57 protein-coding genes and 3 tRNA genes (2 of these 60 running past the window's edge) are annotated in these 57,671 nt (G+C 36.0%); 23 read left to right on the forward strand and 37 right to left on the reverse strand.

The genetic code is table 11. The annotated features are described in order from the left end of the window. A protein-coding gene (locus IV494_RS11635) for a phosphatidate cytidylyltransferase (protein WP_196080312.1) crosses the window boundary here: on the forward strand, positions 1 to 425 show its 3' portion. The gene continues 451 nt to the left of window position 1, outside the view; the window shows 425 of its 876 coding nt (coding positions 452-876); its start codon lies beyond the left edge, outside the window; it ends in the stop codon at positions 423 to 425. 8 nt (positions 426 to 433) lie between these two features. After that, positions 434 to 1,090 (forward strand): phosphatidylserine decarboxylase family protein, encoded by a 657-nt coding sequence (locus IV494_RS11640; protein ID WP_196080313.1) that lies wholly within the window; start codon positions 434 to 436, stop codon positions 1,088 to 1,090. A 132-nt stretch (positions 1,091 to 1,222) separates the two neighbouring features. Here the strand turns inward: IV494_RS11640 and IV494_RS11645 are convergent, their stop codons facing one another. Next, complete coding sequence (locus tag IV494_RS11645) at positions 1,223 to 1,546, reverse strand: bacteriophage spanin2 family protein (protein WP_196080314.1); 324 nt, start codon at positions 1,544 to 1,546, stop codon at positions 1,223 to 1,225. 71 nt (positions 1,547 to 1,617) lie between these two features. Next, a complete protein-coding gene (locus tag IV494_RS11650; RefSeq protein WP_196080315.1) occupies positions 1,618 to 2,826 on the reverse strand; it encodes a BaiN/RdsA family NAD(P)/FAD-dependent oxidoreductase in 1,209 nt (402 codons plus the stop codon). 261 nt (positions 2,827 to 3,087) lie between these two features. Between IV494_RS11650 and IV494_RS11655 the strand changes: the two genes are divergently transcribed. Both IV494_RS11655 and thiL read left to right on the forward strand, forming a co-directional pair. Continuing rightward, on the forward strand, positions 3,088 to 3,627 hold the full coding sequence (locus IV494_RS11655; protein ID WP_196080316.1) for an acyl-CoA thioesterase: 540 nt from the start codon (positions 3,088 to 3,090) through the stop codon (positions 3,625 to 3,627). 56 nt (positions 3,628 to 3,683) lie between these two features. Beyond that, positions 3,684 to 4,736, forward strand: a complete 1,053-nt coding sequence (gene thiL / locus IV494_RS11660; RefSeq protein WP_196080317.1) for a thiamine-phosphate kinase — start codon at positions 3,684 to 3,686, stop codon at positions 4,734 to 4,736. A 289-nt stretch (positions 4,737 to 5,025) separates the two neighbouring features. Here the strand turns inward: thiL and IV494_RS11665 are convergent, their stop codons facing one another. The 3 genes from IV494_RS11665 to rplU all read right to left on the reverse strand — a co-directional run bounded on the left by IV494_RS11665 (position 5,026) and on the right by rplU (position 7,541). Continuing rightward, complete coding sequence (locus tag IV494_RS11665) at positions 5,026 to 6,597, reverse strand: M20/M25/M40 family metallo-hydrolase (protein ID WP_196080318.1); 1,572 nt, start codon at positions 6,595 to 6,597, stop codon at positions 5,026 to 5,028. A 234-nt stretch (positions 6,598 to 6,831) separates the two neighbouring features. Next, positions 6,832 to 7,089 (reverse strand): 50S ribosomal protein L27, encoded by a 258-nt coding sequence (rpmA, locus tag IV494_RS11670; protein ID WP_039349882.1) that lies wholly within the window; start codon positions 7,087 to 7,089, stop codon positions 6,832 to 6,834. Positions 7,090 to 7,115: 26 nt separating this feature from the next. Further along, on the reverse strand, positions 7,116 to 7,541 hold the full coding sequence (rplU, locus tag IV494_RS11675; protein ID WP_039349885.1) for a 50S ribosomal protein L21: 426 nt from the start codon (positions 7,539 to 7,541) through the stop codon (positions 7,116 to 7,118). A 125-nt stretch (positions 7,542 to 7,666) separates the two neighbouring features. Between rplU and IV494_RS11680 the strand changes: the two genes are divergently transcribed. Beyond that, on the forward strand, positions 7,667 to 8,761 hold the full coding sequence (locus tag IV494_RS11680) for an acyltransferase family protein (RefSeq protein ID WP_196080319.1): 1,095 nt from the start codon (positions 7,667 to 7,669) through the stop codon (positions 8,759 to 8,761). A 37-nt stretch (positions 8,762 to 8,798) separates the two neighbouring features. Here IV494_RS11680 and IV494_RS11685 read toward each other — a convergent pair whose 3' ends face one another. After that, a complete protein-coding gene (locus IV494_RS11685) occupies positions 8,799 to 9,041 on the reverse strand; it encodes a hypothetical protein (RefSeq protein ID WP_196080320.1) in 243 nt (80 codons plus the stop codon). A gap of 135 nt (positions 9,042 to 9,176) precedes the next feature. On the opposite strand from IV494_RS11685, the gene miaE reads away from it, so the two are divergent. Both miaE and IV494_RS11695 read left to right on the forward strand, forming a co-directional pair. Further along, entirely contained in the window at positions 9,177 to 9,755 is a 579-nt protein-coding gene (gene miaE, locus IV494_RS11690) for a tRNA-(ms[2]io[6]A)-hydroxylase (protein ID WP_196080321.1), read from the forward strand. 73 nt (positions 9,756 to 9,828) lie between these two features. Next, positions 9,829 to 10,446 carry a DUF502 domain-containing protein gene (locus IV494_RS11695; protein ID WP_196080322.1) on the forward strand — a complete coding sequence of 206 codons (618 nt, stop codon included), beginning with the start codon at positions 9,829 to 9,831 and terminating at the stop codon, positions 10,444 to 10,446. Here the strand turns inward: IV494_RS11695 and IV494_RS11700 are convergent. The 5 genes from IV494_RS11700 to IV494_RS11720 all read right to left on the reverse strand — a co-directional run bounded on the left by IV494_RS11700 (position 10,443) and on the right by IV494_RS11720 (position 16,273). Continuing rightward, on the reverse strand, positions 10,443 to 11,696 hold the full coding sequence (locus IV494_RS11700; protein WP_196080323.1) for a pyridoxal-dependent decarboxylase: 1,254 nt from the start codon (positions 11,694 to 11,696) through the stop codon (positions 10,443 to 10,445). The two genes, IV494_RS11695 and IV494_RS11700, sit on opposite strands and share 4 nt — an antisense overlap. A gap of 258 nt (positions 11,697 to 11,954) precedes the next feature. Then, positions 11,955 to 12,335, reverse strand: coding sequence for a hypothetical protein (locus IV494_RS11705; protein ID WP_196080324.1), 381 nt, complete (start codon positions 12,333 to 12,335; stop codon positions 11,955 to 11,957). 214 nt (positions 12,336 to 12,549) lie between these two features. Then, on the reverse strand, positions 12,550 to 14,673 hold the full coding sequence (locus tag IV494_RS11710) for an elongation factor G (RefSeq protein ID WP_196080325.1): 2,124 nt from the start codon (positions 14,671 to 14,673) through the stop codon (positions 12,550 to 12,552). A 159-nt stretch (positions 14,674 to 14,832) separates the two neighbouring features. Then, positions 14,833 to 14,976, reverse strand: a complete 144-nt coding sequence (locus IV494_RS11715; protein WP_196080326.1) for a hypothetical protein — start codon at positions 14,974 to 14,976, stop codon at positions 14,833 to 14,835. Positions 14,977 to 15,322: 346 nt separating this feature from the next. Next, positions 15,323 to 16,273 (reverse strand): isopenicillin N synthase family dioxygenase, encoded by a 951-nt coding sequence (locus tag IV494_RS11720; protein ID WP_196080327.1) that lies wholly within the window; start codon positions 16,271 to 16,273, stop codon positions 15,323 to 15,325. A gap of 87 nt (positions 16,274 to 16,360) precedes the next feature. Between IV494_RS11720 and menD the strand changes: the two genes are divergently transcribed. Further along, the gene (gene menD / locus IV494_RS11725; protein ID WP_196080328.1) at positions 16,361 to 18,025 is read left to right on the forward strand and encodes a 2-succinyl-5-enolpyruvyl-6-hydroxy-3-cyclohexene-1-carboxylic-acid synthase; all 1,665 of its coding nucleotides are present in this window, start codon (positions 16,361 to 16,363) and stop codon (positions 18,023 to 18,025) included. Position 18,026: 1 nt separating this feature from the next. Here the strand turns inward: menD and IV494_RS11730 are convergent, their stop codons facing one another. From IV494_RS11730 to IV494_RS11740, 3 genes are all read right to left on the reverse strand, one after another. Continuing rightward, complete coding sequence (locus tag IV494_RS11730) at positions 18,027 to 20,573, reverse strand: DUF5686 family protein (protein WP_230380124.1); 2,547 nt, start codon at positions 20,571 to 20,573, stop codon at positions 18,027 to 18,029. Positions 20,574 to 20,655: 82 nt separating this feature from the next. Continuing rightward, positions 20,656 to 21,282 (reverse strand): aminotransferase class IV, encoded by a 627-nt coding sequence (locus tag IV494_RS11735; RefSeq protein ID WP_196080329.1) that lies wholly within the window; start codon positions 21,280 to 21,282, stop codon positions 20,656 to 20,658. After that, positions 21,266 to 22,243: an aminodeoxychorismate synthase component I gene (locus IV494_RS11740; protein WP_196080330.1), complete on the reverse strand. Its 978-nt coding sequence runs from the start codon at positions 22,241 to 22,243 to the stop codon at positions 21,266 to 21,268. Before IV494_RS11740 ends, IV494_RS11735 begins: the two co-directional genes overlap by 17 nt. A gap of 77 nt (positions 22,244 to 22,320) precedes the next feature. Between IV494_RS11740 and IV494_RS11745 the strand changes: the two genes are divergently transcribed. The 4 genes from IV494_RS11745 to IV494_RS11760 all read left to right on the forward strand — a co-directional run bounded on the left by IV494_RS11745 (position 22,321) and on the right by IV494_RS11760 (position 25,289). Further along, positions 22,321 to 23,043 (forward strand): hypothetical protein, encoded by a 723-nt coding sequence (locus IV494_RS11745; RefSeq protein ID WP_196080331.1) that lies wholly within the window; start codon positions 22,321 to 22,323, stop codon positions 23,041 to 23,043. 68 nt (positions 23,044 to 23,111) lie between these two features. Beyond that, a complete protein-coding gene (locus IV494_RS11750; protein ID WP_196080332.1) occupies positions 23,112 to 23,846 on the forward strand; it encodes a beta-carotene 15,15'-monooxygenase in 735 nt (244 codons plus the stop codon). Between the two features lie 80 nt (positions 23,847 to 23,926). Further along, complete coding sequence (locus tag IV494_RS11755) at positions 23,927 to 25,009, forward strand: AI-2E family transporter (protein ID WP_196080333.1); 1,083 nt, start codon at positions 23,927 to 23,929, stop codon at positions 25,007 to 25,009. A 16-nt stretch (positions 25,010 to 25,025) separates the two neighbouring features. Next, positions 25,026 to 25,289 carry a DUF3820 family protein gene (locus IV494_RS11760; protein WP_196080334.1) on the forward strand — a complete coding sequence of 88 codons (264 nt, stop codon included), beginning with the start codon at positions 25,026 to 25,028 and terminating at the stop codon, positions 25,287 to 25,289. A gap of 33 nt (positions 25,290 to 25,322) precedes the next feature. On the opposite strand, the gene IV494_RS11765 is transcribed toward IV494_RS11760, so the two are convergent. The 6 genes from IV494_RS11765 to IV494_RS11790 form a co-directional block, all read right to left on the reverse strand. Next, positions 25,323 to 25,820, reverse strand: coding sequence for a heme-binding protein (locus IV494_RS11765; protein WP_196080335.1), 498 nt, complete (start codon positions 25,818 to 25,820; stop codon positions 25,323 to 25,325). Positions 25,821 to 25,861: 41 nt separating this feature from the next. Beyond that, positions 25,862 to 27,853 carry an excinuclease ABC subunit UvrB gene (uvrB, locus tag IV494_RS11770; protein WP_196080336.1) on the reverse strand — a complete coding sequence of 664 codons (1,992 nt, stop codon included), beginning with the start codon at positions 27,851 to 27,853 and terminating at the stop codon, positions 25,862 to 25,864. A 122-nt stretch (positions 27,854 to 27,975) separates the two neighbouring features. Continuing rightward, on the reverse strand, positions 27,976 to 28,389 hold the full coding sequence (locus tag IV494_RS11775; protein ID WP_196080337.1) for a hypothetical protein: 414 nt from the start codon (positions 28,387 to 28,389) through the stop codon (positions 27,976 to 27,978). After that, positions 28,386 to 29,198, reverse strand: coding sequence for a GLPGLI family protein (locus tag IV494_RS11780; protein ID WP_196080338.1), 813 nt, complete (start codon positions 29,196 to 29,198; stop codon positions 28,386 to 28,388). Before IV494_RS11780 ends, IV494_RS11775 begins: the two co-directional genes overlap by 4 nt. Before the next feature lie 37 nt (positions 29,199 to 29,235). Beyond that, positions 29,236 to 30,612 carry a M56 family metallopeptidase gene (locus IV494_RS11785; protein ID WP_196080339.1) on the reverse strand — a complete coding sequence of 459 codons (1,377 nt, stop codon included), beginning with the start codon at positions 30,610 to 30,612 and terminating at the stop codon, positions 29,236 to 29,238. 3 nt (positions 30,613 to 30,615) lie between these two features. Then, a complete protein-coding gene (locus tag IV494_RS11790) occupies positions 30,616 to 30,984 on the reverse strand; it encodes a BlaI/MecI/CopY family transcriptional regulator (protein ID WP_196080340.1) in 369 nt (122 codons plus the stop codon). Positions 30,985 to 31,119: 135 nt separating this feature from the next. On the opposite strand from IV494_RS11790, the gene IV494_RS11795 reads away from it, so the two are divergent. Next, entirely contained in the window at positions 31,120 to 32,361 is a 1,242-nt protein-coding gene (locus tag IV494_RS11795; protein WP_196080341.1) for a PQQ-dependent sugar dehydrogenase, read from the forward strand. Between the two features lie 33 nt (positions 32,362 to 32,394). Here IV494_RS11795 and IV494_RS11800 read toward each other — a convergent pair whose 3' ends face one another. The 8 genes from IV494_RS11800 to IV494_RS11835 form a co-directional block, all read right to left on the reverse strand. Continuing rightward, the gene (locus IV494_RS11800; protein ID WP_196080342.1) at positions 32,395 to 32,904 is read right to left on the reverse strand and encodes a DUF6973 domain-containing protein; all 510 of its coding nucleotides are present in this window, start codon (positions 32,902 to 32,904) and stop codon (positions 32,395 to 32,397) included. 54 nt (positions 32,905 to 32,958) lie between these two features. After that, positions 32,959 to 33,810 carry an acetyl-CoA carboxylase, carboxyltransferase subunit beta gene (gene accD / locus IV494_RS11805; RefSeq protein ID WP_196080343.1) on the reverse strand — a complete coding sequence of 284 codons (852 nt, stop codon included), beginning with the start codon at positions 33,808 to 33,810 and terminating at the stop codon, positions 32,959 to 32,961. 72 nt (positions 33,811 to 33,882) lie between these two features. Next, on the reverse strand, positions 33,883 to 34,950 hold the full coding sequence (gene fbaA, locus IV494_RS11810) for a class II fructose-bisphosphate aldolase (RefSeq protein WP_196080344.1): 1,068 nt from the start codon (positions 34,948 to 34,950) through the stop codon (positions 33,883 to 33,885). A 70-nt stretch (positions 34,951 to 35,020) separates the two neighbouring features. Next, positions 35,021 to 35,887, reverse strand: coding sequence for an NAD kinase (locus tag IV494_RS11815; RefSeq protein WP_196080345.1), 867 nt, complete (start codon positions 35,885 to 35,887; stop codon positions 35,021 to 35,023). An 86-nt stretch (positions 35,888 to 35,973) separates the two neighbouring features. Then, positions 35,974 to 36,627, reverse strand: coding sequence for a CBS domain-containing protein (locus tag IV494_RS11820; protein WP_196080346.1), 654 nt, complete (start codon positions 36,625 to 36,627; stop codon positions 35,974 to 35,976). 169 nt (positions 36,628 to 36,796) lie between these two features. Then, on the reverse strand, positions 36,797 to 37,681 hold the full coding sequence (locus IV494_RS11825; RefSeq protein ID WP_196080347.1) for a DMT family transporter: 885 nt from the start codon (positions 37,679 to 37,681) through the stop codon (positions 36,797 to 36,799). Further along, the gene (aat, locus tag IV494_RS11830; protein ID WP_196080348.1) at positions 37,671 to 38,321 is read right to left on the reverse strand and encodes a leucyl/phenylalanyl-tRNA--protein transferase; all 651 of its coding nucleotides are present in this window, start codon (positions 38,319 to 38,321) and stop codon (positions 37,671 to 37,673) included. Before aat ends, IV494_RS11825 begins: the two co-directional genes overlap by 11 nt. 61 nt (positions 38,322 to 38,382) lie before the next feature. Continuing rightward, positions 38,383 to 38,760, reverse strand: coding sequence for a DUF3127 domain-containing protein (locus IV494_RS11835; RefSeq protein ID WP_196080349.1), 378 nt, complete (start codon positions 38,758 to 38,760; stop codon positions 38,383 to 38,385). Positions 38,761 to 38,918: 158 nt separating this feature from the next. Here IV494_RS11835 and IV494_RS11840 point away from each other — a divergent pair. The 4 genes from IV494_RS11840 (at position 38,919) to IV494_RS11855 (ending at position 39,750) form a co-directional block, all read left to right on the forward strand. Beyond that, positions 38,919 to 39,000: transfer RNA gene (locus tag IV494_RS11840), tRNA-Leu, on the forward strand. A gap of 56 nt (positions 39,001 to 39,056) precedes the next feature. Then, positions 39,057 to 39,129 (forward strand) — tRNA-Gly (locus IV494_RS11845). Between the two features lie 9 nt (positions 39,130 to 39,138). Further along, positions 39,139 to 39,222: transfer RNA gene (locus IV494_RS11850), tRNA-Leu, on the forward strand. Positions 39,223 to 39,408: 186 nt separating this feature from the next. Continuing rightward, positions 39,409 to 39,750: a hypothetical protein gene (locus tag IV494_RS11855; protein WP_196080350.1), complete on the forward strand. Its 342-nt coding sequence runs from the start codon at positions 39,409 to 39,411 to the stop codon at positions 39,748 to 39,750. Between the two features lie 22 nt (positions 39,751 to 39,772). Here IV494_RS11855 and IV494_RS11860 read toward each other — a convergent pair whose 3' ends face one another. From IV494_RS11860 to IV494_RS11875, 4 genes are all read right to left on the reverse strand, one after another. Continuing rightward, positions 39,773 to 42,445, reverse strand: coding sequence for a hypothetical protein (locus tag IV494_RS11860; protein ID WP_196080351.1), 2,673 nt, complete (start codon positions 42,443 to 42,445; stop codon positions 39,773 to 39,775). 185 nt (positions 42,446 to 42,630) lie between these two features. Then, the gene (locus IV494_RS11865) at positions 42,631 to 42,915 is read right to left on the reverse strand and encodes a hypothetical protein (RefSeq protein WP_196080352.1); all 285 of its coding nucleotides are present in this window, start codon (positions 42,913 to 42,915) and stop codon (positions 42,631 to 42,633) included. 118 nt (positions 42,916 to 43,033) lie between these two features. Continuing rightward, positions 43,034 to 43,828 (reverse strand): DUF2797 domain-containing protein, encoded by a 795-nt coding sequence (locus tag IV494_RS11870; protein WP_196080353.1) that lies wholly within the window; start codon positions 43,826 to 43,828, stop codon positions 43,034 to 43,036. A gap of 33 nt (positions 43,829 to 43,861) precedes the next feature. Further along, the gene (locus tag IV494_RS11875; protein ID WP_196080354.1) at positions 43,862 to 44,920 is read right to left on the reverse strand and encodes a DUF389 domain-containing protein; all 1,059 of its coding nucleotides are present in this window, start codon (positions 44,918 to 44,920) and stop codon (positions 43,862 to 43,864) included. Positions 44,921 to 44,995: 75 nt separating this feature from the next. Here IV494_RS11875 and IV494_RS11880 point away from each other — a divergent pair, with 75 nt between their 5' ends. From IV494_RS11880 to IV494_RS11905, 6 genes are all read left to right on the forward strand, one after another. Next, positions 44,996 to 46,024, forward strand: coding sequence for a GDP-mannose 4,6-dehydratase (locus IV494_RS11880; protein ID WP_196080505.1), 1,029 nt, complete (start codon positions 44,996 to 44,998; stop codon positions 46,022 to 46,024). 97 nt (positions 46,025 to 46,121) lie between these two features. Further along, positions 46,122 to 46,343 (forward strand): DUF2795 domain-containing protein, encoded by a 222-nt coding sequence (locus IV494_RS11885; protein ID WP_015807225.1) that lies wholly within the window; start codon positions 46,122 to 46,124, stop codon positions 46,341 to 46,343. 105 nt (positions 46,344 to 46,448) lie between these two features. Then, positions 46,449 to 49,520 (forward strand): preprotein translocase subunit SecA, encoded by a 3,072-nt coding sequence (secA, locus tag IV494_RS11890; protein ID WP_196080355.1) that lies wholly within the window; start codon positions 46,449 to 46,451, stop codon positions 49,518 to 49,520. Between the two features lie 100 nt (positions 49,521 to 49,620). Next, on the forward strand, positions 49,621 to 50,589 hold the full coding sequence (locus IV494_RS11895) for an ROK family protein (RefSeq protein ID WP_196080356.1): 969 nt from the start codon (positions 49,621 to 49,623) through the stop codon (positions 50,587 to 50,589). A gap of 146 nt (positions 50,590 to 50,735) precedes the next feature. Further along, a complete protein-coding gene (gene msrA, locus IV494_RS11900; RefSeq protein ID WP_196080357.1) occupies positions 50,736 to 51,296 on the forward strand; it encodes a peptide-methionine (S)-S-oxide reductase MsrA in 561 nt (186 codons plus the stop codon). Positions 51,297 to 51,390: 94 nt separating this feature from the next. Continuing rightward, entirely contained in the window at positions 51,391 to 51,882 is a 492-nt protein-coding gene (locus IV494_RS11905; RefSeq protein ID WP_196080358.1) for a thermonuclease family protein, read from the forward strand. Between the two features lie 172 nt (positions 51,883 to 52,054). Here IV494_RS11905 and IV494_RS11910 read toward each other — a convergent pair whose 3' ends face one another. The 5 genes from IV494_RS11910 to IV494_RS11930 all read right to left on the reverse strand — a co-directional run. Next, on the reverse strand, positions 52,055 to 54,193 hold the full coding sequence (locus IV494_RS11910; RefSeq protein WP_196080359.1) for a S46 family peptidase: 2,139 nt from the start codon (positions 54,191 to 54,193) through the stop codon (positions 52,055 to 52,057). 109 nt (positions 54,194 to 54,302) lie between these two features. Then, positions 54,303 to 55,622: a T9SS type A sorting domain-containing protein gene (locus tag IV494_RS11915; protein WP_196080360.1), complete on the reverse strand. Its 1,320-nt coding sequence runs from the start codon at positions 55,620 to 55,622 to the stop codon at positions 54,303 to 54,305. 223 nt (positions 55,623 to 55,845) lie between these two features. Continuing rightward, complete coding sequence (locus IV494_RS11920; RefSeq protein WP_394368404.1) at positions 55,846 to 56,304, reverse strand: GNAT family N-acetyltransferase; 459 nt, start codon at positions 56,302 to 56,304, stop codon at positions 55,846 to 55,848. Continuing rightward, positions 56,301 to 56,921 (reverse strand): ribosome biogenesis GTP-binding protein YihA/YsxC, encoded by a 621-nt coding sequence (gene yihA, locus IV494_RS11925; RefSeq protein WP_196080361.1) that lies wholly within the window; start codon positions 56,919 to 56,921, stop codon positions 56,301 to 56,303. Before yihA ends, IV494_RS11920 begins: the two co-directional genes overlap by 4 nt. 58 nt (positions 56,922 to 56,979) lie before the next feature. Continuing rightward, positions 56,980 to 57,671, reverse strand: the 3' portion of a protein-coding gene (locus IV494_RS11930; RefSeq protein WP_196080362.1) for an alpha/beta fold hydrolase. The gene runs 73 nt beyond the window's last position; 692 of the gene's 765 nt are visible here — the last part of the coding sequence; its start codon lies off the right edge, out of view; it ends in the stop codon at positions 56,980 to 56,982.

Consider the following 57,671-nt stretch of genomic DNA (forward strand, 5'->3'; position numbering starts at 1 on the left):
AATTCTCTGCGGTTGACAATACCTTTACTTTAGAAGTTTTCTTCCTGTTTATTTTGATCTGGAGCAGTGATACCTTCGCCTACTTCACGGGGAAATTTTTTGGAAAACATAAAATGGCACCTAAAATCTCTCCTAAAAAAACCTGGGAAGGATTCGCAGGTGGCGTTATCTTAACTTTGATCCTCGGTTTTTTTGTTGAAAAATACTTCCCTGAACTACGTGGCAACTGGATGGTTGTAGGAGTTTTGGTTGCTGTGTTTGGACCGCTTGGTGATTTGGTAGAAAGCCAGCTGAAGAGAACTTTTGGCGTAAAAGATTCGGGAAATATCATTCCGGGTCACGGCGGGATTTTAGATCGTCTCGATAGTTTTATTATCTGCGCTCCTGTCGTATATTTGTACTTTATCTTAGAAAAATTCATTTAGAAAAACTCATGAAATTACATAAAGAATCAAAGGGAACCATCATCGTCGCAAGTATTGCTTTTGCAGTCGTTGCTGTTCTTTCCATCTATTTTCTGAAAAACTTATCACTCCTGATCATTATTCCTTTACTCGTAATTTACGGATTGGTATTTTGGTTTTTTCGTGTTCCAAAAAGAAATATTCAGGATCATACCGAAAATGTGATTGCTCCTGTTGATGGTAAAGTGGTGATGATCAAAGAAGTATTTGAAAATGAATTACTACAGACCAAAGTGATTCAGGTCTCAATTTTCATGTCACCATTAAACGTTCATATCTGTCGTTTTCCGGTTTCCGGACAAGTTATTTATAAAAAATATCATCCGGGAAAATATTTGGTAGCGTGGCACGAAAAGTCATCCACCGAAAATGAAAGAACAACGGTTGCCGTAGAAAGTCTAACCAATCACAAAGTATTGTTCCGCCAGATCGCGGGTTACGTTGCGCGCAGGATCGTATTTAACTGTAATGAAGGCGATGCGGCAAAAGCCGGACACGAATTCGGTTTTATAAAATTCGGCTCCAGAATGGATGTTTTCTTGCCTTTAGACACTGAGATCATCTGCAAGATCGGGGACAAAACAAAAGGTGGAATTGATGTTATCGCGAGAATGACGGATCAGTAAAAACCTTAAATAAAAATTTAAAAGCCAGGATTGAATTCATCCTGGCTTTTTTTATTTCCAAATTCTAAAATGTTTCCAAAAAAAAAGAATCAACTTCCGTCGATTCTTTATCAATTTTATATAATTAAAAAATTAAATAGGAACGAAAATAACCGCTGCAATTGCTGCAAGACCGATCGCAATAGTTGAAAGCAGATCTACTTTTTTTACCTCGCGAATGTTGCTTTTTTCAATTACAATTTCCTCTCCTTGTTTATTTTTAATATAAATCTGAGTCTCATCCTGTTTCAAGATCTCCGCTTTATACTCTTTTGCGTCATTGGTCAAAATGGTGTATTTTTCGTAAAGTTCCAAAGAATTCGGCTGCAAGGGTTTATTGTTGCTTACTAACCTCGTTTGGCAAGAGGTTGCGCTAAGAATTAACAGTAATACGAATATCGAAAAGAACTTTTTCATTTTTAAAATATATTTTTCCAAATGTAATAAAATAATTATTGATAGAATAATCTCACGAATGCGATCGATGGTTATTTTAAATTGAGATCTTGTGCAATGATCCAGGCTTCACTCCAACACGCCTGAAAGTTGAAACCACCGGTAACCGCATCGATATTAAGAACTTCGCCAGCTAAATAAAAATTATCTAAAATCTTAGACGACATATTTTTAAAATTAATTTCCTTCAATTCTACGCCACCTGCTGTTACAAATTCGTCTTTGTAAGTTGATTTACCGGAAACCTGCATTACGTTTTTACATAGATGATGTAAAATACTTTGAAGTTCTTTTGAAGAAATGCTTGAAATATTTTTTTCCAAATCAACTTTTGAAAGCCACAGAATACGATGCCAGAATCTCGTCGTAATATCAAAAACCTTAGAAGTTCCAATTGATTTCTTCGGATTTTCCTGGCGAAATTTCTTGAAAATTTCTTCGGCATCTTCCAAATCGATTCCCAAAAAATTAACGTGAATATCAAACTGATATTTTAAGTCTGCTAATTCCCTCGCTTTCCAGGCAGAAATCTTTAAAATTGCCGGTCCTGAAAGTCCCCAATGCGTAATTAACATTGGTCCCGATTCCTCCATTTTTAATTTTGGAATTGAAACTTCGGCATAAGGAAAACTTGTTCCCATTAAATCTTTCAGCGTTTCATTTTTAATATTAAATGTAAAAAGAGAAGGAACTGCTTCAACGATTTGATGTCCTAAATTTTTAATGAGTTTTAAAGATTTCGGGGAACTTCCGGTCGCGTAAACCACAAAATCCGCAGCATATTCTCCCGTTGAAGTTTTTACGGTATAAATATCCTCTTCTTTTAGAATTTCTAAAACGACAGCTTGCGTTTTTACGTCGAAATTTTTGCTTCGAACTTCATTAACCATTGTATCAATGATTGTTTGCGAAGAATTGCTTTCGGGGAAAATTCGGTTGTCATTTTCGATTTTTAAGGAAACGCCGCGCTCTTCAAACCATCCCATCGTATCGCCGGACTGAAACTGATGAAAAACACTTAGCAATTCTTTATTTCCGCGCGGATAAAACTGCACCAGTTCTTTCGGATCAAAACAGGCGTGGGAAACATTGCATCTTCCACCACCCGAAATCTTTACTTTTTGTAAAACATCGGTATTTTGTTCGAGAATGGTGACGTAGAATTTATTTTCATCGAGGTTTGCTGCACAGAAAAATCCTGCTGCACCGCCGCCGATAATGATGATTCTTTTCTTTTTCATTTTTAATAAGTCTTCGTTAAGCGTTGTTAGTGCATGAAGCAGTAATAGAGCTCTTAAGCAATGCAAAAATACGATTTTTCTAACCCATGATTAATGCTTATTTTTGCAAATTATAAACTAAGCTTTTTTCGAAGCGAAAACTGCGCCCCGACTTGAACGGAGCTCTTTTTTATTGTAATCTGAGCGCAGCCGAAGATCACAGTAAAAAAAGCGGGAGTGGAAGGCGGAAATTGGCGCCCCAAAAAATATAAATAAAAAAATATGTCAGATTATCATTATAAATTCGAAGTTCGATGGAGCGATATTGATGCGAACAAACACTTGGCAAATTCGTCTTACGTTATGTACTGTGCGCAAACCCGAATGGCGTTTATGAATACGCACCACATGGGACTTAAGGAATTGAGTTATTGGGGAATTGGTCCTGTAATTCTGCACGAAAGATATTCGTTTTTTAAGGAAATATATGCCGATCAAACGGTTTTTGTTTCATTGGAAATCGCTGGAATGTCGGAAGACGCAAGTATTTATCAGTTTGTTCACAAATTTTATTTACCCGACGGAACGCATTGTGCAACGGCGGAGGCAACGGGAGTTTGGATTGATACGATGTTGCGTAAATCGACGACTCCACCCGATGATGTTTTGGAGGTGATGAATGAATTTAAAGGGGAAAATGTGAAAGTTTTGACCAGACAGGATTTGAAAGACTTGCCTTTTAAACCTGAAAATGTAGAAGCTTTTCATAAGAAAAACACCTTTACCTGGAAAAAAGACAAAGACGAGAAAACGGAAGATTAATTTAAATTTCCAACTCGTTTTTTCTCCTAATTATTAATTTATTTTATACAAAAAATATGCTCGAAGATAAAAATCCACAACTCACGCCGATATCTGCATACGGGGAATTTGGTTTGATCAAACACTTAACCGAAAACTTTAGTTTTGAGAATCCATCGACGAAAATTTCAATTGGCGACGATGCTGCGGTGATTGATCCGAACGGTCAACAAGTGGTTTTAACGACCGATGTTTTGGCGGAAGGTGTTCATTTTAATTTAGGATATGTTCCTTTGAAACATTTGGGATATAAAGCAGTTGTCGTGAATCTGAGTGATATCGCTGCAATGGATGCAATACCGACTCAAATTTTAGTTTCTCTGGCAATTTCAAATCGTTTTCCTGTGGAAGCTTTAGAGGAAATTTATGCCGGAATTGCTTTAGCGTGTAAACATTACAAAGTTGATCTGGTTGGAGGTGATACTACGAGTTCAACCTCTGGTTTGGTCATGAGTATAACTGCAGTTGGTTTAGAAAACGCTGAAAACATCGTGAAGAGAAGTGGCGCAAAAGCGAATGATTTACTAGTCGTTACAGGAGATTTAGGCGGCGCTTATATGGGTTTACAAATTCTGGAAAGAGAACATTCTGTATTTCTTGCAGATCCCAATATGCAGCCCGAAATGGAAGGTTATGATTATATTCTGGAACGACAATTAAAACCCGAAGCGAGAACCGACATTAAGAAAACTTTGAAAGAGTTGGATATTAAACCGACTTCTATGATTGATGTTTCTGACGGTTTATCTTCTGAAATTTTACATTTAAGTGATCAGAGTAAAGTAGGTTTCCATTTGTATGAAGAAAAAATACCGATGGATTCTTTGACCATATCAACTGCGGAAGAATTGAATCTAAATCCTGTCATGTGTGCTTTGAGTGGTGGTGAAGATTATGAACTATTATTTACGATCGCGCCGGAAGATTTTGATAAAATTAAAAACCACCCGGATTTTACGATTGTCGGTCACGCGGTTGATTTGGAACAAGGTAATTTCTTGGTAGCAAGAGGAAGCAATGAACTGATTCCTTTGAATGCGCAAGGTTGGGATGCTTTTTTGAATAAATAATTTTTAAACCACAAAAGGCACAAAAGTTTTTTACTTTTAAAAGTGGAAACTGAACTGTTTTAAAGTGAGCAAAACTTGGTAAATTTACTGCCACGAGTGCGATAAAATTTAAGCTGGTAAAGAAAAGTTTTCTGTCGCCTTAAGAAATTTCAATGGGAAATCTTAACGAAACTTAAAAACTAAATAATCTTAATGTTTTAAATTATCAGGTTAAAAGATATTATAAAAGCGACTCCAATTGGAGTCGCTTTTTATTTTGATTTCAAACTTGTTCTCTGAAAAAATTAATTTATTTATAATCTTTGCTGCTTCTCATCGGCTCTTTTAATTCTGGCCATTTTGCTACTTCACCTTTATCGTTTGCGGGCATTTCCCGCTTTTCCCGGTTTGTAAATTCTGGATCTTCTGACGCCATGTAGGCTAAAGTTGCCGTAAGAATGACATTATTTTTAACCTCATCAAAAACAATTTTATCGTACGTATCTTTTGTCGTGTGCCATGTGTAACCGAAATATCCCCAGTTCAAAGAACTTAACGAAAACCCCGGAACTCCTGCTGCAACAAATGATGCATGATCAGATCCGCCTCCTCCAGGCATTCCCGGGAATGTAGATTTAATTTGGTCTTTAATATTTTTTGGCGCTGCATTGAGCCATTTTCCAATATAATCGTAAGAATTTACAAATCCCTGTCCGCTGATATCAATGACTCTTCCGGTTCCATTATCCTGATTAAAAACGGCTTGAGTTCCTTTCATAATTTCCGGATGATCTGTAACAAATGCACGGGAACCGTTTAGTCCCTGTTCTTCACTTCCCCAAAGTCCGACGATGATCGTACGTTTGTTATTTGGATAGTATTTTTTCAGAATGCGAATGGTTTCTAACATGGTTAAAACTCCGGTTCCGTTATCTGTTGCACCTTGAGCACCATCCCAGGAATCTAAATGCGCAGAAAGAATGACGTATTCGTTTGGTTTTTCTTTTCCATGAATAATTCCTACCGTATTAAAAGACGGCGCATCAGGTAAAATTTTAGATTGAGTTTCTAGTTTGATACGCGGTTTCATACCGCTTTCTGCCATTCTGTAAAGCATTCCATAATCTTCGAGTTCAATATCGAACATTGGAATTTTCTTTGTTTTTGCACCGAATATTCTATTCGCGCCCATAATTCCGGTCCAGTTGGAGATTGCAATTCCTGCGACTCCGGCATTTTCTAAAGCTTCGGGAAGGGTATTGTTGTCGTAACCGATTTTCTTTACATATTCCCTAAAATCTTTAGTTGCCTGATCTCTTTCAGTTTTTAATTTTTCATATAATTCCGGAGTTGCAAATTCTTTGATCTGATCATCAGAACGACCAATTTTTTGATATTGTGCCATCAAAACTACTTTACCTTTCGCAGACGGAAGCCACTTATCAAATTCTGCTTTCGAAGAAACTTTTGGCATGATGACCACTTCTGCTTCGACTGCTTTTTTTGTTGCCGGACTCCAGGCTAATTGCGTGGCGACTAAACTTTTAACTCTTGGATAAACCATATCGACATGCGTAATTCCGCGTTGCCAACCTTTCCAGGTTCCGAATTGTTGCAACTCTGCTTCGATTCCCCAGGATTTCATTTTATCGGCAGTCCAGTTATTGGCAGCTAACATTTCCGGTGTTCCGATCAATCTTGGACCGATACCGTCTAACAGATCGTGCGCCATCGATTCCAGTTGAGAATTATTTTGGGCTTCGTTGACGAAATTCTGAACGATTGGATTGAGTTGCTCTGTTTGTTTGGTTTGAGCGTTGGTGAAAGAAAGCTGTGCGGTTAGAAGCAAAGCAGAAATTGATAAGATGGTATTTCTCTTCATGTTTAAATTAGATTTATGCTAAAGATAATAAATTATGTTTGTCTGCAAAAACCGATATGAAACGAACCTTTTTTTAGAAGCGGAATCTGCGGCCGTGATAGTAGCGGTTACCCCACAGCAAGCGTTGGGAAAAGCTTTGGCGCGAGGAGTAAGAGCGGATAGCACGAATTGTCCGCCCAAAAAAAAATCCCAATCAGAAGACTGGGATTTTATATGTATAAAACGCTTTTTAAATTATGCGTTCGGTTCGATAGATACGAAAGATCTGTCGTTTGCTTTTTTTCTGAAAACTACTTTTCCGTCAACTAAAGCGTGTAAAGTATGGTCTTTCCCCATTCCCACGTTTAATCCTGGATGGTGAGTTGTACCTCTTTGTCTCACGATGATGTTACCTGCGATAGCTTCTTGTCCACCGAAAATCTTAACTCCCAATCTCTTGGAATGCGATTCTCTACCATTTTTGGAACTACCAACTCCTTTCTTATGTGCCATTGTATTTTAAGGTTTTTTGGTTAAAATTATTCAGCGGTTTCGCTGTCTGATTTTTTTGTTGTTTTTTTAGCAACTGGAGCTTCTTCTGAAACTGCTGCTTCTTTTTTTGCTTTCGGCTCAGCTTTTTTAGCTTCTTTCTTATCAAAACCAGTAATACCGGTGATTTGAATTTGAGTTAAAGACTGTCTGTGACCGTTTTTCTTTTCGTATCCTTTTCTTCTTTTCTTTTTGAAGATGATTACTTTATCAGCTTTCAGGTGATTGATGATTTCAGCATCAACAGTGATACCGCTTACAGCTGGGGCGCCGATTGTTGTAGAACCGTTTACAGTAAGAAGAATTTTATCGAAGGATACTTTCGCTCCTACATCTCCTTTCAAACGGTTTACAAACAACTTTTGGTCTTGCTCAACTTTATATTGAAGCCCTGCTATTTCTACAATTGCAAACATTGTTTATAAATTTTGTTAGTTAATTCGAGGTGCAAAGATATGATTTAATTTTAAATTCTGAATTATAAATGATGGATTTTTTATAATGAGTAATTTATCTAATTTTGAAGCAGTTATCCTACTTTATGAAAAGAGATTTATACATTGATTTTGCGAAAGGTTTTGCGACCCTTGCCATTATTTTCATCCACACCGTTTTTTGGTCCGGACAATATTATGTTCCGACAGAATTGCGAGTTTTATCTTTACTCGTCGATGTTCCACTTTTTTTTGCTTTGAGCGGCTTGACTTCCGGGAATAATATTGAGAAGACTTTATATCGATTACTGAAACTGCAGATCACGTTTATGATCTTCGTAACTTTTCTTTTCTTCTTGGATTATTTTTTCAAGGTTTTTGGTCTGAATTTTTTCGGTCTGGAATGGATGAAAAGCTTCTACTCCACTTTCGGCAGCAAATATGTTCCTGTAAATATTTCGGATGTTCCGCAATGGCAAAATCTGGGAAACTGGTATCTTCATCAATATACAAATGCGGACACTTTCCCTGTCGTGATGGGAAGTTTTTGGTATTTAAAAGTCTATTTCATATTAACTGTTTTTGGAGTTTTAATTTTAAAATTTTTTCCAAAACACATCAATTGGTTTATAGGTTTGTGCTTTGGGTTAACTTTGATTTTCAACATTTTACCGCAATTTTATCCAAACGGACAAGTTGGTTACGTTGCTTTTTATCTAGGATTATTTTTGGTAGCTCATCAATTAAAAGGAAAGAAAATTCCGACAAAGTGGGTTCCGATATTGTTTGGGATTTTGGGAATACTGCTTATTTTTCTCTATTGGGATTTAGGTAAAGATTTATTTTTAAAGATGAATAAAGCGAAGTTCCCACCTAAATTGCTATACATTTTCTGGTCCTCATTTTCCTTACTGACTCTTTTTGTTTTATATAATCGGTTGAAAATAAGCAAGCCGAATTTTATTACTTATATCGGACAAAATGCGATCTTCTTTTATTTTGCGCAGGGAATGAGTTCTTCTCTCGTTTATTTTTTGGTTGTCGGATTAAAGGATCGTTTTGAGTGGTGGATCTTAATGATTTTTATTTACCTCATCAACATTCTTCTTGCGGTTGTAATTGCAAAATTTTTAATGAAAGTAGACGCTTTCGGCTGGAGAATTTTAGAAATTTTACGCAAAAAAACTGCCTCAATTTCTTGAAGCAGTTTTATCAATTATACCGTGGTATAATAAAAAATTAGTCTCTTTTTCCGTTACCTCTTGCAACAACTGCAATAATAATGATCAAAAGCAATGCTCCAATCACCCAGTAAATTGGATTGGTGTACCATTCTTCAGTCGTTGTTGTTTTTGTAGATGTAGTTGTAACGTTAACTGCTGGAGCAGTTTTTTCCTGTGCAAAAGCTAAAGCGCTGAAAAAGAAAGTTAGTAATAAAATACCGAAACTCTCAATTTTTCTGGATAGTAATGTCGTATTCATAATTTAATTTTTAATGTATTGGCTTTTATTCAAGTTTTGTGCCACAATTATCCAAATTCTATTTTCCTGAATCTTCATTTAACTTTTACCACAACGTTTATAATCCTTAAATTTACTGCGGAAAAATAGAAAACTATGTTTAAACTCAGACTTTTAACGGATCCTAGATGGGCGAATATTGCAGAAGGAAATTTAGAGGAAATCCTTACGGACCATGCATGGTGCGAACAGAAAGCTACAACGAATGCGATCACTATTATCACGATGATTCCCGAACATCCGGAAATTATCACCGAACTTTTATTTATAGCGAAAGAAGAATTAGAGCATTTTCAAATGGTTCACGAGATCATCAAAAAACGCGGTTATACTTTCGGCAGAGAACGAAAAGACGATTATGTAGGACAACTTTTTAAATTCATCGTTCAGGGTACCCGTGAAAACTACATCATCGACCGAATGCTTTTTGCAGCAATGATCGAAGCCCGAAGTTGTGAACGCTTCAAGGTCTTGACTGAAAACATCAAAGACGAGGAACTGAAAATTTTTTATAAAGATCTTATGATTTCCGAGGCTGGTCATTACGCCACCTTCATCAAATTTGCAAGACAATTGGGCGATCCGGAAAAGGTAAATCAGCGTTGGGAAGAGTGGCTCGAGTACGAAGCAGAGATCATAAAATCTTACGGAAAAAAAGAATCCATTCACGGATAATTTTTGTCTTATTTCTTTTGGAATTTTCCTATTTTTACCAAACCCAATTTAAACGATCCCGTGATTTCAACAGATGAATAAAAAGCAACATGACCGAATACTGAACACCTTGGCGAAATCATTTTTCCAAGGCTTGTTGATTATTGGGCCATTTGCAATAACCATCTGGATTATTTGGTACATCGTTTCGAGTATCGATAATATTGTTCCGACCATTTCTGAGAGAATGTATCCGGGAATTACCTTTTTCATTGTCATTTTTTCAACGACGTTAATTGGTTATCTGGGAAACAAATTTATTATAGGAAGAGTTGTCGTCGACAGTTTCGATTATTTGTTGGAGCATACTCCGGGCATTAAGTTCATCTATACTTCTTTAAAAGATGTCATGACGTCTTTTGTTGGCGATAAAAAGAAATTCAATCAGCCTGTACTCATTAGAACCACGGAAAATCCCGCAATTTGGCGCATCGGATTTCTTACACAGAAAGATCTTTCTTCCGTTGGTTTTCCGGATCATGTTTCTGTTTATTTACCACATTCCTACGCGGTTTCAGGTTGGGTCGTTTTCGTTTTAGCTACTAATATTACCATTTTAGAAAATGTGACCGCTGCACAGGCAATGAAATTTGCAGTAAGCGGCGGTGTTGCAGGATTTCATTCGGAGGAAACAATCATTAAAAATTCTTAAGACATTTCCGTATCTAAAATTTTAGATTCTCTTTCGGCTTTTAAGTCAATCAGAAAATCATCAATCATGTCTTGCGTAACATGCGCCATTGTGACGATTTTCCACCATTGCGGGTTTTGATAGTTATCTGCAACCAAATGATATTTTTTCGCAAGCGATTCTGAAAATTGTCCCGAAACCATTGTTACAATATTCATGTAAGGATTTCGATGATATTTTATGCCCATTTCATCAAGCTTATCACAAAGATGATTGGTAATATTTACAAATTTGTTGATCACATTTTTCCAGCCTTCAGATCCATAAGTCATCAGAATCATCCACACAGAAACAGCATTTGCGCCAGATCTACTTCCACAAAGCGTAAAATCTGACCCATAAACGTAGGAAGCTTCTTCTGTTTGTGCGTATTCTATTAAATCTTTTCTGCACAAAAAAATCCCTGTTCCATACGGAGACTGCAGCATTTTGTGTGCATCAATTGTGACGGAGCTAATTTCGGGATTTTCAAAAGTCAAATCTTTTTCATTTGATGAAAATGGATAAATAAATCCCCCAAAAGCAGCATCGACATGAACAAAATAATTCTTGAAATATTTTCTGACCACGTCTAAAAAAGATTTTGAATCATCTACACTTCCAAACATCGTTGTTCCCATAGAAAGGTGAACAATCAAATATCTAATTCCCTTGTCAAAGGCTTCTTTAAGCTTATTTTCAAGATCTTCCACCAAAATTTTTCTGTCCTCAAAATTTACTTTTACGGTAATCGGATTTATTCCTAATAAATTGGCGCCTTTAAAAACTGAATAATGCGCATCTTCAGAAAATATCACGGCTATTTCTGAAGCTTTCGCGTTATTATTCTTCATAAAATAATTCCGGTAGATCCATTGTGCCTCAATGTTGGCTTCAGTTCCGCCCGTTGCAACATAGCCATCATATTCGGATTTTTTTGCGCCGAAAATCTCTTCGGCACAAATTCTTATCACATCAATTTCTAATTGCTGAGTTCCGCTGAAATATTTTTCACCACTGCTGTAAGTATGACATCCGATGTGATTTGGATTATTAACTAAAACCGACAGAAAAGGTGCGTCTTTTAAAAAAGGAGCGCTATGAAACTGTTCCTGATCCAGAAAAGTTCCGGGAAGTCCAAGAATAGACTCCGTAGAATAGTTTAGATTTTTGTTTAATGCATCAAATACGTTTTGCCTTATCGTTTCTGGAGTAAGTTTTGGCCAATGCATTTTATATCTTTTTAGTTAAAAATAATCCATCATTTATTGATGGAAAGTTCCACAAAATTACAATTTTTTATAAGATTAGAAACCTTTGATGGAATCAGAAATATTGTGATTTTTACCATCCACTTTGAAGAATTTTAATTCCTAAAATAATATTTTCAAAATCAAAAAACCTCAACTTTCGTCGAGGTTTTTGCTTTTAATTTAATTAGTAAATCAATATGAAATCTGTATAAAGAAAGTCCTTTTTATCGAAGTGCTTTACTTTGTAATTAAAATCATATATGACCTCAGTTCATCATTAACAAAGTATTTTTTACCGTTAATTTCAATAATTGTTGAACTCATGCAAAAATTTAACTTTGTAGAATTATTATAAATAAAACCAGATATTCTTGCGTCAACAGTCCAGTCGGATTCTGCTGGTTTTAATTTGCTGAAAATTTTTGCCAATCTCTCATTATTATCTTCAGATAAAATAAGATTCTTTATTTGGCTTGAATTCGCCAGATCATTACAACTCAAAGCTACAACCGTTGTAGTATTTAAAGAAATATAATGCATTTCAGAATGTTTTTTCTCGCAACTGTAGCAATTAAACAGTACCAATATGAAGATAAAATTGATTAATATATATTTCATGATTTTTTAATTTCTATTTATTTACAAAAAGCATTTTCGATTAGAGTCTATTTTATTTAGCGTCTAAGTTAAAGCATCTCTAACCAACTATAACTAAACATAAAAAAACCTCAACTTTCGTCGAGATTTTTGCTTTAAGTATTCAAAAATTGACCATTCATAATTCACCGTTCAGAATTATACTTGGCTCTTTTCACTTTTTCCCTGGCTCTTTCTAAACTTCTTCCAACTGAGAATAATTTTTCACCAATTCCTGCTGAACATTTCCCGGAACCAATTGATATTCCGAAAACTTCATTCTGAATTTAGCTCTTCCTCCTGTGATGGAACGCAAAGTCGAGCCGTAATCATGCAATTCTCCGAGTGGAACTTCGGCCATAATTTTTTGATAATGACCTTCAGAATCCATTCCTGTTATAATAGCACGTCGCGTTTGCAAATCTCCCATGACGTCTCCTGTATCTTCATCCGGACATAAAATCTCCACAGAATAAATCGGTTCTAAAAGTTGGGGTTTTGCATCATGAAAAGCTTCTTTAAATGCGCCGGAAGCTGCTAATTGGAAAGATATATCATTGGAATCTACGCTGTGCATTTTTCCATCGTAAACCGTAACGCGAATATTTTGACAGTGCGATCCGGTCAAAGGACCTTCTTTCATTTGCTGCATAATTCCTTTTTTGATGGCGCCAATATACCGGTTATCAATTGCTCCACCGACGATGCACCAATAGAAAGCCAGTTTTCCGCCCCAAGGTAAATCTTCGATATCCTTTTGGCGAATATTGACGCCAATTGGATCTTCCATTCCTTCGTAGAAATTTTCTACGCGTAGGTGAATTTCCCCAAACTGTCCGGAACCGCCCGACTGTTTTTTGTGGCGGTAATCTGCGTCGGCTTTTCCGGTAATCGTTTCCCGGTAAGAAATTCGCGGATTATCGAAATTCATATTGACATTAAATTCTTTCAGCAATCTTTGTTTCACCAGATCCAAATGAAGCTGACCTTGGCCATGAAGAATCGTTTGTCTCAATTCCGCAGATTGTTCTACTTTTAAAGTTGGATCTTCTTTTTCAATTTTATGCAGCGCAGTCACCAATTTTTCCATCTCAGAACTGGAATCGGTGGAAATTGCTTTTCGAATTCTGCTTTCGGGGAATTTCATAGGACGAACTTTTCGGTCCAAACCTTTTGCATTCAAAGTATTATTGGAGTGCCCATATTTTAATTTAACGGTAACGCCTAAATCTCCCGCAACCAATTCGGTCACCGGAATTCTTTCTTTTCCCTCTGCGATGAATATTTGAGAAATTCTTTCGGTTTCGCCATTATTGGCATTGATGAGTTCGTCTCCTGGTTTCAGTTTTCCACTGAGAACTTTGAAATAAGAGACCATTCCGACTTGCGGTTCAGAGCTTGTTTTATAAATAAAAATGGTTGTTTTATCATTTGGATCGTAAGAAATTTCACCGCCATTTTCCAGTTTTCGTGCAGGTCTTTCGGCGGGCGAAGGTGCGATATCATCGATGAATCCCATCAATCTTCCGCTTCCCATATCTTTTAAACCACTTGTTACAAATACTGGAAAAAATTGCTGTTTCGCTAAAGCAATGGTAATTCCTTTTGCCAATTCTTCTTCAGAAAGATTGCCTTCTGCAAAATATTTCTCCATCAAACCTTCTTCATTTTCGGCTGCGATCTCTACTAATGCACTGTGCATTTCATTGGCTTTTGCCATTTCACTTTCAGGTATTGCTTTCTTTTCAGGTTTCCCACCATTAGGAGGAAATTCATACATCACCATTCTCAAAGCATCGATAATCGCATTGAAATTTGCACCCGAATTAAAAGGATATTGAACAGGAACTACTTTTGAACCAAATCTTTCTTTGGCCTGTTCTAAAGTTTTCTCAAAATCAGCTTTTGGATGATCCATTTGATTGATGACAAAAATCGCCGGAGTTTCATATTCTTCAACATATTCCCACACGATTTCTGTTCCTACTTCTACTCCATTTGCTGCATTTAAAACGATGATCGCAGTGTCGGCAACTTTCAAAGAAGAAATGACTTCGCCCACAAAATCATCGAATCCGGGAGTATCTATAATATTGAGTTTGTTATTTCGCCAGTTGACGAACATTTGGTGGGAAAAAATCGTTTTGCCTTTCTCATGTTCCAGATCGGTATTGTCACTCACCGTGTTTTGTCCTTGAACGCTTCCACGGCGCTTGATCGCCCCGCCTTCGTAAAGCATGGTCTCAATCAATGTAGTTTTTCCGCTGTCGGAATGACCTAATAAAACTACATTTCGTAAATCTTTGGTATTAGCACTCATAATATTTAGTTTTTAATTATTTTTATGGAAATGCTAAAAAGGAAATGACAGTCATTTGATTTTTAGAAGTTTAAAGTTACGAAAGATTTAAATGGAGACGAAAATAAATAAGTATTTCAAAAGATGATTTTTAACATTTTAATTTTCAATGTGCCGAAATCATTGGGAAGAAATACTATCAGTTGCTTTCTTTAAGGATATCAAATCAGAAAGCAGCAAAATGGGGTTAAAAGGTCCATCGATGACGTTGTTTGAGGCATCGATGACGTTCACAACCTCAAGTTTGGGGTTTCGGAACGTCATTTTTGAGGTTCGGAACGTCATTCATGGGGTTAAAGACCTCATTTATGGGGTTTGCAACCTCATATTTGGGGTAAATTTGAGAAAATCTTCATCGAATCATTTCAAAATTAAAAAACTATGAGGAGAAGAAATAACCTTCTTATGTAGCCCCGATTGAAACGGCATCCTTTTTTGAGGAGGAACGACGATGAAGAGATAGAGTGGAAAGCGGGAGGAGTCTTCTAAGAAGCGAAAATCCTGTTGCTCCTAAAGAAAAAACCCATCTTGAAGAGCATTTTCTTTTTAAATTTTAAACAAAAAAAAGAACGGACAAATTGCCCGTTCCTCACCTACTCAAAAGCGTATTTTATTTTTTGATCAAACCGAGTTCAACCAGTCTTTCATACAAAAATTCTCCTGCCGTCGTATCTTCATACAGTTTCGGATTGTTTTCATCAACACAATTTTCTAAAGCATTCAATGGCATTTCTCCCACCGGATGCATAAAAAACGGAATCGAATACCTTGAAGTTCCCCACATTTCACGCGGCGGATTTACCACCTGATGAATCGTAGATTTCAGTTTGTTATTCGTTAATCTGGATAACATATCGCCAACATTGATCATCAATTCGTCTGGTTGTGCGATGGCATCGATCCATTCGCCATCGTGATTCATCACCTGCAAACCTTTTCCTTGAGCGCCCATTAAAAGCGTGATCAAATTAATGTCGCCATGTGCCGCCGCACGAACTGCATTGTCAGGTTCAGAAGTAATTGGCGGATAATGAATGGGTCTCAAAATAGAATTTCCTTCGCCCACGAATTTGTCGAAATAAAATTCATCTAATCCAAGATGAAGCGCCAAAGCCCGGAGAACATAAATCCCGGTTTTCTCCAGCATTTTAAAAGCTTCTTTTCCAACAGCGTTGAATTTTGGATTTTCTGCTACTTCAACATTATCGGGATAAACCTCCGAATATTTGGAGCCTTCTTCCAAATACTGACCGAAATGCCAGAATTCTTTCAAGTCTCCTTTTTTGAAACCTTTTGCAGTTTCTTTACCAAAACCTACGTAGCCACGTTGTCCACCAATTCCGGGGATCTCGTATTTCTGTTTCGTTTCTACACTTAGATCAAAAAACTGCTTCACTTCTTCATAAAGTTCAGCAACCAATTGGTCATCTAGAAAATGTCCTTTTAGCGCGACGAAGCCGATTTCTTCGTATGCTTTTCCGATTTCATTTACAAATTTTTGTTTGCGTTCCGGGTCACCCGAAAGGAAATCACGCAAATCCACACTTGGGATCTGATTCATTTTGTTAGATTTAAAATTGAAGTGCAAAACTAAGATTTTTTAGTTTAAAATTTATATTATGATTAAATTTGCAAATCAATCAATTACATGAAACAATTCTCTTCAAAACGAAGCATTCAAATTTTAGCACACCTTTTAAAAGAGTACGGAATTTACGATATTGTCATCTCTCCGGGATCCAGAAATGCGCCATTGGCGATTCACTTTTCGGAAATGGATGAACTAAATTGCTACAGTATTGTGGATGAAAGAAGCGCTGCATTTGTGGCGATGGGAATGGCAAAAAGCATACAGAAACCTGTCGCAATAACCTGTACAAGCGGTTCTGCATCTGCGAATTATTATCCTGCAATTACGGAAGCTTTTTATTCGAATACGCCACTTTTGATTTTAACTGCAGACCGACCTGTTGATTTTGTGGATATTTTCGATGGACAAACCATTCGTCAGAAAGATCTTTATCAACAACATTCTTACGGTGATTTTCAACTCTTGGAAGATCACGAAGACAACGCAGAGGACGAAAATTTTGCGCTGATAAAAAAGGCAATCGAAATTTGCTTCGAAAAACAAGGTCCGGTTCATATCAATATTCCGCTCGAAGAACCTTTGTACCAATTGGTTTCGGAAATTCCAAATTTCCCGCCTGTCGAGAAAACCATTCAGAAAAAGTCGGAGGAATTTTCTCCTAATCTCGCTGCAGAATGGAACACTTCTAAACGGATCATGATCTTAGTCGGGACACGTGATTATAGTGAAGAACTGGAAATGCAACTGTCACAGCTTGTCAAAAATCATAGCGTTGTTGTTTTAAAAGAAGCAAATTCAAATTTGAGACACGATAAATTTTTCGCGCACATCGATCGTTATATTTTTAATTTTAGTGAGGAAGATTTCAAAACCTACGCACCAGATCTATTGATCACGATAGGACAAAATGTAGTTTCAAAAAAAGTGAAACAATTTTTGCGCAAGGCAAAACCCAAAAAACACTGGCATGTTGATGAATTTTGGTATCCTGACACTTTTTTTAGCCTTACCGAAAAAATTAAAACTGCGCCCGAAAAGTTCTTCTCTAAACTATTGAATTTCGTTTCCTTAGAGCCAAGTCCTTATTATAATTTATGGGATGTTTTGCGGGATAAACGGGATCTGAAACATGAAGAATATTGCTTGGGAACGAATTTTTCAGATTTCAAATTTTTCGAAATGCTTTCTTATAAATTGCCTGAAAACATCAATCTGCATTTTAGCAATTCATCTGCGATCAGGTATGCGCAACTTTTTGATTTCCAAAAAAATAATATTTACTGTAACCGTGGAACGAGCGGAATTGATGGCTCAACTTCTACTGCGATGGGATTTGCGATGAAAGACGTAAAGCAAACCGTTCTGGTAACGGGAGATCTGAGTTTTTTTTATGACATCAATGGTTTATGGAATAATTATATTCCGCCTTACACCAGAATTATTGTATTTAATAACGGCGGCGGCGATATTTTCAAAATTATTCCGGGACCAAGCTCTACGAATGCTTTAGATGAATTTATCCTGACGAAACACCATAAAAACGCTGAACATCTTGCGAAACATTTTGGCTTTGCTTATACGAAAGTTGAGGATGAAGACACGCTTTCCAGAGTTCTGGATAATTTCTTTAAACCAGATGCAAAGGCAAAAATCTTGGAGATCGACACTTCAGCGATCGAAAACGCAGATGTTTTGAAAGGCTATTTTGAATTTATAAAGTAATCTAGAAAACGACCTGAATACCAAACTTTACGGCGAATCGTTTAACTTCCGGTCGGTCCAGATAATTTCCACGCCAGTTGAAATCGACGCGTAGAATTTTGAAATTACCCAACCCAATATTTTCCAGTCCGAAACCATATTCGTAATAAACATGCTGATCGGGAGCTGAATACCGTTTGTTATCAAAATTTATATTTTTTGAGGCATCGCTTAAAGTTCCGTACGCACCCCGGAAAAAAATGAGTTCGCGAAGTTTTAGTTTTTTGATCAAAGGAAGATAAGAAATCAGTTTCCCATTAAAATGATGCTCAACATTTACCGTAGAATAAGTGTCTGCCACGAATTCATAATACTTTAATAAAGAAAAAGTATTAAAAGATAAGAAGTACGATTGGTTTCCCGGAATGATATTTTGAATCGCGAGAGGTACTGCATCGAAATTTTTCCCCGCCTCGAAATTCACATTTGTTTTCCCCAAATTACCTAACAGAATCTTCTGCGCATAGAGAAACTGCAACTTATTATAATCAAAATCACCATCTAAAACATTCGCAAAACCGTGCGTATATTTCAGGATAAAAGTAGGTGCAAGCGTTCTAAGCGTTGTTCTGTCAACACCATACTGCACATATTTTGCGCCAGGTTGCAACACAAAACTGAAGGTGGTATGAAAATCAGTCAGTCCCGATTTCAATGCACCATTCTTATAAAAATCGAGATTAAATTTCTCTGGATTAGCGGTACTTATATTCTGTAAAGAAGCATCCATTCGCAGGACAAAATTCCTTACCGGCTCCAAAGAAAAGAAAAGGTTATTTTGCTTTACAAAACTCAAAGATGCATTGGTCCCCGAAGTTAAAATACCCGAAGAACCATACGATGGCGTCATAATTCCCTCATCATACATCAAACTTGCACCGAGCTGCATCACATCATTCTTGCTTCCAAAACCCAGAGTAGCACGGTTGTCCCGATTGAACATGTACTTTCCTTCCAAACCATATTTAAATTTTCGGTCTTTGAACCCGTAAGCGGTGTAACCTGCAATTCGCCACATGTCGTTCGGAGAAAAATAAGTTCTTGCTCCAACTCTTACGCGGTCACCTTCCACTTCATTATAGCCATAAGCCGAATAAATACTTCCAAAATCGATGGCGTTCCAGGCATTAAAATAGCCCGACTGCACAATTTCTACCAGATTAATGATCCTTTCAAATTTGGGTACTTTGTGAAGTTCTTCAACCATTTTGTACACATTTTTTTCAGATTCCTGCAGCGGTTGATCTCTGTTCTTTTCCCAGTATTCGTCGGATTTGGTTAGATCTTCATCACTTAATGTCTGGCGTTTGTCTTTCAATAAATTTTCTGCGAAATTCTGGTTAAAAAGGTAGTCGCTGTACTGATCTGTCCTTTTAAAAAGAATACTTTTCGAATCTTTTTTCTTTGTGAAAATGGACATTTCGAGTTCTGTATAGGTTTTTTTCGGAAGAAAAACAGTCTCGTTTGGAGAATCATATTCGATTTCCATATAAATTCCGTTCACAAAATTAACGTTGAGTTTATTTGGAGATTTCAGCGTAGCTCTTACAATATTATAAGTATCTCTCGAGATAAAAAGGTCTCCCTGAAAAGCGATCAATTCTTTTCTTCGCGGAAAATATTTGATCTTAAAGCAATCGGTCCCATTTACCGAAAGCGAATCGGTGAGTTCATAATCATAACTCGCGAAACCATCTGTTCCCACAGGACTTGGAAAACCAATATTGAAAAAGTTTAAAGTATTGTCGTAAAGATTTACGTCTTTGAACTGATTTTTTGCGGAAGCAGCCATTCGCTCATTATTGTTAAAACCCGAAAATTTATTGGCAACAATGATTTTATTTTCCTGTTTGTCGGGTTTGTTTCTGCCATAGGTTTTGAAGATCGTTTCATTAAAGAAAACAGGCAGACTGAGTTTTTTATCAAAATTAGCAGAATCAGCATAATCAAATACGAATTCCAGCTTATTGAAGATTTTTCTTTGCTTGAAAGTACTGTCGATGTTATTCAGACCGATCTCAATTTTCTCGTATTCTTTGTACTGGTAATCGTCGTAGTTAGCAAGACCATTTGTTCGTTTTCTTTTCCAGACTTCCTGCATGATCGCATACGCCGGATTTTCCTTTCTGTTTTTATACTTCTTCTTAGACTTTCCCGTAAGCATAACTTCCTGAATATGCTCCGTTCTTTCAGATTGCATTTTAACCACTAAATTTTGAAAATTGAGATCGCTAAAATTGAGAACTTCGGTTTTATAATTTCTTTTGAAAAAACTGGCTGTCGTAATTCCCGAATCAAATTGAATTAAAAAATGATTGTCTTTCGCGATCACTTCAGATTTCTGATGGTTATTAATAAAAATCTCCACACCATTCAAAGGTTTCTGCGTTTTGGCATCGATAATCATTCCCGAAATTTTATTTTGAGAAAATATCAGGGTTCCAAATAACAGAAAAAATAGAATTTTCAAATGGCGTATGATCGGAAAGGAGAATGTATTTTTTTTCATTACAGGCTTGTGAGTAATTACAAGATCCGGGGATTTCAACAGGGAAAAACAGATCAAGTGATTATCGAGAATAATATCTAATTTAAACTTTTAAATATTCTGAATCTTCAGGTAAGTTTTTAATTTTAGAAATTGGATAAATGAACATATCATCAAAATCATTCATTGAGTTAATGATCTGAAAATGAGAATATTCTTTTAGATTTTGTGGTGTGATCTCCGCTTCTTTAATTTTCTTATGTTTAAGCAAATGTTGGCGCTGCACACCGTTTAACAGATAAGTTGTCGGCGTAAACCAATCTTTTCCTTTTTTGAATAAAAGATTAGAAAAAGAAGTACAGGTAATATGATTGTTTTTTACAATAATAATTTCGTCAGCTTTCGACAAGATCTTCATTTTTTCCAGCTCTTTTCGGTCTTCGAATTTGAAGGAATAGTCGTAGCTGTTATTCTCAACCAGCTTAAAATTATCGATCTCAGAGATGGCATAAGGAATCATCTGTGTGCGGAATTTTTTATCCAGATCATAAATAATTCTTAGTTTATAGAGACCGTCTTCGTCATGCTGCAGATTTTTATAAATCTCATCTATATTGATAGAGCCCTCTTTTCCAAAATGCTCGAAAGTCTTGTTGACCCTGCTTTGATGAAGGTCCAGAAGAAATATTTTCTGGTCTTCTATCTTAATGCTTTCAATGAATTGGGACATAAATTTTGTTTTTCATTTCTTTGTATTCGTCGGCAAATTTACTCAAATGCGTGATTCCACCACCACTTTTGAAAAATAATTTTCCGTTTTCTTTTTCTATAAATCTTATCATGACACAGGAATCCAGATTCTCCCCATCGAACCAACCGCAAACACCTGTGTAGAAACCTCTTTCATAATTTTCAGCTTCCAAAATTATTTCCAAAGTTTTCGGTTTTGGCGCACCGAGAATTGATCCTGCCGGAAGTAAAGTTTTCATGAGACTTCCTATTTTATTTTGAAATTCAGGTTTCAGTTTCCCTGAAATTTTCGAACTCATTGCATAGAGATTCTTTTGTTGCGTCTTAAGAAAGTCAATTCTCTGAAATTCATCCAGTTGAACGTCATTTGCAACCATGCTCAAATCATTTCTCAGCAAATCGACGACCGTATAATGTTCGGCTTTTTCTTTCACATCATTTTTCAGAATTTCTGCCGCATTTTCTATGGAGGCATCAATTGTACCTTTCATCGGATGTGTAAAAATTTGATCACCGATGATTTCTACAAAAGTTTCCGGTGAGAAGAAAACAAAGTGATCTTTGTACAAAACTTTATATTTTGCTCTCGATCGGTAGAAAATTTCTTTTAGAGTCAGATTAATTTCGATTTCGCTCTTAATGGTATAATTGGTAAGATACGAATTTCCCAATCTTAAATTTTCCTTCACGAAATCAAATCCCTTCCGATAGTTTTCTTCACTTTCTGAAAATACTTTTAAGTCGATCTCCTGATTTCCTGCTTCGACCTCTTTTATATTTTTAAAGTTTTGAAAATCAATTAGTAAACTATTTTTATTAATTTCATTTTCCTGAAAAACTTCAACATTTTCCATTAAAAAATCGACCATAAAAAAGAAGGGAACTTTCTGCTGCGAAAGATCATCCATGAGATCAAAATTTTGGTGGTAAGGCGGAAACATGAGCACAAAAATAAGGAAAAGCGCTAACTAAAATAGAAAAAGAAGGGCTTTTAAACTTAAAAGATTATTTTTGCGCCATGGAAAACAACGATCCAAGAAAATCGGGCATTGAACAGATTCTGAAAACCGCATTTTGGTATTGGAATAAAACTTTAATTTATCAGCTGTTGTACAGCTTGCTTTATTTTTCTATGTTTTTTCTGGGTTATTTTTATCTCTTTAGATATTTTGGACTTTGGGACGAATTTGCAAAATACAGTGATCTGGTAAAAACCGACATTCCTGCCTTTAACAAAAAAATGGAGCAAATTGCCAGGTTGCCGCAAGCGAGGAATTTTGGTTTGGCTTTCTTTTTTCTTCTGGCGCTCATCAATCCTTTGAATGTAGGACTTTACAAAATATTTAGAAAGATCGATCTGAAAGAACCCGTTGCAATGAAAGATCTTTTTGCAGGTTATCTGGGTTTCGACTTCTTCAAATTCTTTGGATTTTACCTTTTCTGGATCATTATTTTCACGTACGCGAACGCTCTTTTAGTTCTGGGATTAGTTTGGGTTTTCATTACCTTATTTTCAATTCCGCTCATGTTTTTTATGGATGTTAAGACCTTTGAAGGAATTATGTTGACCGTAAAAGGTTTGCGCAAAAATTTTGGAATGATACTGATCGGAATGGTGATCGCATTATTATTCAGCCTAAGTGGATTTTTACTTTTCGGCGTCGGTTTCCTTCTTACATTTCCTTTTTGGAATGCCATGATTTATGCTCTTTATCAACATATTTATAAAGAATTAGGCTAAATTAACTTCTAGTTTACAGTAATTTCAGATTTAAATTTTAAATTTGAGAAACTTTAAAAACTAGAACTATGGACAATTTTCAAGAATTTGAGCAACCGATGGGACCTCAGAAATCCTCGGGAGATATTATTTCCCACGCTTTCGAAATGTATAAAGGCGTTTTTCTCTACGCTCTTTTGGCAATGGTCATTTATATTGTCGCCTCCATTTTTATACGAGCTCTTACCGGTTTTGATTCGATGGCGCTCTCAGAGGAAATGCGATCTTCCCGCGGTAATTTTTCAGGAATTGATTTCTGGGCGATTCCCAACCTTGGAATTTATTCCGGATTGTCAGGTTTGTTAGGAATTTTGATAACGCCTCTTTTTGTAGGGATCATCTACATGGCGAATAAATATAATTTTAAGCAGCACCTGGATGTCTCCGATTTGTTTATTGGATACAGACAGAACTTTGTTAACATTTTAATTTACACGGTGTTATTTAATATTATTTTGGGAATTTCATTTGCGATGTGTGTGATTCCAGGATTTTTTGTTTTGCCCTTCTTCTTATTAGGTTATCCTATACTTTTATTTGAAAATGCCAGTTTCTCAGATGCATTAAGTAAATCTTTTAATATCGCCAAAGAAAATTACGGCGTATTTCTAGGCGCTTCCTTTCTGGGATTGCTGATCAGTATTGCGGGAATATTTTTGTGCGGAATCGGGATCATTGCAACAATGCCTTTTTTTATTATCGTTTCTTATTCCACTTATTGTGCATATTGTGGCAGACCGAGACCTCTTCACACTCCAGATTAAAATTATATAAAAAATAAAGCAATTTTATTGTACTTTTGAAAACAACAGATTTTTCTGTTGTTTTTTTTAAAACCTAGATTATGTCCATTTTAAAAAATCAGATCAGTGAAGTTAAAATAAAGCAGATTTTACTTTTGCTCGTCATCATCGTGCTTGGAGGATTAATTTTCTTTAATCTATCCATGTTTGTTCCCTCCATTTTAGGAGCAATTACGCTGTATATTATTACTAGAAAATACAATCTGTATTTGCAGGAAGTTAGAAAGTGGAAACCTTGGGTCGCTTCTTTAGTAATTATAGTGGGAACCCTGATCGTCTTGATCTTACCTATTTATTTTATTGCTGATCTGCTAGTAGAAAAATTAGGAAATGCCAATGCTTACATGGCAAAGTTTAATGTTTTCGTAGATAAAATTCACGATTTCGTTTACCAAAAAGTGAAAATCGATATTTTAAGTAAAGAAAATATCGACAAATTAAAAACGAGCGCCGGGAAGTTTTCCACCACCGCTGTAAGCTCCACCTTTAATACTTTAACCGTCGTAGCTTCCATGTATTTTATTCTTTATTTTATGCTGGAAAAACCTCGCCTCTTCGAAAGACTTCTTAAAAGTTCAGCACCTTTAAAAAGATCAAACGTCAATTTGTTAGGGGAAAAAATTCGCAAAATGGTCATTGCAAATGCGATTGGGATTCCAGTAGTTGCGATAGGACAGGGAGTTGTAGCATTAGTAGGATACTTTATTTTTGGCGCGCCGAGTATCATGCTGCTATTTGCATTAACTGCAATTGCGTCCATGATTCCTATCGTAGGCGCCGGAATTGTTTACATTCCAGTTTGTATTTTTATGATTGCAGAAGGAAATGTTGGTGCCGGTTTAGGTTTAGCAGCTTTTTGTTTAGTTGTGGTAGGTCTTACCGATAATTTGATGCGCTTTACCTTATTAAAAAAATTAGAAGATATTCATCCTTTGAACACCGTTTTCGGAATTATTTTAGGATTAAATATTTTTGGGTTCATGGGTTTAATATTCGGACCGATCCTTATTTCTATTACTGCGTTGCTCATACAGGTTTACCGAGATGAATTTTCTGATGACGAAAATGAACTTATTCTACCCGAACCCAAAGAAATTGAAGTAAAAATAGATCTATCCATTTAAACTAAAGAAGAAAAACATGACAGAAGGTTTAAATCCCGAAATACTACAGGAGATCTGTAAAGTTGAAATGCCTTTCGGAAAACACAAAGGAACTGTTTTAGCTGATCTGCCCATCAATTATCTTGAATGGTTTCAGCGACAGGGAATGCCGCCCGGTAAACTGGGAATGCAGCTTTCTACGATTTATGAAATAAAAATGAATGGTTTAATGGATCTTTTAACTCCAATTCGCGGGAAAGTTCAACAAGAAAAACCAAAAAATAAAATTTATAGGTTTTAAGTATTCTCTGAAAAAATCGAATTGAGTGCGTGATTAAGGCGTAATTTTAAATCCTGAATTTTCAGCAGCTTTTACTGCAATATTGTGGTCCTTTTCTCCGCCGCCACCACCCGAAACACCGATGCCACCAACAAGAACTCCATCTTTAAAAAGGGGTGTTCCTCCTCCCAACAAAAGAAGTTCCGGTAATGTATTTAAATTTTTTGCGTCTGTGCTTTTCTCAGCATTTTGCATTAAAATATAACTTGGCGTTTTTGTAGATAGTGAAGTGTATGCTTTTCTGCGCGAAGCTTCTGTATTATGTGGACCGACATTATCACCTTTCAGTAATAACAACGTCACTCCAGAAGAATTTAAGACGGCTATCGAAACATTTTTATTTAATTTCTGTGCTTCCAAATTAGCTTGTTTTGCCAATTGCATGGCTCCTTCCTGTGTTAGATCAAAAGATTTTGAAACCGTCTGAGCGGATAAGAAAGAAGTGAAAATTAAAAATAATACGAATCCTTCTATTTTTTTAATACGAACCATAAAGGTGATTTTTTATAAATTTAATGATAATGAAAGTTGCCTTATGCTTTAAGAACAGCTATTTCATCCCGCAATTTTGCAGCTTTAATGAAATCTAAATTTTTTGCCGCAGATTCCATTGATTTTTGTTTTTCGGCGATCAGCTTTACAATATCTTCCGTGGCGTAGGTGCTTTTCTGTTCAGCAACCTGCTTCAAAATTTCTTTTTGGGTATATTTCTCGTCCGGGAAATCTTTGCTTCTTCCCACTAAAACTTCTGATATTTTCTTATTTAAAGCCGTCGGAACCTGACCATGCTTCTCGTTATACTCTATTTGTTTTTGTCGGCGATAAATCGTTTCATCAATCGTTGCCTGCATTGATTTTGTCATTTTATCGGCATACATGATCGCTTTACCATTCAGGTTTCTTGCAGCCCGACCAACAGTTTGAGTCATTGATCGTCTGGAACGCAACATTCCTTCTTTATCCGCATCTAAAATTGCTACCAAAGAAACTTCCGGTAAATCGAGACCTTCCCGCAATAAATTAACACCAACGAGAACATCAAAAATCCCAAGACGCAGATCCTGCATGATCTGAATCCGGTCTAAAGTTTCAACATCGGAGTGAATATATCGTGTTCTGATCCCAAATTTTGTGAAATATTTCGTGAGTTCTTCTGCCATTTTTTTAGTCAAGGTCGTCACCAAAACCCTTTCATCAACTTCTGTCCTTTTATGAATTTCTTCAATTAAGTCGTCGATCTGGTTGATAGAAGGACGAACTTCAATAATCGGATCCAATAATCCAGTCGGACGAATCAGCTGTTCGATATATTCGCCTCCACTTTTTTCAAGTTCATAATCTGCCGGTGTTGCAGAAACATAAATCACTTGATTTTGAATGGCCTCAAATTCCTCAAATTTAAGCGGTCGGTTATCCATCGCAGCTGGAAGTCGGAAACCATGTTCCACCAAAACTTCTTTTCGGCTTCGGTCACCTCCATACATTGCATGAACCTGAGGAATCGTAACGTGACTTTCATCAATCACCATTAAAAAGTCTTTCGGAAAATAATCCAGCAAACAGAAAGGTCGGGAACCAGGCAATCTTCCATCAAAATATCTGGAATAATTTTCGATTCCGCTGCAATAACCGAGTTCCTTCATCATTTCCAGATCGAGTTCTGTTCTTTCCTGTAAACGTTTTGCTTCAAAAGGTTTTTCGATATCTGTAAAAAAATCGACCTGCTTTACCATGTCATCCTGGATCTCCCGAATTGCACTGACCTGGGTTTCTTTGGAGGTTACAAACAAGTTTGCCGGATATATTTGAATTTCATCAAAATTATCCATTACACTTCCAGAAAGTGGATTAAAACTTTGAATGGTTTCAATCTCATCTCCAAAAAATTGAAAACGGATCGCATTATCAGCATAAGCCGGGAAAACATCCACAACATCACCTTTCACGCGGAATGTTCCACGCGTAAATTCATTCAAAGTTCTCGCGTAAAGAGCATTCACTAAAGAATGAAGCAAAGTGGTCCGAGTCATCTTCTGATTTTTTTCCACGGAAATAAGAGACTTCTGAAATTCTGCAGGATTTCCGACCCCATAAATACAGGAGACTGACGCGACAATAATTACATCTCTTCTTCCTGAAAGTAAACTCGCGGTCGCTGACAAACGCAGTTTCTCTACTTCTTCATTAATGGATAAATCTTTTTCTATATAAGTATTCGTGGAAGCGATGAAAGCTTCCGGTTGATAATAATCGTAATAGGAAACGAAATATTCTACAGCATTATTAGGGAAAAATTCTTTGAATTCTACGAAAAGTTGCGCCGCCAAAGTTTTATTATGCGCCAAGACAATCGTTGGTTTCTGAGAATTCTGAACCACATTTGCCACCGTAAAAGTCTTCCCGGAACCTGTGACACCGAGTAAAGTCTGATATTTTTCACCAATGTTCAAACCTGCCGTTAATTTTTCGATCGCTTGCGGTTGATCACCGGTTGGTTTATATTCTGATTGAAGTTCAAATTGCATGGTGCAAAAATATACAATTAAAAATACGAAATACGGTTAAAGAGAAAAACATAAATATAGATAGAATCGTTTTCATTAAGAACCACTATTTACTGCGATTTTAACAGTTTATCTACCCTTCATTATTTTGGTAATCTAAAATTCAATATAAAATCTTTGTTATAAGTTCCATTTGTATTAGAATTTAGAGCAATTGTAATTTTTTTATTATTGATGACTGTTTCTTTAAAATAGAAGTTCTTTGGATAAATTTCATTATTTAAAATCAAATAGTAATCGGTATCCAAAATGTTAGATTTTCCGTAAAAAATTATATTTTTAAATTTTGGTTTATTTTTAACCTTAATTTTTCTGTATTCTTTTAAATTATTGGCGAAATAAAATCCACCCAAAGTTTCATATTTTAAATGTAAACTATCATTAACAATACAATAATAACCTTCAACACAACTTTCCATTTTGTTATGTGGAGAATACCTACTGAAAGTTGTACAGGAAGTAACAGCGAAAAATAGTAAGAAAATCAGTTTATTCATTGGTAAATTACTTTATGATTTAATTCTATTGGATTATTATTCGCCCGAATTTCCAGTTTCTCTTTTTCGTTCATTTCTTTAAAATTTGGAGTCAACTCGTTTCCATGCTCATCGACCCATTTTATAGCCGGTGTACCAGAATTTTTTCCATTGATTTCCCGTGTTGGATCGGAATAATAATCTTTGGCTAATTTTTCATATTGTTTCCAAGTAATCGGAAATGCCTTTTCTTTTTCATAAAGTTTTCCATCAGAATTACGAATTTGGACTAAAGTGAAAGCATAATCATTTTGATCATCACCAATCTCCGTAATTAATCCTGGTAATCCATGGAAAACATAAGGTCCTTCTTGCAAAGGAATTTCATTGGTGAACCAAGCCGTCCAATTTCTGCCACCATATTTCACTGTAGCTTTTTGCATTTTTATAGAAGAGCTTACTTCAGTTTCATTCGCGATTTTCCATTTCAATTCTTCATCAATTTTAATAGAAAAGAGTTTCTGGAAATTATTAATAAACTTCGGAATTTCTTTTTCTTTTAAATCTTTTGAAACGGTTTGGAAATCTTTGAAGGAAGTTGTTGTAAAACTGAAACGTTTGGTAAGATGCGCGATAGAATCAGCTTTTTTCTCCCGTAACGTTCGAAACATCGACTTTCCATCAATAACATCTAAAATAAAAGTTTCTTTTGAAATGCTATCCTTTGGGGGATTGACATTAAACTTCAATTCATAGACAAAACTTTTGTTTTGGGAAAATGCAAATCCACAAATTAAAATCATTATGATACCAGCAACTTTCTGAAGCATATATTTAATATTTAAAGTTATATCTTAAAAATGAAAATTACTTTTTAATTTCCGGCGCTGCAAATTGCATGGTCATTGGGATATAAAAAACAGTTTCTTTCGGAATTCCTTTTTCTGTAGCGGGAATCCAGACTTTATCTCCATTTGCAATTTTCATTGCGCGTTCAGCTTCTTTATTAAAAACCTCATTATCTCCTTTTGCAACAATATTAATCACTTTTCCTTCCGCATTGATCGTTAAATTAAGCGACGATTTTAGTAATCCTTCATTGCCTGTTAAAACAGAAGTGTCAAAATTGCTGTTTAAACTGCGTCTCAACTCATTGATCCCTCCAGGAAATTCAGCAATGGTTTGTCCAACTTTGCTTGGTGGTGGCGGCGGTGGACCATCAGTTTCATTTTTGCCCACAAATTTCGGTTTGATGGTATCTAATTTTATTTGGATCGCTTTGACGGGATTTTTAAAAGCTTTTAAAATCCCCTTATCTTCTACAGTTACATTCTCCACATTTAATGGAATAGCAACATCTTGTTTTACTTTTAAGATTTCTTCTTTAGAATTCTGCGCTTCCACTTTTCTGGAGAATAATAAAAATAAAATCGCAATCAACGGAAGTACGCTTAGTTTCTTTGCTAAAGAAAATCTGGAATTTTTAGTGGTCATCATAATAAATCTTTTTTTGGTGTTGTTAAAATTAAATTGGTGCGTAAACTGAAATTTCTGGGTAAAAGCAATCTCATTCAAGATCAGGTTTTGATAATTTTTCACATCGAAATCATTTTCCAGAACATATTCATCTGCCTGAAATTCATGATTGGTGATCATGGCTTTTTTAATGAAAAATAAAGAAGGGTTAAACCAGGAAAATATTTTAAGGATTTCAACAAACAAAATATCAAAACTATGTTTTTCGTCAACATGGAATTTTTCGTGCAAGAATATTCTTTCATCAACTCCATTTTCATTAATATGATTCTTACTCAAATAAATAGTACCTAAAAAACTGAAAGGTGAAATCGCCTGGTCTACTAAAAATATTTGATGTCCCTTATATTCTATTTTATTTCCTTTTAATAGATTAAGTTTGAGCAGGCCAAATAAAAATTTGAGCAGAAAAAGAAGTGTTATTAAAACATAAATCCAGATGACGATTTGAGTCAAATCTAAAGTTTGGGCGGATAAGATTGTTTGCTTTTTAAGTTCCTGTGTCGGATTGCCAAAAATTAAATTTCCGGCTTTTGTTTGATTGGTAGGAACGTTCAGTTTAATGAATGGAATACAGTATGCAAAAATCAAAGACGATAAGAGGAAAACCCTGTTGAATTTAAAGGTGCGCTGCTTCTCCAAAAATAAATAGTAAAATCCAAGGAGTAAACCAGAGCAAATGACGATTTTGAAAATTAATAGTATCATTTTTTAGTCTTTTATTTGGTGATCAATAATATCCCGAAGTTCTTTCAGTTCCTTCTGACTCAACTTAGAATTTGCCGTAAAAAAGGAAGCAAACTGTGAGACAGAACTGTTGAAAAAACGATCGATCATAGATGTCATTTCGTGATTGAAATAGTCTTCTTTTTCCACTTTGGGAAAATACTGCCGGGAATTCCCGAAAGTTTTATATCCTACTAAATTTTTGTTTTGCATTCTCTTCAACAATGTTGCAACCGTAGTTGAAGCCGGTTTTGGTTCTGGAAAAACCTCCAAAATATCCTTCATAAAAGAGAATTTATGCTCCCACAGGATTTCCATTATTTCCTTTTCTGCTTCCGTCAGTTTTGTTTTCATATCTACAAATTAAAAGTTTGTTCTACAAATGTAGACTTAAAATTTTAAATGACAAACAATTTTCTAATTTTAATTTTATTTGACATGAAGGAATGTTTTTTGATATTAATACTATTGCGAAAAATGAATATTGCTATGAAAAATATAATCAAAACTTCTTTTCTATTGATTAGTTTAATAAGCATCGTTTCCTGCACCGGAAATTCTGCAAAAGCAGAAGCTCAAAATAATACCATTCTTGAAAATGGAAAACTTCCAAATCCAGAGACGGCTGATAAAAATTCCCCTGAATACAAACCTGCATTTGCTGGTCAAACCCGAATTCAAGGTGTTAAAACGAAAACAGCGTATAAAGTTGAGATCATTAATAAAGATTTAGAAAAACCCTGGGGATTTGTAAATCTTCCGGATGGTCGATTTTTGATTACGTCGAAATTAGGTTATATGAATATTGTTTCAGCAGACGGCAAAACAATCTCAAAAGTAGAAGGTTTCCCAAAAGTGGATGACAAAGGACAAGGCGGTTTATTAGATGTCGCATTAGATCCCGATTTTAAAAATAACAGAATGATTTATTTTAGTTTTTCTGAACCTGTTGCCAACGGAAATAATACAGCGGTTGGAAAAGGAAGACTTTCAAATGACGAGAAAAAAATTGACGATCCAGCGACCATATTTCACGCAACACCAAGTTATGATGGTAAGCTGCATTATGGAAGTCGCTTGGTTTTTGACAAAGACGGAAATCTTTTTGTAAGTACTGGTGAGCGTTCAGATTTGGAAACGAGACCTTTAGCACAAAATACAATGGCTTATTTAGGTAAAGTTTTAAAAATAACAAAGGACGGAAAACCGGCGCCAGGAAATCCGTTCATCGGGAATTCGAAATATAAACCAGAAATTTATTCTTACGGTCACCGTAATCCACAAGGTTTGGCGATGGATGGAAAAGGACAACTCTGGGAAGCAGAAATGGGTCCGAAAGGTGGCGATGAAGTTAACCTCATCAATCCCGGAAAAAATTATGGATGGGGCGATGTAACCTACGGAATCGAATATAGCGGTAAAAAAGTGGGCGCTGGAATTCAGCAAAAAGAAGGAACAGAACAACCCGTTTATTATTGGGATCCGTCAATATCAATGAGTGGAATTACTTTCTACACGGGAAATATTGATGAATGGAAAAACAATTTATTTTTAGGATGTTTAAGCGGAGAGAAAATTATCCGTTTGGTGATTGAAAATAATAAAGTGGTTGGTGAAGAATGGCTTTTGGAAGATCAAAAAGAAAGATTCCGCGATGTTTTAAATGGACAGGATGGGAATTTATACGGAATTACTGATACGGGAAAACTTTATAAAATTTCCAAAAAATAAGAAATTTGAACACTTGAAATCGATTATTAAAAATTAATCCTTTAAATAAACGAGCTCATCGCCAAAATCATCATCTACCTTTTCTAAAATTTTCGCGGTTTTGGTTTTCTGATTCAACTTTTCCACGAAGAAACTCGTCTCAAAAAACTGCCGGTGAATCCCGGGAAGGAGTTCTTCAAAAAGATTCATCCCTACCTGATTATTGTGCAGATCCATCTTAGTTTCCAAAGGTTCATTAGGAAAAAGCTGCTCGTGCAGATCGGTCATTTTTTTTGCATAATCCAACGCTTTTTGTGGCGATGAAATTTTACTGCAATACATGGTGATCAAACAGGTCCAAAGCGAATGACGGAAAGCGTTGCCAATTCCGTTGTTAGAATGGGATTTGGGAAAGTGCTTTTGAGCCAAAGAAAAACTTTTGAGCGTCGCATAAAATCCCATTAAAGAAAATAAAGGATGCGAAAATATTAACCGCAAAAGTTTCAGTATTTTCTCGAAACTTAAGGATCGCAAAGCATTAAATATTATTTGAATATTCCTCATAAAAAAGAAATCCCACCTCAATTGAGGTGAGATTTTTCAGTTAGTTATGTTTTTCTAAGAATGAACCAAAAGATTCACTGTTTTAGAAATTTTGTCTTTAATTTCAGTTCTTTTTACAATAAAATCTACAAAACCTTTCTCCTGCAAGAATTCTGAAGTTTGGAAACCTTCCGGTAAATCTTTACCGATTGTTTCACGAATAACTCTTGGACCCGCGAAACCAATTAAAGCTCCCGGTTCAGCCACGATAATATCTGCAGTCATTGCAAATGAAGCGGTAATTCCACCAAAAGTTGGATCACACAAATAAGCGATATACAAAAGTCCTGCTTCTGAAAGTTGCGCCAATTTTGACTGTACTTTTGCCAACTGCATCAATGAATAAGTTGCTTCCTGCATTCTCGCTCCACCCGACTGACAGATGATCATATACGGAAGTCTATGTTTGATACAATAATCAACGGCTCTGCGAATTTTTTCGCCCATCACAGATCCTAAAGATCCACCGATAAAACTAAAATCCATACAGGAAATTACCATTTCGGTTCCGTTTACGGTTCCTACTGCATTTCTGATCGAATCGGTCAACTTCGTTTTCGCTTTCACTTCCTTCAAACGGTCGGTGTAAGACTTGGTATCTTTAAAACTCAACATATCCACACTTTCCACATCAGCGTCGAGCTCGGTATATTTGTTCTCATCGAAAAGAATCGAAAAGAATTCACGACTACCGATTCTCACGTGAAAACCGTCTTCCGGAGAAACGTAATTATTGGCTTTCAGTTCTTCGTGCTCAATAACTTTTCCCGTCGGAGTTTGATGCCAAAGTCCTTTCGGTACATCTTTTTTATCCTCCGTAGAAGTGGTTATATTCTGTGTTTTTCTTTTAAACCAGTCGAATGCCATTGAAATAAATTTTAGGTTTTAAATTTTAGATCTTCTATTAAAAGCAAACTGCCCTTAATTATAATTTCTAAATTAAAGTGTATTAACATTATTAAGGTCTTCAAAAGCTTCCTCTAATCTTTTAGAGAAAGTCTCTTCACCTTTTCTTACCCAAACTCTTGGATCGTAGAATTTTTTATTCGGTTTATCGTCACCATCAGGATTCCCAACCTGAGTTTTTAGATAGTCTAATTTACTGACCATATAATCTCTAATTCCTTCTGTGTAAGCAAATTGAAGATCAGTATCGATATTCATTTTGATCGCTCCGTAACTTACCGCTTCTCTAATTTCTTCAACTGAAGAACCAGATCCACCGTGGAATACGAAATTTACCGGCTTGTCACCTGTTCCGAATTTCTCCTGAACATATTTCTGAGAATTATCTAAAATTTTCGGCGTCAATTTCACATTTCCAGGTTTGTAAACACCATGAACATTTCCGAAAGCTGCAGCAATTGTGAAGTTTGGAGAAATAGCGTTTAATCTTTCGTAAGCGTAAGCAACCTCATCGGGCTGCGTATATAATTTGGATGAATCAACATCAGAATTATCAACACCATCTTCTTCACCACCTGTAACACCCAATTCGATTTCTAAAGTCATGCCCATTTTCGCCATTCTTTCGAAATATTTACAGGAAATATCCAGATTTTCTTCGAGAGGTTCTTCCGATAAATCGAGCATATGAGAGGAATATAACGATTTTCCTGTCTGTGCAAAAAATTCTTCGTTCGCATCCATTAAACCATCGATCCATGGCAATAATTTTTTAGCACAGTGATCGGTATGTAAAATTACCGTTGCACCATAAGCTTCTGCCAAAGTATGAATATGTTTCGCTCCTGCAACTGCGCCTAAGATTGCGGCTTTTTGGTCGTCATTACTTAAACCTTTTCCTGCGTTGAAAGCTGCGCCTCCATTAGAAAATTGAATGATCACGGGAGAATTTAATTTTGCCGCAGTTTCCAGTACTGCATTTACATTGCTTGATCCAATTACATTAACTGCAGGAAGTGCAAAATTATTTTCTTTCGCATGATTAAAAATGTCGGTAACCAATTTACCAGTGGCAACACCTGCCGGAAAAAGTCTGCTCATAATTTATTTTTTAATAGATTTTTAACAAGAATTTTAGAAATGTAAAGTTAAGAATTTTATGCAATAAACATTAGTTTCTTTTGTCTTTTCCCCACAGCAGTTTCTGACGGATTGTTTCGTAAAAGCTTAGATTATTAGGATGAATTAGCAAGATTTGAAAGCTCGCTTTTCGCAAAACTATTTCCACATCGGTTTCCATATTGATGAGTCTCGAATCTAGCGACAAAGAATATTGGGGAACACGACTTTCGACTTTTAAACGAATCTCAACATCATCATTTACGATGAGAGGCCGAACATTCAAATTGTGTGGTGCGATTGGCGTTATGACAAAATTATGATTGGCGGGCGTGATAATTGGTCCGCCACAACTCAACGAATAAGCCGTAGAACCAGTTGGCGTAGAAATAATTACACCATCGCCCCAGAAAATATTAAGAAATTCGTCGTTGATATAAGATTCTACGGTAATCATTGCCGTAGTTTCCTTGCGGGAAATCGTAATATCATTCAACGCATAAGGAAAAAAGCCGGGATTTTTCGGCGATACAATTTCAATCACCGATCTTCTGCTGATTTTAACTTCTCCTTTAATAATATCGTTGAGTTCTAGAAAAATTCCATCTTTTGTAAAACTTGCCAAAAATCCAAGACGACCGGTGTTTACCCCTACAACTGGTATTTCCAGATCCTGTACAAAGAGAAGTGAATTAACGATCGTTCCATCGCCACCAAACGTAAAAAAGAAATCTACCTTCATTTCTTTCAGATCTTCTTTTCCTGAAAAAGTTTTGAAATCTTTTGAAAACTGCATCAAACTTGCCATTTCTGCATATAGAATAGCCTGAACTCCCCGCTTTTCAAGTTCAGATACAAATTTGCTTAAATACAGAAAAGTATCTAAATCATTTTTTTGAGAATATATCGCTGCTTTCATCCGGCTATTCGTATTTTTTCATTGGTCAGATGGAACACCAACAGATTTTTATTTTTTTTCAACAAAGTGTTATCGTGTTTCATTATTTAAAATTCCAGATATTTTTGAAAAAATCCGAAACGGTCTTTCATCAATTCTTCTTTTTCGTCATCGTAGTATTTATGAACGACGTTGTAACCATATCTCTCAAAAGTTTCATCAATAGAACTGAGATTCTCACTGCTAATTTTCAGCGTGATCTGAATGAAATCTTCGCCGATCTGATTTACAAAACATCCGTAAATCTTGCCATTATTAGACTCTACAATTTTACAGACTTCGGTAAAAGAATACCGCATATCATTGGTCTGAATGATCATTACCGCTCCATTTTCAGAAAAAAGAGGGTATTTCGAAAACTCATTAAAAATATCGTCGCAGGAAAGATAACCCATATATTTTTCGCGTCGGGAAATCACCGGGATTACGTTTGCGTTAAAAGTATGGAAAAGATTGATGGAATCTAATAAATTACCATCATCTAAGATCGCGAATTTGTCAAAATGAACGGCCAAACTTCCCAGATTACCTTCCGGACTTTCTTCTAAAAAAGACTGGCTGATCGCACCCTGATAAATGCCCTTCTTTTTTACAAAAACATGGGAATAACCAAACTCTTTCGCGAATTCATTTGCATCCTCGATTCGGTCACTGGAATTAAAAGCTGGATAGTCTTTTGAGATGTAATCTTTGATAAACATGACGCTAATTTAGGGAAATATTAAAAAGGTTGAGCAGTTTTTAAAATATTTTAAAATTATTAAAAAATAATTTGCATCGTAATAAAACAAAATATATCTTTGTCGCCTTTCATTTTTACTTTTTATTAGATTTATTTCAAACTGCGATGCTTTCGGGCGTTGCAGTTTTTTATTTTGTAACTAATGGTTTTGCGCGAAGGAATATTAATCCAGCCAAAATAACAAGACCACCGAAACCCTGCATTAAAGTTAATTTCTCTCCATCTAAAATCCCCCAAATAACCGCAACAACAGGCATTAATAAGGTAACTGTAGAAGCAAACAAGGGTGTTGAAATATTCAGAAGGCGATAGTTGAGCATCATCGCCAAACCGGTACCAAAAATCGAAAGCAAACTCACGAAACCTAAACCGATAAATAAATCTTTGCTAAGTTCGAGCTTTGTAAAAAATCCGGAAAAAACCAAGGAAATTAAGGATGGCAAAATAAGTACAAAGGAAAAAACAAAGGCAGAAAGAATTTTTGCAGGAATCTCATGAAGTTTTGATTTTACTGTCGTTGTAGAAATCGCGTAACACAAAGTTGCTACCAATAATAAAACGATAGGAATCAGTTTTAGTTCCCCACTTTCTCCACCTGACAAAGCTAGAATACAGGCTCCCGAAAAACTAATTGCAACACCCACCAACTGTCTTTTCGTCGTTGAAAATTTCCAGAAAAGTGAACCGACGATAATTACGAAAATGGGCATCATCGAATTTACAATTCCCGCAATACTGCTGCTGATCTGCATTTCAGCAATCGGAAAAAGAAACATTGGAATAAAATTTCCGGTTAAAGCAGCTATGATCAACCATTTCAAATGTTTTCGTGGGAATTTTTTAATATTTAAAAGTGCGATCGGAAGCAAAAGAATTCCGGCGATCAAAACGCGCAATGCACCGACTTCATAAGGATTAAAATGTTCCAGCGATTTTTTGATCAGAATAAATGACGAACCCCAAATGATGGAAAGTACGACCAGTAAAACCCATCTTTCTTTTTCAGGATTCATTATTTCTTTTTAAAATTGTTAAGTACTCACTTTTAGAAATCATCGTCGCACCAAGACTTTCCAAATGTTCGGAATGAATCTGACAGTCAATTAACTCTATATTTTCTCTGTTTTTTTGAATAAAATGGATAAATCCGGCTTTCGAAGCATTGCTTACTTTCGCGAACATACTTTCGCCACAAAAAACTTTACCGGTCTGAATTCCATAAAATCCGCCAACCAGTTCTTCATTTTGCCAAACTTCGATGCTTTTTGCGATATCCAATTCATGAAGTTCAACAAACGAATCGATGAGTTCATCGGAGATCCAGGTTCCATCCTGATCTATTCTGAAGGTATTTTGACATTCCTGCATCACTTCCCGAAAACATTTATTTTCAGTAAAAGTGAAAACCTCATCCCGCAAGATCTTTTTCATCGATTTGGAAACTTTTAAATCATCAGGAAAAAGTATAAAACGAGGATCGGGACACCACCATAAAATTTCTTCGCCAGGATTAAACCAGGGAAAAAGTCCTAATTGATATGCAAAATGAATTCTCTCTGAGGATAAATCGCCTCCGATTGCCAATACACCACTTTCCGAATCAGTTGATGCCGGATCTGGAAAAGAAATGATCTGAGGATCGAGTAAAACCATTTTTAAAATGAAATCCTGCTCTTTGGAAAGCAGGATTCTTATTTATTTTTAATTTAAAAGACTAGAAAGGTAAATCGTCATCTTCTTCAGCAAATACATCTGTTTTAGAAGCAGAAGTTTGCGATTCTGCCGGTTTTGCAGAAGTAGGCTCATTGAAATCATTTGAATCTACTTTCTCTACTTTCCAACCTGTGATCGAATTAAAATATTTCACATCACCTTGTGGAGAAGTCCATTCTCTACCTCCGATATTGATGGAAACTTTTACTTTATCACCTTCCTTTAATTGATTGAGCAGATCTCCTTTCTCTTTAAGAAACTCAATACTAATAGGTTGTGGATATTGTTCTTCGGTCACAACAACCATTTCTCTTTTCTGAAAACCGCTCGGAAAAGTTTGAACTTCACCTAATTTTTTTACTATTCCTTGTAATTCCATAATTGATTATATAAAGGTGTAAAAGTAAGAAATTAAGAAGAGATAAAGAAGCCGGAGATTTAAAATTTTGAAAAAAATAAAAAATATTGAATTTTGTTGGGTTAAAAGGGAAAAAGTATTTATATTTGCACTCACAAAAAAAAGAAAGGAGTTCATTTGCGGATGTGATGTAATTGGTAGCCATGCCAGACTTAGGATCTGGTGCTTCACGGCGTGGGGGTTCGAGTCCCTTCATCCGCACAATTTTTTGAAATGTTTTTTAGAATTTTTTAATAAATTTTTAGAAAATTAGCTATGCGAAAATAGCTCAGCTGGTAGAGCACGACCTTGCCAAGGTCGGGGTCGCGGGTTCGAATCCCGTTTTTCGCTCTCCACTTTGCCTTGGTGGTGGAATTGGTAGACACGCAGGACTTAAAATCCTGTGTCCGTAAGGATGTACGGGTTCAAGTCCCGTCCGAGGTACTTTAAACGCTGTTAATCATTTGATTAGCAGCGTTTTTTTGTTTAATATTCTCTGCATTTACATTTTTAAATTAATGAAAATTAAATGTTTACGAAGTCTAATACAGACTTTGAAATGTAATGTTTACGTTTCCACTTGTTTTCGTGGTACTTTATTTGATACTTTAGATCATTAAATAAAACATCATGGGCAATCACAACTTAAAAACACTTTCTCAAGTTCTTAATATTCTGATCAAAAGAGGTATTACGAAAGAGATCTGCATGAACGATCAAAATCAAATGATCTTGGGCGACAACGAGAAAATCTATCAAGCTGAAGATCTTCGCATTGTAAAATCTTACCGTTTCGAAGGAGACAGCAATCCGGACGATAATGCTGTTCTTTATTTATTAGAGGATAAAGAAGGTGAACTTTCAACCATACTTGATTCGTACGGCGCAGAAAGCAATCACAGCGGTGAAGAATTTGATAATTTCCTGAGAAAAGTTCCTGTTGAGGAAAATCCCGAATATGACTTTGACTAAATATATGATCCGACCCGTTTAATTACGAGTCGGATTTTTTTTTGAATATTTTCTTAAAAATTCCTTTCTCCTTTACTTTCTCTTTGGTTTCCTCAACTTTTTCTTTTAGGACCTCCACTTTTTCCTTTACTTCGACTTTGGTTTCTTTCAGATCTTTTTTATTTTCCTTTAAAGCAGTTTTGGTGTTATCAACAGTTTTCTTAATGGTTTCTTCCACTTTCGGAGCATTTATTCCGAGCAGCGTTTTCTTTAGACCTTGCTCCATTCCACGCCACAAAAGATTGAAAAAAGATTTGGTATTATCGCGCTTCACATATTCTACCATTACAGATTCTGGATAATTTCCCGAATCCGTTTTTACAAAAACATTTGCGATTGCAGAAAGTACTTTGTTTTTTTCTCCGCCTTCTTTTAAAATAGAAACTTTTAAGTTTTCATGTTTCATTTTCAAAACTCCATTTAAACCCAACTTATTTCCTTTGAAATCGAAAATCAAATCAGAAATTTTTCCTGTTGCCGTAACTTTCAGATAAGGTTCTGTGAACGGATTAATTCTGGAAGCCGGCAAATCCGAAACATTTCCAGAGATAGTGAAAGCATCGCTTAAACTTCCGGTGTCAATATTCCAGTTAATTTTCAAAGGTGAAGCGTCCATCAAGTTAGTCCGTATTGTAATGGGGATTTTGGTAGATCTACCTTTCGTTTTCCCAGAATTAAGATTTTTCGCGGTCAGATTGAAATTAGAAAAAATAAGTTTGCCTGGACCCTCGCTTTTCTTCGTATCTTCTTCATATACCAACAGAGAATTTTTCAAAATTAAATCTTCTACTACCATTGGGAATTTGATCGAACGCAAAAGTTCAGAATACATCGGCTTAACAGCAGGATCATCTTTCGGAATTTTACTTCGGAAAATGTCTGCATTAACCTGATCCAGAACGACACTTGATGCATTTAAAAATTTATTAGCAGAAATAAAATCCCAATTACCATTCATTGAAATTTGATTGACCTTAATATCATACAGATCTTTTTCAGTTGGGATCATCCTAATAAACTGAGCTCTGGAAAATTTTGGGATCATCGCAAATTTTGAAATCTGCACCGTATTTTTATTTACTTTTAATAAAGAAGCAGATAAATGATAGAATTTTGTGTCATAATTAAAATTGCGCGTCGACAAACTATAAAATCCGATCTTGAAAGGAATTTTCTCTTTAATGGTCGTTTCATTCAGTTCGATATTCTGAATATTTGCGTTCAGATCTTTTAATAGTAAAGGCTGTTTTCCTTTCTCATAGACCAGATTAGAATTTTTTAAACTCACATTTTTAATAATCAAAGGAAAAGCAATTCCCTCAAAAGCTGGTTTTCTTTTTTTTGGATTTTCCGCTCCAACAATTTTTCCGTTCAGTTCATTGACTAAAATATTGTCAACCTTTAAATTCAGTTTATTATTTAAAAAATTCCATTCATTAATTTTTAAATTAATATTTTGAGCGGTAAGATCGAGCAATGTTTTGTCTGAAACTGAAACAGTTGGTTTTACAGAAATATTTTTTAAATCAGCCAACTTTGGAGAGATAGAAACCGCCGCTACATGTACATTTTGAGTATTAGTGACGTAATTGATCTGCTTCCCATTGAGTTTAAAATTGTTGTACTGAAAAGGAATATTCCCTTTTGCCGTTTCCTCATTCATCAAGAATTTGTTGATGTTCATGGTCAGATTTCCGGCTGAGAACAAAGGCGATCCATTAGGATTGACGATATTTATTTTGGCATTATTAAAAATAACATCTTCTAAATTTACATCGTACTTGAAACTCTTTTGCTTTTCTGCAGGCTTAACATTGGTCGTAAACATTTTCAGATCTGGATTTTCAAACCGGACCCTGGTCAGCGTGATCTTGTCATCTTTAAATTTGATATCCTTAAATTCCAGTTCTGAAGATCTAAAGTCGAACAAATTTCTTTTTTTAGGATAAAATCTTCTAAAATTTTGATAGGAAAGCAAAGGGATCACTGCCAAATCTTTAACGCTGATCTGCCCTTCTTTCGTAGTAATATATTTTGTGGTAAAAGCGTAAATATTGTCAGTACGGAAATATAAATTTTTTCCGTTGATCTGATACTTATCAAAAGTAAATGGAAGTTTATTCTCCACAGACTCCTTATTCATTTGCAGATTTTCGACCTTTAAGTTTAAATCATTGACCGAGAAAACTTTTTGTTTCGTCGATTTAAAAACTTGAAATTCTCCTCTATTAATGGTGATATTTTTGACCGAGATCTCATTTTTTTTCTTCGCCCCTTTTTTGTTTGCGGGATTTGGGAGAATAATATTGAGATTTGGATTTGAAAGTTTTAGATCAGAAGTATTTATTCTTTTGTTCACAATAATATCGTAAAGCCCTAATCGCGCAATATAAAGTGTATCAACAGTTCCCTGCAAACCAATTTTATCAGTACGGTCTGGATTTTTATTATTGATGGTGATTCCTGTAGAAAATATGTTTCCGGTTCCTAAGTCGACGTTGAGCGTTTTATAAGTAACCAAATACTCAGAATTATTCCTGATGTAATTCGGCAGGTTATTTTTGAGCCAGAAATTTAAACCAAAATTTACAAGAAGGAAAAGGAGGAATATAATTCCTGCGATAATCGAAAAAATGCGGATAGATTTTCTTTTCATTCTAAACAGTATAAAAATTTTGTGCCATTAAATACAATGGATTTTTGGATCGAAAATTTGTGTTTTTTAGGAATTTTAAACGATTATTTCAAATAATTTGCAGCGAATAATTTTTAAAGCTTCACAATCAAATATAAAAAAAACATCCCACAAAAGGATGTTTATCAATGAGTAAAGGAAAAAAGTTACTTCTTAGCTTCTTTCTCCTTGTCTGCTTTTAATTTTTCTGCCTCGGATTTTTCGTCCTTGATGGCATTCTTTTCCTCATCCTGAACTCCAACTGCAGTTTTCACCGTTGCAGAATCATCGCTAAGAATAGTAGAATCATCTACAATTAATGGATCTGAAGGTGCGGCAATAACTGCGGCATTATCATTTTTTGTAGTTTCCGTTTCTTTTTTACTACAGGAATTTGCAATAAAAAAAACACCTGCGATCGCCAACGAATACTGAATTACCTTTGTTTTCATAGTCTGGGTTTTTTGATTTATGTTTACAATATTACAAAATTTTCTGTCAAACTTTTATGCTTTAAATAATAGAGAATGAACTACTTAAAAAAAAAAGTTGATTTTAGAAAAAGAAATTTTACTCGATCTGCATCTCGATCACGTAACCTTCATGTCCGCGAATATTGATAAAATCACCACCCTCGAAAGAAAGATACTGACCTTTGATCCCTCTCAAGACTCCTTCAAATTCTGGTTTTTTATCTAACGTAAACGAATTGATTTTTTCCGGAGCTTCGTACGGATAATCTAACCTGCACATTTCTTCTTCCATGGAATAAAAGTTTTTAAAATCTTCGGGGAAATAATCTTTCACTTTCTCCCGGAAATCAGCCAGATCTAAATCGTCTTCGTAGTCATCTTCCAGCATTTTTCTCCAGTTGGTTTTATCGGCTAGATGTTCTTTCATGGCGACTTCTATCATTCCGGCTTCATACCGATTTTTTGTCTTTGCGATCGGAAGTGCGAAAGTTGCTCCCTGATCGATCCAGCGCGTCGGGATTTGAGATTCGCGCGTAACGCCCACTTTCACATCTCCCGTGTAAGCAAGATACACGATATGGGGCGCAAGTTGAATGGATTCTTCTACCGCCAGATTTCGTTCACCAATTCCGAGATGTGCAGTAGAAAGTTCTGGGCGAATTATAGTTTCACTCGCATACGGACTTTCGAAAAAACACTTTTTACAAAATCCCATTCTGTAAATTTTCTCATCGTTTCCACAGTGAACACATTCGTAACCAATATGTTTAAATTTGATTTTTTTTCCAATTAACTGATTCATGTTGATCAGATCATTGGATAGGTTGAGGTGATATTGTATAGGTTTCGCGTTTTGCGTGATCATTTTTAATATTTGTCCTTGAAACTGCATAATGGTACTTTTTGTAAATATAAAATTTTAAGATCAGTTAATATTATTTTGAGATTTTAATTGTTCGATCGCTTCCTGCAAGGCAGAAATCTGCGTCTGAAGATTCTTAACCTCCGGATTTTGATTATTTTCCTGTCGTGGGGAATATCGCCAGATCAAATGAATATCTCTCACCATATTATCATGATCATTTAATGTTTTTTTGCTGAGCGTGATGCTGTCATTGAGCACTGTTACTTTTAAAAAATTTTCCCCCTTATCCTGAAATGCTTCATAGTTAATGATGGCGAGTTCCGGATGCTTTGCTTTGATATTTTTAATATAATTATCTGATCTTTCTTTCAATTTTTCAAGGTTCCATTTCTTTTTGGTAAGCAATACACTGGGAAAAAGTATAACTATAGAAATTAAACTGATCAACAAATAAGTTCTCAGGTTTCTGACTTTATTTTTTTTAAGGTAAAACTTTTGATAACCCAAAATAATACTGAGAATAAAAGTTCCTACACCAATGAAAAAACAATTGATAAGGTAATAATAAAAACCACCCCAAAAATAATCCCAATTTCCATTTGCAAGACCGAAACCGGCAGTACAAAGTGGCGGAATACAGGCAGTAGAAACGGCTACACCTGCAATTACTTTAATCGCTTCTTTTCTCACAATTCCCAGAAACCAGGCGAATCCGCCGAGAATAGCGAGAAAGCAATCGAAAATTGTGGCGGTCTTAAAACTTTCCAGTTGTGCGGTTTCAGCATGAAAAGGTGAAATAAGAAAATACATCGTAGAAGAAAATATTGCGACAATAATCATTAAGATCCAGTTAACAATTCCCAATCGGATCAAATGTCGGTTGCCGATCGACAAACCGAATGCAGCGCCTACAATTGGCCCCATCAAAGGCGAAATAAGCATTGCACCGATGACCGCCGCCGAACTGTTCGTATTTAAACCAACACAAGCAATACCCATCGAAATTACCAGAAGCCACAAATTATGACCTCGAAAAAAAATACCTTCCTGTATTTCTGAAAAAGTAGTTTCTTCGTCTTCCTCTCTTGGTAAAATTAAAAGTTTCCGAAAATCGATCATTAATTTTATTTTAAACAAAAGTAAGAAAACACCATTCAACTATTATTAATAAATTTGTCTTTAGAAAAAACGATGATGAACTATTTAATTACGGGAGGAAGCGGATTTATCGGGTCTCACTTGGTGCAACATCTGTTAAAAAATGGACATTCTGTCATTAACATTGACAGCTTTGATGATTTCTATGATTACAGGATAAAAATTAAAAATACTTTAGAATCTGTAAATAAAACACTGGAGTTTTCTTGTCATGAAAAGGAATTAGACATTCAAAAACTCATTTTCGAAACTACATCAAAAAATTATCAGCTTTATTACCAGGATATCCGGGATAAAGAAGGTTTAAAAAAAATTTTCGCAAAACATAAGGTTGACGTTATCATTCATTTAGCAGCTTTGGCCGGAGTTCGTCCTTCTATTGAAAGACCGATGGATTATCAGGAAGTCAACATTAAAGGAACTTTGAATCTTTGGGAATTGTGCAGAGAATTTCAGATCAATAAATTTGTGAATGCTTCAAGTTCAAGTGTCTACGGCAATAACAAGAAGATTCCCTTTTCTGAAGAAGATTCAGTTGATGAACCGATTTCCCCTTACGCAGCAACGAAGAAAAGTACGGAGATTCTTGGTCACGTTTACCACCATTTATATGGCATTGACATGATTCATCTGAGGTTTTTCACGGTTTATGGACCTAGACAAAGACCTGATCTGGCCATTTATAAGTTCACCAAATTAATTAATTCCAATAAAGAAATTCCTTTTTATGGCGATGGTTCAACAGCAAGGGATTATACGTATATTGATGATATTATCGATGGTGTTTTAAAATCGATTCACTACTTAGAGACGCACCAAACCGTTTACGAAATAATTAATCTGGGAGAAAGTGAAGTCATCAGTTTAAATCAAATGCTTTCAACCCTCGAAGAAAATTTAGATAAAAAAGCCGCCAAAATGAAGCTGCCATTACAACCGGGAGATGTGCAAAAAACCAGTGCTAACATCACGAAAGCGAGGGCATTAATTGGCTATCACCCAACGACTCACTTCCAAAATGGCATAAAAAAGTTTGTGGAATGGTTTTTGAAAAATGGTTCTTGAAAAAATTAGCAGTAAAAAATCAAAGTTTATTGAAAATCAGCGACAAAAACCTTTTTTATGTCGCCTAATTTTATACTTTTGCAAAAAATTATATTATATGTATTGGACATTAGAATTAGCTTCTTATTTAAGTGACGCACCTTGGCCTATGACGAAGGCGGAACTTATTGATTATGCAATTAGAACAGGTGCACCAATGGAAGTTGTTGAAAATCTTCAGGCAATCGAAGATGAAGGAGAAATTTATGAGTCTATCGAAGAAGTTTGGAGCGATTATCCGACCGACGATGATTTCCTCTGGAATGAGGATGAATATTAGAAAAAACTGCCGGTTGTCTCCAAAGACGATTGGCTTTTATATTTTAGAAAAATTTTAAAATTTTAATGGCTTAATGCTTTGCGCAAAGAGCCGAAAGTAAACAATATGGGTTTTATAGATAAAGTTCTTAAAGGGTTCTTGGGTGATAAAAGTGTGACCGACCTGAAGGAAGTAAAAAAAATAGTAAGTAAAATAAAAGCTGTTGAACCAGCTATTAAAGAACTTTCGGATGATGGCTTGAGGGATAAGACCGCAGAATTTAAAGAAAAATTAAAAGCTGCCACGGCAAATATCACTGCTCAAATCGAAGAAACCAAAGAACAGATCAAAAATTCTAGCGATGTTGATGAGAAGGAAAATCTTTTTACCAAAATCGAAGAATTAAAAAAAGACTCTTACGTTGTTGAAGAAAAAGTTCTTATGGAAATTCTTCCGGAAGCTTTTGCGTTGATCAAAGAAACTTCCAGAAGACTTGCTGAAAACGGAGAAATTCGCGTTACAGCGACGGAACTTGATCGCGAACTTGCTTCAACTAAAGATTTCGTTAAAATCGAGGGAGATACTGCAATTTGGGTTAATCATTGGGATGCTGCAGGAACTGCGATCAAATGGGACATGGTTCACTATGATGTTCAGTTTATCGGTGGTGTAGAACTTCACAATGGTAAAATTGCCGAAATGGCGACCGGGGAAGGAAAAACTTTAGTAGGAACTTTACCTATATATTTAAATGCACTTCCAGGACGTGGAGTTCACGTTGTAACGGTAAATGATTACCTGGCAAAACGTGACTCGGCTTGGATGGGACCATTATACCAATTCCACGGTTTAACGATCGACTGTATTGATTTGCACCAGCCGAATTCTGACGCAAGAAGAAAAGCCTACAACTCCAGTATTACTTACGGAACAAATAACGAATTTGGTTTCGATTATTTGAGAGATAACATGGTTACTTCCCCAACTGAATTGGTTCAGGGAGAATTAAACTTTGCGATCGTCGATGAGGTAGATTCAGTTTTAGTTGATGATGCGAGAACACCATTAATTATTTCAGGACCCGTTCCTCAAGGAGACCGTCAGGAATTTGATGTTTTGAAACCTTCCGTTGACCGAATTGTTGAAATTCAGAAAAAAACGGTTTCAGGGATTTTTAATGAAGCAAAAAAATTAATTGCCAACGGAAATAATAAAGAAGGAGGATTCAAGCTTTTACAAGCTTACAGAGGTTTGCCAAAATCTCGACCTCTAATTAAATATCTTTCTGAAAGTGGTCACAAAGCACTTCTTCAAAAAGTAGAAGGTCAATACATGGCAGACAACAACCGCGACATGCCGATTGTTGACAAAGACCTGTATTTTGTGATCGATGAAAAAAATAATCAAATTGATCTTACCGATAAAGGTGTTGAATACATGTCCGCCGGAAATGAAGATAAAGACTTCTTCGTTTTGAATGATATCGGTACCGAAATTGCAGAAATCGAAGCTAAAAATTTAACCAAAGAGGAAGAATTTGAAGCGAAAGAGAAAGTATTTGGAGACTTTGCCGTGAAATCTGAAAGAGTTCATACTTTAAGTCAATTGTTGAAAGCATATACTTTATTTGAGAAAGATGATGAATATGTTGTTATCGATGGCGAAGTAAAAATCGTAGATGAGCAAACCGGACGTATAATGGAAGGAAGACGTTATTCAGACGGACTTCACCAGGCGATCGAAGCTAAGGAAAATGTAAAAATTGAAGCTGCTACGCAAACTTTTGCAACGATAACGCTTCAAAATTATTTCCGGATGTACAACAAACTGGCAGGAATGACAGGTACGGCGGAAACTGAAGCAGGCGAACTTTGGGAAATTTACAAACTGGACGTAGTGGTAATTCCTACGAACAGACCAATTGTTAGAGATGACAGACAGGATTTGGTGTACAAAACCAACCGTGAAAAATATAATGCGGTAATTGAAGAAATCGAAAGATTAACAGCGGTCGGAAGACCAGTTTTGGTTGGTACAACTTCAGTTGAGATCTCTCAATTATTATCGAGAGCACTTTCATTAAGAAAAATTCAGCATAATGTTTTGAATGCAAAGCTTCACGCAAGAGAAGCAGAGATCGTAGCAATGGCAGGTGCACCCGGAGTTGTAACGATTGCAACAAACATGGCGGGACGTGGAACCGATATTAAATTGCAGGGCGACGTTAAGAAAAACGGAGGTTTGGCAATTATTGGTACTGAAAGACACGATTCAAGACGTGTTGACAGACAGTTGCGTGGTCGTGCCGGAAGACAGGGAGATCCGGGAAGTTCCCAGTTCTACGTTTCTTTGGAAGATAATTTAATGCGTCTTTTCGGTTCTGAAAGAATTGCGAAAATGATGGACAAAATGGGTCATAAGGAAGGCGAAGTAATTCAACACGGCATGATTTCTAAATCGATCGAAAGAGCGCAGAAGAAAGTTGAGGAAAATAACTTCGGTATCCGAAAAAGATTGCTGGAGTATGATGACGTTATGAACAAACAGCGTGATGTAATCTACAAAAGAAGAAAGAATGCACTGTTCGGTGATCACTTGAAATATGATATTTCAAACATGATCTTCGATGTGTCGCAGTCAATCGTTACGCAAGGAAAATTACAGGGTGATTTTAAAGAATTTGAATACGAAATCATCAAAAACTTTACCATGGAATCGCCTGTGACTGCAGAAGAATTTAAAACAAAACAAGTTCCGGAATTAACGAACTTACTTTTCAAAGCAGCCTCAGAAGATTACCAGATGAAGTTGAATTTGCTGAAAGAAAAATCATTCCCGATCATCGAAAACGTGTTCCAAAATCAGGGTTCTATGTTCAAAATGATTCAGGTTCCTTTCACAGATGGTATTAAAACAATGACCATTGTTACTGACCTGAAAGAAGCTCACGATACAAAATGTGATTCATTGATCACCGATTTCGAAAAAAATATTTCATTGTCTATCATCGATGAAAACTGGAAATTACACTTACGGGAAATGGATGATTTAAGACGTTCATCTCAAGGTGCGGTTTACGAGCAAAAAGATCCTTTGGTTATTTACAAACAGGAATCTTTTTACCTTTTCAGCGAAATGGTTGAGAGAGTCAACAAAGAAATTATTTCATTCTTATACAAGGGAGAAATTCCAGCGTAAGAATTCACCAATTATACTTAAAGCTTCTTCAATTTTATTGAGGAAGTTTTTTTGTGATGCTTTATTAATTTTTGTACTTTTAATGACTAAATAATTTTAAATGTCGTTAATAGATTTATCCAAACAAGTTGCACTGGGAGTTGATGTAGGCGGAACAAATACCAAATATGGGTTGGTCAACCACCGTGGAGAAATTTTAGAAAAAGGAAGTCTGAAGACAGAAGATTATCCGGCAGTTGAAGATTTCATTGATGCTTTATATGAAAAAGTTTCGCCTTTAATTATGAAACATTGTGGCCAGAGACAGTTCGATGGAATTGGAGTTGGTGCGCCAAATGCCAATTACTATCGCGGAACGATCGAGCAGGCTCCAAATCTTCGCTGGAAAGGCGTTGTTCCTTTCGCAGAATTAATGACAAAAAAATTCGAAGTTCCTTGCAAAATGACGAATGATGCAAACGCAGCAGCTTTGGGCGAAATGATGTTCGGTGCAGCGCGTGGAATGAAAGATTTCATCATGATCACTCTAGGAACCGGAGTTGGCAGCGGAATTATTGCAAACGGACAATTAATTTACGGCCACGACGGATTTGCAGGAGAACTCGGACATACCATCGTAAAACCAGGCGGCAGAAAACACTGGAGCACAGGATCGGAAGGCTCATTAGAAGCTTACGCCTCTGCAACCGGAATTACGATCACCGCAAAAAAAATGCGCGCAGAATTCCCCGATTCGATGTTGAATCAATATCCTGAAGGAGAAATTAATTCAAAAGTGGTCTATGAGTGCGCCAAACAAGGCGACGCTACTGCGATTGAAGTTTTCCGATATACAGGACAGAAATTAGGAGAAGCTTTGGCGAATTTCGTCATGTTTTCTTCGCCCGAAGCGATCTTGCTTTTTGGCGGCGTCATTCACGCAGGTGATTTTATTTTGAAACCCACGAAGCTTCACATGGAGCGAAATTTGCTACCCATCTTCCGCAATAAGGTAAAACTGGTTTTCAGTGAACTCGATGAAGCCGATGCCGCAATTCTCGGAGCGAGTGCACTTGTCTGGGAGAAATGACTGTCTTGGTTTTCTTAAATATTAAAGACTTATCCATCTCACTCAAATACTTACATCGAAAAAATCATACTTTTTTTCATCATTATCTCTTGATCTCCTGAAAATTTACGGGCGAGTCGAAGATCATCAATAAATATATTTATAAAATGGACAAACAGAATTTAGAAACAATCACTTTTGGTGGCGGTTGTTTTTGGTGCGTTGACAGCGTACTTGATTTATTAAAAGGCGTAGAATCTACAACATCAGGATATGCGGGAGGACATAAAACAAATCCTACTTACGAGGAAGTTTGTACGGGAGAAACTGGTCATGCAGAAGTAGTACAGCTTACCTACGATCCCAAAATTATTTCTTACGAGCAGTTAATGGATGTTTTCTTTTTCCTGCACGATCCTACGCAACTAAACAGACAGGGAAATGATATAGGAACCCAGTATCGATCAGTCATTTTCTATAATAATGAAGCTGAGAAAGCAAACGCCGAATCAGCACTGAAAAAATCTGAAGCTACAGGAAAATACACCGGAAAATATGTAACTGAAATTACAAAACTGGAAGACTTCTATCCGGCGGAACAATATCATCAAGGTTATTATGAAATAAATCCCAATCAACCTTATTGCAGCGCTGTAGTTGGACCGAAGATCGCAAAATTTAAAAAACATTTTGGCGAACTCGGAATGCTAAATACTGAAACTGTATAAAAACGAAAGCGAAGATTTATTCTTCGCTTTTTTTTGTCCAAATTTTAATTCTATCTTCCACCTTTACAAATTGAAAATCACCTCTAATTTACCAATGAAAAAACTCTTGCTCCTCTCCTTTTTAATTTTTTGCTCCTCAGTTTTTGCTCAAACCTACAAAGTCATCGGAATAAAAGATGGCGACACGGTTTCTTTGCTGATGGACGGAAAAGAACAGACCGTACGCTTAGCACATATTGATTGTCCGGAGAAGAAGCAAGCTTATGGTACGAAGGCGAAGGAAATGGTTTCTGATCTTTGTTTTGGAAAGATGGTGAGTTTGCAAGGCGATGGGAAATTGGACCGCAACGGCAGAATGATCGCAGAACTTATTCTTCCAAATGGAGTCAACATTAATATTACTTTGGTAAAAAATGGCTTGGCTTGGCATTTCAAAAAATATTCTAAAGATGCATCTTATGCGCAATTAGCAATTGAAGCCAGAAGTAAAAAAAAAGGTTTATGGAAAGAAAAAAATCCAATCGCACCCTGGATTTGGCGAAAGATGAGTAAAGAAGAAAAGGCTTCTAATTCTTATGCATTTTAAAATTGATGTTGATCTCGCTTTTATATAATGTAAACTCTAATTCATTTTAAAGAAAGTCGAAAAGCTTTTGCTCATTAAATTTGAAAGGTTGAAAGAACAGATTTCTTCAAAATTGAGTACAAAAAAAAGACTGCCGAAAATTCGACAGTCTTTTATATAAATTATATCCTGATTATTTAACCAAAACCATTTCGCTGATCAAATGACCTGCATTACCGTATTTTTCGATAGTCCAAAGAACCATTCTGATATCTACGTTTATTGTTTTCTGCCATTTCTGATCGAAAATAATATCTCCGCTTAGCGCTTCGCTGTTACCATCGAAAGCCAGACCTAACAATCTTCCGTATCCATCCATCACTGGTGAACCAGAATTTCCTCCTGTGATATCATTGTTGGTAAGGAAGTTTACAGGCATAAATCCTTTTTTGTCTTTATAACGACCGAAGTCTTTTTTCTTCACCAAATCAAGGAATCTTTGAGGTAAGTCAAATTCTTCATCGCCTTTTTTATATTTGGCAACCATTCCTGTGGCATCGGTGTAGTAATTATCTTTTTCACTAATACCGAAATATTTTCGATCTGTTCTCTCTGGCAAAGTTGTTACAGTACCATAAGTAAGTCTCATCGTAGAATTCGCATCTGGATAGAATTCTTTCTCAGGTTGAGATTTTCTTAATCCATCTAAGAACATTCTGCTGTTTTTAGCAAAAGCTTCGTCAACTTTAGCAAATTTCTCGCTTTCCAGTTTTTGATCGGTAACGTATCCGTTAGCAAATTTAAACATTGGATCTGCATCAATTTTCAATCGGTCAGGATTGTTTACAAAATTCATCGCTGACTCTTTGTTCGCAAATATGGAAGAAAATGCCTGTAGTGAAAGATTTTTCGCGTCTGCGCTCATCACAGTTGGTGAAGCAACATCTTTGTTCACTCTCTGCTGATAAAGGTTCACCATAGAATTCAGCATTTCACCTTCTAACTTCATATTAAGTTTGTCGTATGCTTTGTCGATCGCATCGGTAACTTTCTGTTTCATAGCAGTTTTACCAGCTGCATCTTGATCGGCATAGGTTTTCAATAAAGTTCCTAACTGATAAGAAATCGTAATGAATTTCGCATTTCTCTGAAGTTGTTGAGAATAATTTCTCTCTACATTTCTGTCAGAAATTTGTACATAATTTGCTTTAATATCATCCAGAACACCGCTGTACATCGCTTGATTTTCTGGCATTAAAGCCCATTTCATATATTTTTCTTCCAAAGCTTTTTTCTCTGCAACCGTTCCATTTTTCTCAACTGCATCAATTGTACCCTGTCTGTTTTTCCAGTAATTTGCAACTGAAGCATATTGAGAAGCATAATCAAGTTTTGTCGCCTGATCTTTGTCCATGAATTTTTTCATCACGTCCATTGCAACTTTAGAAGCTTCAACCCAAGCCGGATAATCTTTGTTAACCATTTGCTCAATTCCGTAAGAAGTCAAAAATCTGTTTGTTCTTCCCGGGAAACCAACGATCATGGCAAAATCTCCAGGTTTGTAACCTTTTAAAGAAATTGGAAGTGAATGTTTTGGCGTCATAGGAACATTGTTCGGAGAGTATTCTGCAGGATTTCCGTTCGCATCTGCATACACACGGAAAACAGAAAAATCTACGGTATGTCTTGGCCATTCCCAGTTATCGGTATCACCACCAAATTTTCCAAGAGATGCAGGCGGAGTTCCTACCAATCTTACATCTTTGAAATCTTGATAAACGAAATAGTAAAATTCATTTCCATTAAAGAAATCTCTTACTGTAACCACATATTTTCCGTTTTCAGAATTTTCAGCTTGAATCGCTTTGTATTCTGCATCGATGATCACTTTTCTTTCGTCAGCAGTCATATTATTATTCAGCTTCGCATTGATCCGTTTTGAAACATCATCCATTCTTACCAAAAATCTTACTGAAAGACCTTTTGATGGAAGTTCCTCACTTTTTTTCATTGCCCAGAATCCGTTGGTCAAATGATCTTTTTCCGGAGTAGAAAGTGCAGCAATAGAACCGTAACCACAATGATGGTTTGTTAAAAGCAATCCTTCTTTTGAAACCATTTCTGCCGTACAACCACCACCAAACTGAACTATCGCATCTTTTAAGCTTGATTTGTTTACAGAGTAAATTTCCTCTGGTGTGAGTCTAAGACCGTCTTTTTGCATATCAACGCCATTCAGTCTCTTAATCATCATCAAAAGCCACATTCCTTCGTCGGCTTTAAATTGTACAAAGCTCAGCATGAATGTGAGCAACAATAATATTCTTTTCATTTATAAAATTTTAATAGGGCTAATTTAAGAAAATCATTTCATATAAGGCTTTAGAACAAAAAAAAATGGATGAGAAAAACTCATCCATTCTATTTAATAATTTAAAAAATTATTTTTTGATCAGTTTCGTATTTTCTACAGAACCGTTAGTATAAGAAACTTGTAAAATATAAGTTCCTTTAGTTAAAGAAGACACATTTACTTCTCCTTTAGTTTCTACAGATTTAACTCTTTTTCCAGAAAGATCAATGATGCTTACTGCTTTGATATCTTGTTTTGAAGAAACAGTTACAACATCGCTTGCTGGGTTAGGAAATACTTTTAAAGTAGACTTAACTGCACTTTCGTTAGTTGCTAAAGCCAAATTACCACTGAACTTAAAGATTCCTGCTGTTTGAGCAGCATCAGCAAAATAACCACACCATCCTGTTGTAGGATTAATGAATTTAACTGTTCCTCTTTGTTGCCCATTATCAATAGCAGTCCAGTTAAGACCACCATCTGTAGAATATGAACTACCTGTCATGGTCGCATCAGTATTTGTTATACCAGTAGATACATAAGTATTAGCAGTTCCAGGAACATAAGTGATGTCACCGTAGTACCAAGGACCATTGGGAATGATTGGACTAGTACTCCAACTTGCTCCACCATTTGTTGTAGAATAAAGTGACGCTACAGCAGTTCCACCTGGTACAGCTCCATCAACAGCGATCATAAGACCGTTGTTTGTATCTCTGAAAGCGAATGAACCAGATGATCCATCAACACCTCCACCTGCAGCACCACCACCGAAATCTAATGCTGGTGTGTAATAAATACCCCAGGTAAGTCCTTTATCTTGAGAACGTACAAGTCTACCATTCGTTGTTCCGAACCAGAAATTATCTCCGATCGTGTATCTAACACCTGTCAAACCGTATTCAGTACCAGGATTAGGAGCTGGAGCCGTAGCTACTGCAGTCCATGTACTACCACCATTTACAGTTCTAAAAATTTCGAATTTTCCGCCTACTGGATCTCCAGCAGTGATCCCAATGTTGGCATCCCAGAAATAAACGACGTTACCAAAAGAAGCCGTCGTATAAACGTTTTGTTTTACCCAAGATGTACCACCATTTGTTGTTTTGTAAACTCCATTTCCAGCAGTACCAGTTGAAGGAGCAGTTACTACCCAAGCAGTATTTGCATCTAAAGCTGCAATATCACCAACAAGTGCAGCAGCAGGAGGACCAGCAATATTACCAGGAGTCCATGTTGTTCCACCGTTGATCGTTTTAATGAAGGTCTTAGGATAAGTTCCCCCACCTGAACCATCTGAAACAGATGCCCAAACAACATTCGCGTCAACTATTGCAATTTCTCTAGGAGCAAATGAAGTAGGAAGTTTAGTCGCTTGTGGGATCCAAGTTTGAGCTTGAGTCGCCATTGAAACTAGCGCAAAGCCAGTAAGTAGAATTTTTTTCATAATCTTTGAAATTAAATGATTTTGGTAAAAGTATATAATTCCTAATTATTAAACAAATTATATTGTTGCTTTTTTAAATAATTGCGAAATTACGTACAAATATAGCACTTAAACATTTAATTAAAAATCATATTCGGAGAGAATTTTGAAATTAGTAAATTTTTTATCAAAAATGAATCGGCGGTTACTTGGAACATCTGACCATTTCTGTATGGGGGATATCATCCTCCAAATACTTGTGTTCTGTAGCTATAAAACCAAAATCTGAATAAAATTTTAGCAAATAATCCTGCGCGGATATTTTGATATCAGTGGTCCGGAATCTTCCCTCGATCGTATCTATTGCAATTCTTACCAGAATCTTCCCTAAATTTAAATTTCTGTAGGAAGGATGCGTAAGAACTCTTCCAATAGATGCTTCTGCATATTTTATTCCAGGTTCAAACACTCTGCAATAAGCTATGATCTGATCATTTTGTTCTGCCCAAATGTGGGCCGCTTTTTTGTCGGATCCATCGGCATCAAGGTAGTAGCAAGTTTGCTCCACGACGAAAACTTCTTGCCGGACCTTTAAAATTTCATATAATTCTTTTGTAGAAAGCTCCTCAAATGATTTTATTTTCCAGACAACTTGTGACATCATTCGAACTTTACTTTATTTTTAGTTAACAGTTCGTTCGTTTTCGTGATAAAATCTAAAATTTCGTCTCCTCCAATTTTCTTTTCTGCCGAAGTCACATACATGTCGGGTAATTCTTCCCAGGTTTTCAAAAGCTCGTTTCGATACACTTCAACATTAGCATTTACCGTATTGGGTTTTAATTTATCAGCTTTGGTAAAAACGATGGAAAAAGGAATATCACTTTCACCACACCATTCAATAAACTCAATGTCTATTTGCTGCGGTGTGTGCCGGGAATCAACCAAAACAAAAAGATTAACCAAATTTGGACGGTTCAGAATATAATTGGTGTTAATTTTCTCGAAATCTTTTCTCATACTTTTCGACACCCGCGCATACCCATAACCTGGCAAATCGGTCAAATACCAGCTTTCATTAATTAAAAAATGATTGATAAGCTGTGTTTTTCCAGGAGTCTGGGAAGTTTTTGCAAGATCTTTATGATTCATCATCGCGTTGATCAATGAAGATTTACCCACATTAGACCGACCAATAAATGCGTATTCCGGCAAGTTGGGTTCCGGACATTCCTGCCATTTGCCACTACTTTTTACAAATTCCGTTGTTTTGATAACCATTTGTTATTTTTTTTCAAATTTAATTAAATAAAAAATGGAAGCTTAAACTTCCACTCTTCTATTTTTCCAGACTTAGCAACCATTCATATAATATTTGGTTGAATTCGTCAGGTTTTTCCATCATTGCTGCATGACCACAATTCTCGATCCAGTGCAGTGAAGAATTAGGCAGAAATTTATTCATATCTATTGCGACTTCAGGTGGAGTAACATTGTCCTGTTTTCCCCAGATCAAGCAAACCGGCGCTGTAATTTTCGGTAAATCATTCAACATATTATGTTTGATCGCACTTCTTGCCAGCATAACGGTCTTGAGTCCTTTCATGCGGTCATTTACCACAGAAAAAACCTCATCGACCAGTTCATTAGTTGCAATGTTGGGATCGTAGAAAACTTCCTGTGTTTTTTTCTTAATATATTCCTTATCTGATTTTCTTGGAAAACTATCGCCAAATGTTCTTTCGTAAAGTCCGGAACTTCCTGTAAGAACTAAATTTTTAACCAACTCAGGTCTTGCCAAAGTTAAGATCAGACCAACATGACCACCCATGGAATTTCCTACAATAGTAACAGGTTCCGTTGCTTTTGCTTCTATAAATTTTGCAACATATTTTGCAATAGTCGTTAGGTTCGTATTTAAAACAGGCAGATCGTAGATCGGCAATACGGGTACGAAAACTTTATAACCTCTCTCGGAAAAAAAGTTTACCGTCTTCTCGAAATTGCTCAAACCACCCATCAATCCGTGTA

Source organism: Kaistella gelatinilytica, from assembly GCF_015679325.1.
Taxonomy (GTDB): Bacteria; Bacteroidota; Bacteroidia; order Flavobacteriales; family Weeksellaceae; genus Kaistella; species Kaistella gelatinilytica.

Bases quoted from the DNA above. Each gene is read 5' to 3' on its own strand.
- IV494_RS11720 (WP_196080327.1), bottom strand. From the start codon at position 16,273: ATGAATCAGATCCCAAGTGTGGATTTGCGTGATTTCCTTTCGGGTGAC.
- IV494_RS11650 (WP_196080315.1), bottom strand. From the start codon at position 2,826: ATGAAAAAGAAAAGAATCATCATTATCGGCGGCGGTGCAGCAGGATTT.
- IV494_RS11765 (WP_196080335.1), bottom strand. From the start codon at position 25,820: ATGGTTCGTATTAAAAAAATAGAAGGATTCGTATTATTTTTAATTTTC.
- rpmA (WP_039349882.1), bottom strand. From the start codon at position 7,089: ATGGCACATAAGAAAGGAGTTGGTAGTTCCAAAAATGGTAGAGAATCG.
- IV494_RS11710 (WP_196080325.1), bottom strand. From the start codon at position 14,673: ATGAGTGCTAATACCAAAGATTTACGAAATGTAGTTTTATTAGGTCAT.
- IV494_RS11740 (WP_196080330.1), bottom strand. From the start codon at position 22,243: ATGTTTCCGCCTTACCACCAAAATTTTGATCTCATGGATGATCTTTCG.
- IV494_RS11795 (WP_196080341.1), top strand. From the start codon at position 31,120: ATGAAAAATATAATCAAAACTTCTTTTCTATTGATTAGTTTAATAAGC.
- IV494_RS11865 (WP_196080352.1), bottom strand. From the start codon at position 42,915: ATGAAAACAAAGGTAATTCAGTATTCGTTGGCGATCGCAGGTGTTTTT.
- IV494_RS11870 (WP_196080353.1), bottom strand. From the start codon at position 43,828: ATGCAGTTTCAAGGACAAATATTAAAAATGATCACGCAAAACGCGAAA.
- IV494_RS11800 (WP_196080342.1), bottom strand. From the start codon at position 32,904: ATGAGGAATATTCAAATAATATTTAATGCTTTGCGATCCTTAAGTTTC.
- IV494_RS11820 (WP_196080346.1), bottom strand. From the start codon at position 36,627: ATGTTTATCAAAGATTACATCTCAAAAGACTATCCAGCTTTTAATTCC.
- IV494_RS11730 (WP_230380124.1), bottom strand. From the start codon at position 20,573: ATGAAAAAAAATACATTCTCCTTTCCGATCATACGCCATTTGAAAATT.
- IV494_RS11700 (WP_196080323.1), bottom strand. From the start codon at position 11,696: ATGCATTGGCCAAAACTTACTCCAGAAACGATAAGGCAAAACGTATTT.
- IV494_RS11685 (WP_196080320.1), bottom strand. From the start codon at position 9,041: ATGAATACGACATTACTATCCAGAAAAATTGAGAGTTTCGGTATTTTA.
- IV494_RS11715 (WP_196080326.1), bottom strand. From the start codon at position 14,976: ATGACGTTCCGAAACCCCAAACTTGAGGTTGTGAACGTCATCGATGCC.
- IV494_RS11835 (WP_196080349.1), bottom strand. From the start codon at position 38,760: ATGGAATTACAAGGAATAGTAAAAAAATTAGGTGAAGTTCAAACTTTT.
- IV494_RS11905 (WP_196080358.1), top strand. From the start codon at position 51,391: ATGAAAAAACTCTTGCTCCTCTCCTTTTTAATTTTTTGCTCCTCAGTT.
- IV494_RS11920 (WP_394368404.1), bottom strand. From the start codon at position 56,304: ATGATGTCACAAGTTGTCTGGAAAATAAAATCATTTGAGGAGCTTTCT.
- IV494_RS11815 (WP_196080345.1), bottom strand. From the start codon at position 35,887: ATGAAAGCAGCGATATATTCTCAAAAAAATGATTTAGATACTTTTCTG.
- IV494_RS11780 (WP_196080338.1), bottom strand. From the start codon at position 29,198: ATGCTTCAGAAAGTTGCTGGTATCATAATGATTTTAATTTGTGGATTT.
- IV494_RS11775 (WP_196080337.1), bottom strand. From the start codon at position 28,389: ATGAATAAACTGATTTTCTTACTATTTTTCGCTGTTACTTCCTGTACA.
- msrA (WP_196080357.1), top strand. From the start codon at position 50,736: ATGGACAAACAGAATTTAGAAACAATCACTTTTGGTGGCGGTTGTTTT.
- menD (WP_196080328.1), top strand. From the start codon at position 16,361: ATGAAACAATTCTCTTCAAAACGAAGCATTCAAATTTTAGCACACCTT.
- IV494_RS11760 (WP_196080334.1), top strand. From the start codon at position 25,026: ATGACAGAAGGTTTAAATCCCGAAATACTACAGGAGATCTGTAAAGTT.
- fbaA (WP_196080344.1), bottom strand. From the start codon at position 34,950: ATGAGCAGACTTTTTCCGGCAGGTGTTGCCACTGGTAAATTGGTTACC.
- IV494_RS11735 (WP_196080329.1), bottom strand. From the start codon at position 21,282: ATGTCCCAATTCATTGAAAGCATTAAGATAGAAGACCAGAAAATATTT.
- IV494_RS11645 (WP_196080314.1), bottom strand. From the start codon at position 1,546: ATGAAAAAGTTCTTTTCGATATTCGTATTACTGTTAATTCTTAGCGCA.
- aat (WP_196080348.1), bottom strand. From the start codon at position 38,321: ATGGTTTTACTCGATCCTCAGATCATTTCTTTTCCAGATCCGGCATCA.
- IV494_RS11855 (WP_196080350.1), top strand. From the start codon at position 39,409: ATGGGCAATCACAACTTAAAAACACTTTCTCAAGTTCTTAATATTCTG.
- rplU (WP_039349885.1), bottom strand. From the start codon at position 7,541: ATGTTTGCAATTGTAGAAATAGCAGGGCTTCAATATAAAGTTGAGCAA.
- IV494_RS11875 (WP_196080354.1), bottom strand. From the start codon at position 44,920: ATGATCGATTTTCGGAAACTTTTAATTTTACCAAGAGAGGAAGACGAA.
- IV494_RS11885 (WP_015807225.1), top strand. From the start codon at position 46,122: ATGTATTGGACATTAGAATTAGCTTCTTATTTAAGTGACGCACCTTGG.
- IV494_RS11640 (WP_196080313.1), top strand. From the start codon at position 434: ATGAAATTACATAAAGAATCAAAGGGAACCATCATCGTCGCAAGTATT.
- IV494_RS11880 (WP_196080505.1), top strand. From the start codon at position 44,996: ATGAACTATTTAATTACGGGAGGAAGCGGATTTATCGGGTCTCACTTG.
- IV494_RS11910 (WP_196080359.1), bottom strand. From the start codon at position 54,193: ATGAAAAGAATATTATTGTTGCTCACATTCATGCTGAGCTTTGTACAA.
- yihA (WP_196080361.1), bottom strand. From the start codon at position 56,921: ATGGTTATCAAAACAACGGAATTTGTAAAAAGTAGTGGCAAATGGCAG.
- IV494_RS11790 (WP_196080340.1), bottom strand. From the start codon at position 30,984: ATGAAAACAAAACTGACGGAAGCAGAAAAGGAAATAATGGAAATCCTG.
- IV494_RS11825 (WP_196080347.1), bottom strand. From the start codon at position 37,681: ATGAATCCTGAAAAAGAAAGATGGGTTTTACTGGTCGTACTTTCCATC.
- IV494_RS11695 (WP_196080322.1), top strand. From the start codon at position 9,829: ATGAATAAAAAGCAACATGACCGAATACTGAACACCTTGGCGAAATCA.
- uvrB (WP_196080336.1), bottom strand. From the start codon at position 27,853: ATGCAATTTGAACTTCAATCAGAATATAAACCAACCGGTGATCAACCG.
- IV494_RS11680 (WP_196080319.1), top strand. From the start codon at position 7,667: ATGAAAAGAGATTTATACATTGATTTTGCGAAAGGTTTTGCGACCCTT.
- IV494_RS11750 (WP_196080332.1), top strand. From the start codon at position 23,112: ATGGACAATTTTCAAGAATTTGAGCAACCGATGGGACCTCAGAAATCC.
- IV494_RS11860 (WP_196080351.1), bottom strand. From the start codon at position 42,445: ATGAAAAGAAAATCTATCCGCATTTTTTCGATTATCGCAGGAATTATA.
- secA (WP_196080355.1), top strand. From the start codon at position 46,449: ATGGGTTTTATAGATAAAGTTCTTAAAGGGTTCTTGGGTGATAAAAGT.
- IV494_RS11895 (WP_196080356.1), top strand. From the start codon at position 49,621: ATGTCGTTAATAGATTTATCCAAACAAGTTGCACTGGGAGTTGATGTA.
- thiL (WP_196080317.1), top strand. From the start codon at position 3,684: ATGCTCGAAGATAAAAATCCACAACTCACGCCGATATCTGCATACGGG.
- IV494_RS11655 (WP_196080316.1), top strand. From the start codon at position 3,088: ATGTCAGATTATCATTATAAATTCGAAGTTCGATGGAGCGATATTGAT.
- accD (WP_196080343.1), bottom strand. From the start codon at position 33,810: ATGGCATTCGACTGGTTTAAAAGAAAAACACAGAATATAACCACTTCT.
- IV494_RS11915 (WP_196080360.1), bottom strand. From the start codon at position 55,622: ATGGCGACTCAAGCTCAAACTTGGATCCCACAAGCGACTAAACTTCCT.
- IV494_RS11755 (WP_196080333.1), top strand. From the start codon at position 23,927: ATGTCCATTTTAAAAAATCAGATCAGTGAAGTTAAAATAAAGCAGATT.
- IV494_RS11705 (WP_196080324.1), bottom strand. From the start codon at position 12,335: ATGAAATATATATTAATCAATTTTATCTTCATATTGGTACTGTTTAAT.
- IV494_RS11745 (WP_196080331.1), top strand. From the start codon at position 22,321: ATGGAAAACAACGATCCAAGAAAATCGGGCATTGAACAGATTCTGAAA.
- IV494_RS11665 (WP_196080318.1), bottom strand. From the start codon at position 6,597: ATGAAGAGAAATACCATCTTATCAATTTCTGCTTTGCTTCTAACCGCA.
- IV494_RS11785 (WP_196080339.1), bottom strand. From the start codon at position 30,612: ATGATACTATTAATTTTCAAAATCGTCATTTGCTCTGGTTTACTCCTT.
- miaE (WP_196080321.1), top strand. From the start codon at position 9,177: ATGTTTAAACTCAGACTTTTAACGGATCCTAGATGGGCGAATATTGCA.